50 protein-coding genes and 1 pseudogene (2 of these 51 cut by a window edge) are annotated in these 55,514 nt (G+C 66.5%); 30 read left to right on the forward strand and 21 right to left on the reverse strand.

Features of this window, described 5'->3' with window-relative positions; genetic code table 11:
• Positions 1-31 carry the beginning of a glutathione-disulfide reductase gene (gene gorA, locus ACE3RQ_RS06015; protein ID WP_374520907.1) on the reverse strand. The gene continues 1,373 nt to the left of window position 1, outside the view, so only the first 31 of its 1,404 coding nucleotides appear in the window; its start codon is at positions 29-31; its stop codon lies beyond the left edge, outside the window.
• A 119-nt stretch (positions 32-150) separates the two neighbouring features.
• Between gorA and ACE3RQ_RS06020 the strand changes: the two genes are divergently transcribed.
• The gene (locus tag ACE3RQ_RS06020) at positions 151-879 is read left to right on the forward strand and encodes an SDR family NAD(P)-dependent oxidoreductase (RefSeq protein ID WP_374520908.1); all 729 of its coding nucleotides are present in this window, start codon (positions 151-153) and stop codon (positions 877-879) included.
• Between the two features lie 130 nt (positions 880-1,009).
• Here ACE3RQ_RS06020 and ACE3RQ_RS06025 read toward each other — a convergent pair whose 3' ends face one another.
• Entirely contained in the window at positions 1,010-1,858 is an 849-nt protein-coding gene (locus ACE3RQ_RS06025) for a 3-hydroxybutyryl-CoA dehydrogenase (protein ID WP_374520910.1), read from the reverse strand.
• A gap of 157 nt (positions 1,859-2,015) precedes the next feature.
• Here ACE3RQ_RS06025 and ACE3RQ_RS06030 point away from each other — a divergent pair, with 157 nt between their 5' ends.
• Together ACE3RQ_RS06030 and ACE3RQ_RS06035 are read left to right on the forward strand one after the other, a co-directional pair.
• Positions 2,016-3,647, forward strand: coding sequence for a GMC family oxidoreductase (locus ACE3RQ_RS06030; protein ID WP_374520912.1), 1,632 nt, complete (start codon positions 2,016-2,018; stop codon positions 3,645-3,647).
• A gap of 29 nt (positions 3,648-3,676) precedes the next feature.
• Positions 3,677-3,976: an antibiotic biosynthesis monooxygenase gene (locus tag ACE3RQ_RS06035; RefSeq protein ID WP_374520914.1), complete on the forward strand. Its 300-nt coding sequence runs from the start codon at positions 3,677-3,679 to the stop codon at positions 3,974-3,976.
• A 2-nt stretch (positions 3,977-3,978) separates the two neighbouring features.
• On the opposite strand, the gene rocF is transcribed toward ACE3RQ_RS06035, so the two are convergent.
• Complete coding sequence (gene rocF, locus ACE3RQ_RS06040; protein WP_374520916.1) at positions 3,979-4,902, reverse strand: arginase; 924 nt, start codon at positions 4,900-4,902, stop codon at positions 3,979-3,981.
• A gap of 60 nt (positions 4,903-4,962) precedes the next feature.
• Here rocF and ACE3RQ_RS06045 point away from each other — a divergent pair, with 60 nt between their 5' ends.
• The gene (locus ACE3RQ_RS06045) at positions 4,963-6,060 is read left to right on the forward strand and encodes a DUF6352 family protein (RefSeq protein WP_374520918.1); all 1,098 of its coding nucleotides are present in this window, start codon (positions 4,963-4,965) and stop codon (positions 6,058-6,060) included.
• Between the two features lie 16 nt (positions 6,061-6,076).
• Here ACE3RQ_RS06045 and icmF read toward each other — a convergent pair whose 3' ends face one another.
• The 5 genes from icmF to ACE3RQ_RS06070 all read right to left on the reverse strand — a co-directional run bounded on the left by icmF (position 6,077) and on the right by ACE3RQ_RS06070 (position 14,206).
• Complete coding sequence (gene icmF, locus ACE3RQ_RS06050; protein WP_374520920.1) at positions 6,077-9,376, reverse strand: fused isobutyryl-CoA mutase/GTPase IcmF; 3,300 nt, start codon at positions 9,374-9,376, stop codon at positions 6,077-6,079.
• Between the two features lie 25 nt (positions 9,377-9,401).
• On the reverse strand, positions 9,402-10,277 hold the full coding sequence (locus ACE3RQ_RS06055) for a PPK2 family polyphosphate kinase (RefSeq protein WP_374520922.1): 876 nt from the start codon (positions 10,275-10,277) through the stop codon (positions 9,402-9,404).
• A 162-nt stretch (positions 10,278-10,439) separates the two neighbouring features.
• A complete protein-coding gene (locus ACE3RQ_RS06060) occupies positions 10,440-12,413 on the reverse strand; it encodes a TRAP transporter large permease subunit (protein ID WP_374520924.1) in 1,974 nt (657 codons plus the stop codon).
• Entirely contained in the window at positions 12,413-13,030 is a 618-nt protein-coding gene (locus tag ACE3RQ_RS06065; RefSeq protein WP_374520925.1) for a TRAP transporter small permease subunit, read from the reverse strand. The genes ACE3RQ_RS06060 and ACE3RQ_RS06065 overlap by 1 nt, the downstream gene beginning before the upstream one ends.
• Positions 13,031-13,087: 57 nt before the next feature.
• The gene (locus ACE3RQ_RS06070; protein ID WP_374520927.1) at positions 13,088-14,206 is read right to left on the reverse strand and encodes a TRAP transporter substrate-binding protein; all 1,119 of its coding nucleotides are present in this window, start codon (positions 14,204-14,206) and stop codon (positions 13,088-13,090) included.
• Between the two features lie 287 nt (positions 14,207-14,493).
• Here ACE3RQ_RS06070 and ACE3RQ_RS06075 point away from each other — a divergent pair, with 287 nt between their 5' ends.
• The 4 genes and pseudogenes from ACE3RQ_RS06075 (at position 14,494) to cqsA (ending at position 17,256) form a co-directional block, all read left to right on the forward strand.
• Positions 14,494-14,739 carry a metal-sensitive transcriptional regulator gene (locus ACE3RQ_RS06075; protein WP_374520929.1) on the forward strand — a complete coding sequence of 82 codons (246 nt, stop codon included), beginning with the start codon at positions 14,494-14,496 and terminating at the stop codon, positions 14,737-14,739.
• Positions 14,740-14,750: 11 nt separating this feature from the next.
• Positions 14,751-15,251, forward strand: a pseudogene (locus ACE3RQ_RS06080) (MBL fold metallo-hydrolase); the annotation flags it as partial.
• A gap of 204 nt (positions 15,252-15,455) precedes the next feature.
• Positions 15,456-15,872: a rhodanese-like domain-containing protein gene (locus ACE3RQ_RS06085; protein ID WP_374521201.1), complete on the forward strand. Its 417-nt coding sequence runs from the start codon at positions 15,456-15,458 to the stop codon at positions 15,870-15,872.
• A 136-nt stretch (positions 15,873-16,008) separates the two neighbouring features.
• On the forward strand, positions 16,009-17,256 hold the full coding sequence (gene cqsA, locus ACE3RQ_RS06090; RefSeq protein ID WP_374520931.1) for an alpha-hydroxyketone-type quorum-sensing autoinducer synthase: 1,248 nt from the start codon (positions 16,009-16,011) through the stop codon (positions 17,254-17,256).
• On the opposite strand, the gene ACE3RQ_RS06095 is transcribed toward cqsA, so the two are convergent.
• Together ACE3RQ_RS06095 and ACE3RQ_RS06100 are read right to left on the reverse strand one after the other, a co-directional pair.
• Complete coding sequence (locus ACE3RQ_RS06095; protein WP_374520933.1) at positions 17,244-18,230, reverse strand: response regulator; 987 nt, start codon at positions 18,228-18,230, stop codon at positions 17,244-17,246. The genes cqsA and ACE3RQ_RS06095 overlap by 13 nt on opposite strands.
• Before the next feature lie 10 nt (positions 18,231-18,240).
• Positions 18,241-19,455, reverse strand: a complete 1,215-nt coding sequence (locus ACE3RQ_RS06100; protein ID WP_374520935.1) for a sensor histidine kinase — start codon at positions 19,453-19,455, stop codon at positions 18,241-18,243.
• Positions 19,456-19,652: 197 nt separating this feature from the next.
• Between ACE3RQ_RS06100 and ACE3RQ_RS06105 the strand changes: the two genes are divergently transcribed.
• The 3 genes from ACE3RQ_RS06105 to ACE3RQ_RS06115 all read left to right on the forward strand — a co-directional run bounded on the left by ACE3RQ_RS06105 (position 19,653) and on the right by ACE3RQ_RS06115 (position 21,483).
• The gene (locus ACE3RQ_RS06105; protein WP_374520937.1) at positions 19,653-20,321 is read left to right on the forward strand and encodes a LuxR C-terminal-related transcriptional regulator; all 669 of its coding nucleotides are present in this window, start codon (positions 19,653-19,655) and stop codon (positions 20,319-20,321) included.
• A gap of 40 nt (positions 20,322-20,361) precedes the next feature.
• A complete protein-coding gene (locus ACE3RQ_RS06110) occupies positions 20,362-21,147 on the forward strand; it encodes a type III pantothenate kinase (RefSeq protein ID WP_374520939.1) in 786 nt (261 codons plus the stop codon).
• An 81-nt stretch (positions 21,148-21,228) separates the two neighbouring features.
• Positions 21,229-21,483, forward strand: a complete 255-nt coding sequence (locus ACE3RQ_RS06115) for an acyl-CoA-binding protein (protein ID WP_374520941.1) — start codon at positions 21,229-21,231, stop codon at positions 21,481-21,483.
• 39 nt (positions 21,484-21,522) lie between these two features.
• Here ACE3RQ_RS06115 and ACE3RQ_RS06120 read toward each other — a convergent pair whose 3' ends face one another.
• The 3 genes from ACE3RQ_RS06120 to ACE3RQ_RS06130 are packed head-to-tail and all read right to left on the reverse strand — an operon-like array spanning position 21,523 to position 25,011.
• Positions 21,523-21,840, reverse strand: coding sequence for a polyhydroxyalkanoic acid system family protein (locus ACE3RQ_RS06120; protein ID WP_374520943.1), 318 nt, complete (start codon positions 21,838-21,840; stop codon positions 21,523-21,525).
• Positions 21,841-21,847: 7 nt separating this feature from the next.
• Positions 21,848-22,963 carry an aminopeptidase gene (locus ACE3RQ_RS06125; RefSeq protein ID WP_374520945.1) on the reverse strand — a complete coding sequence of 372 codons (1,116 nt, stop codon included), beginning with the start codon at positions 22,961-22,963 and terminating at the stop codon, positions 21,848-21,850.
• Positions 22,963-25,011 (reverse strand): molybdopterin-dependent oxidoreductase, encoded by a 2,049-nt coding sequence (locus tag ACE3RQ_RS06130; protein ID WP_374520947.1) that lies wholly within the window; start codon positions 25,009-25,011, stop codon positions 22,963-22,965. Before ACE3RQ_RS06130 ends, ACE3RQ_RS06125 begins: the two co-directional genes overlap by 1 nt.
• A 256-nt stretch (positions 25,012-25,267) precedes the next feature.
• Here ACE3RQ_RS06130 and ACE3RQ_RS06135 point away from each other — a divergent pair, with 256 nt between their 5' ends.
• The 12 genes from ACE3RQ_RS06135 to ACE3RQ_RS06190 all read left to right on the forward strand — a co-directional run bounded on the left by ACE3RQ_RS06135 (position 25,268) and on the right by ACE3RQ_RS06190 (position 38,784).
• The gene (locus ACE3RQ_RS06135; protein ID WP_374520949.1) at positions 25,268-26,485 is read left to right on the forward strand and encodes a M20 aminoacylase family protein; all 1,218 of its coding nucleotides are present in this window, start codon (positions 25,268-25,270) and stop codon (positions 26,483-26,485) included.
• Between the two features lie 51 nt (positions 26,486-26,536).
• Positions 26,537-27,088 carry a phasin family protein gene (locus ACE3RQ_RS06140; RefSeq protein ID WP_374520951.1) on the forward strand — a complete coding sequence of 184 codons (552 nt, stop codon included), beginning with the start codon at positions 26,537-26,539 and terminating at the stop codon, positions 27,086-27,088.
• 126 nt (positions 27,089-27,214) lie between these two features.
• Positions 27,215-28,114, forward strand: a complete 900-nt coding sequence (argB, locus tag ACE3RQ_RS06145; protein ID WP_374520953.1) for an acetylglutamate kinase — start codon at positions 27,215-27,217, stop codon at positions 28,112-28,114.
• Between the two features lie 31 nt (positions 28,115-28,145).
• Entirely contained in the window at positions 28,146-28,838 is a 693-nt protein-coding gene (locus ACE3RQ_RS06150; protein ID WP_374520955.1) for a response regulator, read from the forward strand.
• Between the two features lie 4 nt (positions 28,839-28,842).
• On the forward strand, positions 28,843-30,288 hold the full coding sequence (locus ACE3RQ_RS06155) for an ATP-binding protein (protein ID WP_374520956.1): 1,446 nt from the start codon (positions 28,843-28,845) through the stop codon (positions 30,286-30,288).
• A gap of 116 nt (positions 30,289-30,404) precedes the next feature.
• The gene (gene slmA, locus ACE3RQ_RS06160) at positions 30,405-31,076 is read left to right on the forward strand and encodes a nucleoid occlusion factor SlmA (RefSeq protein ID WP_374520958.1); all 672 of its coding nucleotides are present in this window, start codon (positions 30,405-30,407) and stop codon (positions 31,074-31,076) included.
• A 200-nt stretch (positions 31,077-31,276) separates the two neighbouring features.
• Entirely contained in the window at positions 31,277-31,978 is a 702-nt protein-coding gene (locus tag ACE3RQ_RS06165; protein ID WP_374520960.1) for a TetR/AcrR family transcriptional regulator, read from the forward strand.
• 40 nt (positions 31,979-32,018) lie between these two features.
• Positions 32,019-33,815, forward strand: a complete 1,797-nt coding sequence (locus ACE3RQ_RS06170) for an acyl-CoA dehydrogenase C-terminal domain-containing protein (protein WP_374520962.1) — start codon at positions 32,019-32,021, stop codon at positions 33,813-33,815.
• A gap of 2 nt (positions 33,816-33,817) precedes the next feature.
• Positions 33,818-34,261, forward strand: coding sequence for a DUF2147 domain-containing protein (locus tag ACE3RQ_RS06175; RefSeq protein WP_374520964.1), 444 nt, complete (start codon positions 33,818-33,820; stop codon positions 34,259-34,261).
• Positions 34,262-34,292: 31 nt separating this feature from the next.
• The gene (locus tag ACE3RQ_RS06180) at positions 34,293-36,692 is read left to right on the forward strand and encodes a 3-hydroxyacyl-CoA dehydrogenase NAD-binding domain-containing protein (protein ID WP_374520966.1); all 2,400 of its coding nucleotides are present in this window, start codon (positions 34,293-34,295) and stop codon (positions 36,690-36,692) included.
• Positions 36,693-36,702: 10 nt separating this feature from the next.
• A complete protein-coding gene (locus ACE3RQ_RS06185) occupies positions 36,703-37,908 on the forward strand; it encodes an acetyl-CoA C-acyltransferase (RefSeq protein WP_374520968.1) in 1,206 nt (401 codons plus the stop codon).
• Between the two features lie 69 nt (positions 37,909-37,977).
• Positions 37,978-38,784: an acyl-CoA thioesterase gene (locus tag ACE3RQ_RS06190; RefSeq protein WP_374520970.1), complete on the forward strand. Its 807-nt coding sequence runs from the start codon at positions 37,978-37,980 to the stop codon at positions 38,782-38,784.
• 16 nt (positions 38,785-38,800) lie between these two features.
• On the opposite strand, the gene ACE3RQ_RS06195 is transcribed toward ACE3RQ_RS06190, so the two are convergent.
• Positions 38,801-41,104, reverse strand: coding sequence for a patatin-like phospholipase family protein (locus tag ACE3RQ_RS06195; RefSeq protein ID WP_374520972.1), 2,304 nt, complete (start codon positions 41,102-41,104; stop codon positions 38,801-38,803).
• 161 nt (positions 41,105-41,265) lie between these two features.
• Between ACE3RQ_RS06195 and ACE3RQ_RS06200 the strand changes: the two genes are divergently transcribed.
• From ACE3RQ_RS06200 to ACE3RQ_RS06210, 3 genes are all read left to right on the forward strand, one after another.
• Positions 41,266-42,033, forward strand: a complete 768-nt coding sequence (locus tag ACE3RQ_RS06200; RefSeq protein ID WP_374520974.1) for an enoyl-CoA hydratase — start codon at positions 41,266-41,268, stop codon at positions 42,031-42,033.
• A 549-nt stretch (positions 42,034-42,582) separates the two neighbouring features.
• Positions 42,583-43,077: a hypothetical protein gene (locus ACE3RQ_RS06205; protein ID WP_374520975.1), complete on the forward strand. Its 495-nt coding sequence runs from the start codon at positions 42,583-42,585 to the stop codon at positions 43,075-43,077.
• Positions 43,078-43,235: 158 nt separating this feature from the next.
• A complete protein-coding gene (locus ACE3RQ_RS06210) occupies positions 43,236-44,435 on the forward strand; it encodes a hypothetical protein (RefSeq protein ID WP_374520977.1) in 1,200 nt (399 codons plus the stop codon).
• A 27-nt stretch (positions 44,436-44,462) separates the two neighbouring features.
• Here ACE3RQ_RS06210 and ACE3RQ_RS06215 read toward each other — a convergent pair whose 3' ends face one another.
• A complete protein-coding gene (locus ACE3RQ_RS06215) occupies positions 44,463-45,068 on the reverse strand; it encodes a hypothetical protein (RefSeq protein WP_374520979.1) in 606 nt (201 codons plus the stop codon).
• Between the two features lie 110 nt (positions 45,069-45,178).
• Between ACE3RQ_RS06215 and ACE3RQ_RS06220 the strand changes: the two genes are divergently transcribed.
• The 4 genes from ACE3RQ_RS06220 (at position 45,179) to ACE3RQ_RS06235 (ending at position 48,967) form a co-directional block, all read left to right on the forward strand.
• Positions 45,179-45,850: a TetR family transcriptional regulator gene (locus ACE3RQ_RS06220; protein ID WP_374520981.1), complete on the forward strand. Its 672-nt coding sequence runs from the start codon at positions 45,179-45,181 to the stop codon at positions 45,848-45,850.
• A gap of 32 nt (positions 45,851-45,882) precedes the next feature.
• A complete protein-coding gene (locus tag ACE3RQ_RS06225; RefSeq protein WP_374520983.1) occupies positions 45,883-47,058 on the forward strand; it encodes an acyl-CoA dehydrogenase family protein in 1,176 nt (391 codons plus the stop codon).
• 11 nt (positions 47,059-47,069) lie between these two features.
• Entirely contained in the window at positions 47,070-47,549 is a 480-nt protein-coding gene (locus ACE3RQ_RS06230; RefSeq protein ID WP_374520985.1) for a thioesterase family protein, read from the forward strand.
• A gap of 170 nt (positions 47,550-47,719) precedes the next feature.
• Positions 47,720-48,967, forward strand: a complete 1,248-nt coding sequence (locus tag ACE3RQ_RS06235; protein ID WP_374520987.1) for an MFS transporter — start codon at positions 47,720-47,722, stop codon at positions 48,965-48,967.
• 118 nt (positions 48,968-49,085) lie between these two features.
• On the opposite strand, the gene ACE3RQ_RS06240 is transcribed toward ACE3RQ_RS06235, so the two are convergent.
• The 6 genes from ACE3RQ_RS06240 to ACE3RQ_RS06265 form a co-directional block, all read right to left on the reverse strand.
• A complete protein-coding gene (locus tag ACE3RQ_RS06240; RefSeq protein WP_374520989.1) occupies positions 49,086-50,249 on the reverse strand; it encodes an ABC transporter substrate-binding protein in 1,164 nt (387 codons plus the stop codon).
• Between the two features lie 35 nt (positions 50,250-50,284).
• Positions 50,285-52,147 (reverse strand): long-chain fatty acid--CoA ligase, encoded by a 1,863-nt coding sequence (locus ACE3RQ_RS06245; RefSeq protein WP_374520991.1) that lies wholly within the window; start codon positions 52,145-52,147, stop codon positions 50,285-50,287.
• 31 nt (positions 52,148-52,178) lie between these two features.
• Complete coding sequence (locus ACE3RQ_RS06250) at positions 52,179-52,967, reverse strand: ABC transporter ATP-binding protein (RefSeq protein WP_374520993.1); 789 nt, start codon at positions 52,965-52,967, stop codon at positions 52,179-52,181.
• Complete coding sequence (locus ACE3RQ_RS06255) at positions 52,964-53,788, reverse strand: ABC transporter ATP-binding protein (protein WP_374520995.1); 825 nt, start codon at positions 53,786-53,788, stop codon at positions 52,964-52,966. The genes ACE3RQ_RS06250 and ACE3RQ_RS06255 overlap by 4 nt, the downstream gene beginning before the upstream one ends.
• A gap of 6 nt (positions 53,789-53,794) precedes the next feature.
• Positions 53,795-54,871 carry a branched-chain amino acid ABC transporter permease gene (locus tag ACE3RQ_RS06260; protein WP_374520997.1) on the reverse strand — a complete coding sequence of 359 codons (1,077 nt, stop codon included), beginning with the start codon at positions 54,869-54,871 and terminating at the stop codon, positions 53,795-53,797.
• Positions 54,872-54,945: 74 nt separating this feature from the next.
• Positions 54,946-55,514, reverse strand: partial view of a branched-chain amino acid ABC transporter permease gene (locus ACE3RQ_RS06265; RefSeq protein WP_374520999.1) — the 3' portion only. The gene runs 307 nt beyond the window's last position; the window shows 569 of its 876 coding nt (coding positions 308-876); its start codon lies beyond the right edge, outside the window; its stop codon occupies positions 54,946-54,948.

Raw genomic sequence — 55,514 nt, forward strand, 5'->3', positions numbered from 1 at the left:
TGACGAAGAGATCAAAGTCGTGTTCTTGCATACGGGCGATGGTACTGCCGCCCCTGTCTTGCCGTGCAAGCGGCGCCTTGTCCCCAGGCGCCGGGCGGCCTTCGCCGGCCTGCTCGGCAAGGCCCGCGGTGGCTTTCCATAATGCGCCGCATGAGCAGCACCCCTGAGCCTCTTCGCGACGAGCCTCCTGGCCTGGCCGTGGTGCTGGGCGGTACTGGCGGCATCGGCGCGGCCCTGGCCAATGGCCTGCGCCGCCAGGGCCACGAGGTGCTGGCGCTGGGCCGGCGCACCGAGCCCGCGCTGGATTACGCCGACGAGGCCAGCGTCGCCCGCGTGGCGCAGGCCGTGGCCGACGAGCTGGCGCGCACCGGCCTGCCGCTGCGCCGCCTGGTGGTGGCCACGGGTGTCTTGCACGACGGTGAGATTCAGCCCGAGCGGAGCTGGGCCCACCTGGACGCCGCTGCGCTGCAGCGCCTGTTTCTGGTGAACGCCGTGGGCCCGGCCTTGGTGATGCGGCACTGCCTGCCCCTGCTGCCGCGCCAGGGCCGCAGCGTGGCGGCCTTTTTGTCGGCGCGGGTGGGCAGCATCGGCGACAACCGCCTGGGCGGCTGGTACGGCTATCGCGCCTCCAAGGCCGCGCTCAACCAACTGGTGCACACCGCCGCCATCGAACTGGCCCGCCGCTGCCCGCACGCCCTGTGCGTGGCCTTGCACCCCGGCACCGTGGACACCGCGCTCTCAGCCCCCTTCGCCAAGACCGGCCTGACCGTGCGCCCGCCCGAAGTGGCCGCACAAGAGCTGCTGCGCGTGATCGACACACTGCCCGCCGGCAGCAGCGGCGGCTTCTTCGACCACCAGGGCACCGAAGTGCCCTGGTAAGTCATCACGGCAAAACCACCAACGCGTAGCCGGCGCACGTGCCCTAACCGAGGATGCGGCGGAACCGGCTTCGCCGGGCCGCCACGCATCGCCCCCTGGGGGGTGACGCGCGCAGCGCGGCGCAGGGGGATCAATACGTGTACACGCCCCGGCCCGTCTTGCGGCCCAGCCAGCCCGCCGCCACCATCTCTTTCAGCAGCGGGGCAGGGCGGTACTTGCTGTCGTTGTACTCGGCCATGTACACGTTCATCACCGCCAGGCACACGTCCAGGCCGATCATGTCGGCCAGGGCCAGCGGGCCGATGGGCTGGTTGGTGCCCAGCTTCATGCCGGCGTCGATGTCTTCCGGCGTGGCCAGGCCTTCTGCCAGCACGAAGAAGGCCTCGTTGATCATGGGCACCAGGATGCGGTTGACCACGAAGCCCGGCGCGTTCTTCACGGTGATGGGCGTCTTGCCCAGGCGCTCGGCCAGGGCCTTCACCGCGTCGTGTGTGGCGTCGCTGGTCTGCAGGCCGCGAATGATTTCCACCAGCGCCATCATGGGCACCGGGTTGAAGAAGTGCATGCCGATGAAACGGTCGGCGCGCTGGGTGGCGGCGGCCAACTTGGTGATGCTGATCGAGCTGGTGTTGGTGGCCACGATCACCTCGGGGGCCAGCAGGCCGTCGAGCTGCTGCAGGATCTTGACCTTCAGGCCTTCGTTCTCGGTGGCGGCCTCGATCACCAGTTGCGCCTGCTTCAGGTCGTCGTAGTTGGTGCTGCCCTGGATCAGCGACATGGCCTGGGCCTTGCCCTCGGCGGTCATCTTCTCTTTCTTGATCAGGCGGTCCAGGCTGCCACTGACGGTGGCCAGGCCCTTGTCGATGGCGGCCTGCGCGATGTCCACCATCACCACGCGAATGCCGCTGGTGGCGCAAGCCTGCGCGATGCCGTTGCCCATGGTGCCCGAGCCGATGATGCCCACAGTCTGGATGCTCATGAAAAAAACCTCGTGACGGATGAATCGGTGAAAACCCGGCGCCTGCCGGGGCCCGCGCGCAGGTGGCTGGCCGCACCAATGCGGCTTGACCTGTGTACAGTGGCCCCGCATTGTCACGCACCGAACCGGTGTGGACGGCTCACCCCGGAGACACCCGATGTTCGATTGCATCATCGTCGGCGGCGGCTCGGCCGGCTGCGTGCTGGCTGGCCGCCTAAGCGAAGACCCGGCCCTGCGCGTGGCGCTGGTCGAGGCCGGCCCGCCCGACAGCAGCGTGCTCATTCATTGCCCCGCCGGCCTGGCGGTGATGGCCAAGACCGGGCAGGCCAACTGGTGCTTTGAGACCGTGCCGCAAGCGGGCCTGCTGGGCCGGCGCGGGTACCAGCCGCGCGGCAAGGTGCTGGGCGGCTCCAGCTCGGTCAACGCCATGATCTATGCCCGCGGCCACGCCAGCGATTACGACGACTGGGCCGCTCGCGGCAACCCCGGCTGGGCGTTTGAGGACGTGCTGCCCTACTTCAAGCGCGCCGAGCACAACGAGCGCGGCGCCGATGCCTTCCACGGCACCGGTGGCCCGCTGAACGTGGCCGACCTGCGAAGCCCCAACCCAGTGCTGGCCGACTTCTTCGCGGCCGCCCAGCAAGCCGGTCACCCCCTCAACCCCGACTTCAACGGCGCCCAGCAAGAAGGCGTGGGCGCGTATCAAGTGACCCACCGCGATGGCGAGCGCTTCAGCGCCGCCAAGGCCTACCTCACGCCTCACCTGGGCCGGCCCAACTTGCAGGTGTTCACCGATGCGCTGGTGACGCGCGTGCTCACCTCGCGCGACGACGGCGGGCCACTGCGCGCCGATGGCATTGAGTTCCGGGGCCGTGGCGGGCGCGGTCCGCTGCAGGCGCTGCGCCTGAACCCGGGCGGCGAGGTGCTGCTCAGCGCGGGCGCCTTCGGTTCGCCGCAATTGCTCATGCTCTCGGGCATCGGCCCGGCCGAGCACCTGGCCGAGCACGGCATTGCGGTGCAGCACGACCTGCCCGGCGTGGGCGCCAACCTGCACGACCACATCGACGCGGTGATGGTCGTGCGCGCCCCGCGCCTCACCGAGCTGTTTGGCCTGTCCGCCAAGGGCGCCTGGCACCTGGCGCGCGGCGCCTGGCAGTGGAAGCGCGAGCGCACGGGGCCGCTCACCACCAACTTTGCTGAAGCCGGGGGCTTCATCAAAAGCGACCCGGGCGAGCCCATCCCCGATCTGCAACTGCACTTCGTGGTGGGCCAACTGGTGGACCATGGCCGCCAGACCGTGTGGGGCCATGGCTATTCCTGCCACGTGTGCCTGCTGCGCCCGCGCAGCCGGGGCACCCTGCGCCTGGCCAGCCCTGACCCGCAGGTGGCGCCGCTGATCGACCCGGCCTTTCTGCAAGACCCCGACGACGTGGCCCGCCTGGCGCGTGGCTTTCAACACATGCGCCACCTGCTGGGCCAGAGCGCGCTGGCCCGCCACGGCGGGCGCGAAACCGCCCCCTCGGCCGACGCGCAAACCCCCGAGCAAATTGAGCAGTTCCTGCGCCGCCACGCCGACACCATCTACCACCCGGTGGGCACCTGCCAGATGGGCCCCGGCCCCGAGGCGGTGGTGGATGCCCGCCTGCGCGTGCACGGTGTGGCCGGGCTGCGGGTGGTGGACGCGTCGGTGATGCCCCGCGTGGTGGGCGGCAACACCAACGCGCCGGTGATCATGGTGGCGGAGAAGGCCGTCGATATGATCAGAGCAGACCGCCGCGCCGCGACCTGACTTCCCAACCCCAGCCCAAGAACAAGACCATGATCCTCGAACACGCCGACATCCGCATCGACCCCGCCAAGGCCGCCGACTTTGAGGCCGCCATTCAGCGCGGCGCCAGCACCGTGATCGCCCAGTCCAAGGGCTTCAAGGGCTACAAGGTCAACCGCAGCATCGAATCCCCCGGCCGCTACGTGCTGACCATCTACTGGGAAACGCTGGAAGACCACACCGTCACCTTCCGTGGCTCCGATCTGTTCACCCAGTGGCGCGCCATCGTCGGCCCCTTCTTCCTGCAGCCGCCGGTGGTGGAGCACTTCGAGCTGGTCAGCAAGAGCTGAGCCTAGCTTTTCCTCATCAGCGTGGACTTGCCGAACAGGCTCTCGATCAGGTCCACCGCCAGCTCGGCGGTCTTGTTGCGCACGTCCAGCGCCGGGTTGAGTTCCATCACGTCGAGCGAGGCCAGGCGGCCGGTGTCGGCGATCATCTCCATGCACAGTTGCGCCTCGCGATAGGTGGGGCCGCCGGGCACGGTGGTGCCCACGCCGGGCGCGATTTCCGGGTCGAGGAAATCCACGTCGAAGCTCACGTGCAGGTGGGTGTGCTCGTCCAGGCCCATGAGCGCCTGCTCCATGGTCTGGCGCATGCCCATCTCGTCGATGTAGCGCATATCAAACACCTCAAGCCCCACCTCGTGCACCAGGCGCTTCTCGCCCGGGTCCACGCTGCGAATGCCGATCTGGCGCACCACCCCCGGCTCAATCGCCGGCGTGTGCCCGCCGATGGCGGTGAGCTCGGCCGGCCCCAGGCCGCACAGCAGCGCCACCGGCATGCCGTGCAGGTTGCCGCTGGGCGTGAGCGCGGCGGTGTTGAAGTCGGCGTGGGCGTCCAGCCAGAGCACGCGCAGGCGCTTGCCGCGCTCGCGGCAGTGCCGCGCCACCGCGCTGATCGAACCCAGGCCCAGGCAGTGGTCGCCCCCCAGCAGAATGGGCAGCCGGTTTTGCCCCAGCTCGGCGTGCACCGCCTCGTGCACCGCCAGGTTCCAGGCCAGCACCTCGGGCAGGTGGCGGTAGCCGCCCACGGGCAATTGCCAGGGGTTGGGCGGGCCGCTCAGGTTGCCTCGGTCGACGACGTCCAGGCCGTGGCTTTGCAGCACCTGGGCCAGGTCGGCCACGCGCAGGGCCTCCGGCCCCATCGAGGCACCGCGAACGCCCGCACCCACGTCGGTGGGGGCCCCAATCAGACTGACGGCAAGGTGTGAAGTCATGGCCGCTATTGTGTCCACGCGCCCCGTGGGTGCAAAGGCGCTGGCGCACAATCGCCGCCCATGTCCGAACCCCTTGCGCCCCCATCCCTTGATGCTGTCTGGCCCGGCAGCGGTGCCGCCCTTTTGATCGACGACGGCCCCGGCCGCTCGCGCCCCACGCCGGGCTACTGGCGCGTGTGGCTGAACCGGCCCGAGCTGGCGCCGGTGGACGAGTCGTGCGTGGCCGAGCGTGCGCTGCACCAGGCCCTGCTGGACGACCCTTTGCGCAGCGTGATGGCCGGCCAGATCGAGGCCATGCGCGACCCCGACGTGCGCGACAACTACCGGCTGTTTCTGGGCTTTCGTGACGCCGTGCAGCGCGCCGGCACCATCGAGGCCGCCTGGGCCGGCTTCTTCCGCGCCGGTGAGATTCGCGTGCCGCCGCTGTTCCTCGACCTGCTGGCCCAGGCCATCGCGGCGCGTGCCCTGGCCGATGTCGATGACGCGTTTCAATGGCGCGCAGCCGAGTTGCTGTTTCGCCGCCAGCGGGTGCAGGTGCAGGAAGGGCGCGTGCTGAGCGCCGACGCCGACACGCTGGACCGCCTGCAGCAGACCGGCGGGCTCGGCAGCATCGGCCAGTTGCTGCGCCAGGCCGGCGCCACCTTGCCCGAGGCGCAGGTGCAGGTGCTGGGCCCCGACAACGGCGGCGCTTACCTGGCCAGCCGCGCCATCGACGACCACCACCCCTTTGTGCTGGACCTCACGCACGAGGTGCAACAGCACCTGTCGCACGGTCTCACCCTCACCATGACCCGCAGCCAATCGGGCCTCAAGGCCCTGGCATCGGTGCTGGAGCGTTGGGTCTTGCACACCCAGGGCGTGCGCGTGCACATCACGCCCGAGCCCCGGGTGGACGACCCGGCCTGGCGCTGGCACATCGGGCTGGACGTGGAGGCCAGCGCGCTGCTCAACGACCTGTACGAGGGCGAGCAGGTGGACGAGGCCCGCCTGGGCCGCCTCATCAGCCTGTTCCGCCTGCGCTTTGACAACCCGGCCGAGCAGCGCGAAGACCTGCGCGGCAAGCCGGTGTACCTGGGCCTGGCCATGAACCCGCAGGGCCAGCTCAAGCTCAAGCCGCAGAACCTGTTGCTGAACCTGCCGTTGGCGCCGGGGCAGTGAGCCCCGCCTCGCGCGCTTACATGTTGCGGCGGTACTGACCGCCCACCTCGAACAGGGCCGAGGTGATCTGGCCCAGCGAGCACACGCGCACCGCGTCCATCAGCACCTCGAACACGTTGCGGTTCTCGATCACCGCCTGCTGCAGGCGCGCCAGCATGGCCGGCGCTTCGTTGGCGTGGCGGGTGTGGAAGTCTTGCAGGCGCTTGAGCTGGTTCTGCTTCTCTTCGTCGGTGGAGCGGGCCAGTTCCAGCGCCTCGGGGATGGGGTCACCCTTGGGGTTGCGGAAGGTGTTCACGCCGATGATGGGCAGCTCGCCGGTGTGCTTGAGCATCTCGTAGTGCATCGATTCGTCTTGAATCTTGCTGCGCTGGTAGCCGGTCTCCATGGCGCCCAGCACACCGCCGCGCTCGGCGATCTTCTCGAACTCGGCCAGCACCGCCTCTTCCACCAGCTCGGTCAGCTCGTCGATGATGAAAGCGCCCTGGTTCGGGTTCTCGTTCTTGGCCAGGCCCCACTCGCGGTTGATGATGAGCTGGATCGCCATGGCGCGGCGCACCGAGTCTTCGGTGGGCGTGGTGATGGCCTCGTCGAAGGCGTTGGTGTGCAGGCTGTTGCAGTTGTCGTAGATGGCGATCAGGGCCTGCAGCGTGGTGCGGATGTCGTTGAACTGAATCTCTTGCGCGTGCAGGCTGCGGCCGCTGGTCTGGATGTGGTACTTGAGTTTCTGGCTGCGCTCGTTGGCGCCGTACTTCTCTTTCATGGCCACGGCCCAGATGCGGCGCGCCACGCGGCCCAGCACGGTGTACTCCGGGTCCATGCCGTTGCTGAAGAAGAAGCTCAGGTTGGGCGCGAAGTCATCGATGTGCATGCCGCGCGCCAGGTAAGCCTCGACCAGCGTGAAGCCATTCGATAGCGTGAAGGCCAATTGCGAGATCGGGTTCGCGCCGGCCTCGGCGATGTGGTAACCGCTGATGGACACCGAGTAGAAGTTGCGCACGTCGTGGTGCACGAAGTACTCGGCGATGTCGCCCATCACCTTCAGGCTGAACTCGGTGCTGAAGATGCAGGTGTTCTGGCCCTGGTCTTCCTTCAGGATATCGGCCTGCACCGTGCCACGCACGTTGGACAGCACCCACTCGCGAATCTTGGCGGCCTCGGTCTCGGTGGGCTCGCGGCCGTTGTCGGCCTTGAACTTCTCGATGTTCTGGTCGATGGCCGTGTTCATGAACATGGCCAGGATGCTGGGCGCCGGGCCATTGATCGTCATGGACACCGAGGTGGCCGGGTGGCACAGGTCAAAGCCGCTGTACAGCACCTTCATGTCGTCCAGCGTGGCGATGCTCACGCCCGAGTTGCCCACCTTGCCGTAGATGTCCGGGCGCGGGTCGGGGTCGTTGCCGTAGAGCGTGACCGAGTCGAAGGCGGTGGACAGGCGCTTGGCCGGCATGCCTTCCGAGAGCAGCTTGAAGCGCTTGTTGGTGCGGAAGGGGTCGCCCTCGCCCGCGAACATGCGGGTGGGGTCTTCGCCTTCTCGCTTGAAGGCAAAGGTGCCGGCGGTGTAGGGGAAGCTGCCGGGCACGTTCTCCAGCATCAGCCACTTGAGCTGTTCGCCGTGGTCTTCGTACTGGGGCAGCGCCACCTTGCGGATGACGGTGCCCGAGAGGCTGCGGGTGGTGAGCGCGGTGCGGATTTCCTTGTCGCGGATCTTCACCACGTACTCGTCACCGGCGTAGGCCTTCTGCATGTCCGGCCACTGCTGCAGCAGCTTGCGGGCGGTCGGGTCTTGGTCGAGTTCGCGCTGCTGGGCCAGGTCAATGGCGGCCTCGGACGCCTTGGGCCGGTTGGGCTTGTCCACCGCCAGCATGGCGGCGGCGGCGCGCAACTGCTGAATCTCGCGGGCCAGCTTGGCCTGCTGATGGGCGCGGCGCTTGTAGCCGCGCACCGTGTCGCTGATTTCGGCCAGGTAGCGGGTGCGCGCGGCCGGCACGATGGGGGTCTGGTTGGTGCTGTGGCGCACGTTCACCGCGGGCAGGCGGCCTTCGGTGAGCGGCAGGCCCAGTTCACCCAGCTTGGCCTTCAGGGCCTGGTAGAGCGAGGTGACGCCGTCGTCGTTGAAGCGCGCGGCCATGGTGCCGTACACCGGCATCTGCTCGATTGGCGTCATCCAGGCCTCGCGGTTGCGCTGCACCTGCTTGGCCACGTCGCGCAGGGCGTCAAGCGAGCCCTTGCGGTCGAACTTGTTGATGGCCACGAAGGCGGCGAAGTCGAGCATGTCGATCTTCTCGAGCTGGCTGGCCGCGCCGAACTCGGGCGTCATCACGTACATGGGCACGTCCACGTAGGGCACGATGGCCGCGTCGCCCTGGCCGATGCCCGAGGTCTCCACGATGATGAGGTCAAAGCCCGCCACCTTGCAGGCGGCCACCACGTCGGGCAGGGCGGCGCTGATCTCGCTGCCGGTGTCGCGCGTGGCCAGGCTGCGCATGTACACGCGCTGGCCGCTCTGCCACGGGCCAATGGCGTTCATGCGGATGCGGTCGCCCAGCAGGGCGCCACCGCTCTTGCGGCGCGAGGGGTCGATGCTGATGACCGCGATGCGCAGGCGGTCGTCCTGGTCCAGGCGGAAGCGGCGGATGAGTTCGTCGGTGAGGCTCGATTTGCCCGCGCCACCCGTGCCGGTGATGCCCAGCACCGGCGTCTTCACCTGCGCTGCCGCCTCGCGCAACTGCGTCACCAGGGCCGGGTCGGCGTCGCCGTTGTCCAGCGTGGTGATGAACTGCGCCAGGGCGCGCCAGTGGCGGGTGGGGTCGGTGGCGTCGGGCTGAATGGCCGACAGGCTCTTGGGCGCCAGCGCCGAGAGGCTCTTGTCGCAGCGCATCACCATCTCGCCGATCATGCCGGCCAGGCCCATGCGCTGGCCGTCTTCGGGGCTGTAGATGCGCACGCCGCGCTCGGCCAGCATGCGGATTTCTTCGGGCACGATCACGCCGCCGCCGCCGCCAAACACCTGCACCTGCTCGCCACCGCGTTGCTGCAGCAGATCGACCATGTAGCTGAAGTACTCGTTGTGCCCGCCCTGGTAGCTGGACACCGCGATGCCCTGCGCGTCTTCCTGCAGGGCGGCGCTCACCACCTCGTCCACGCTGCGGTTGTGGCCCAGGTGGATCACCTCGGCGCCCATGCCCTGCAGGATGCGGCGCATGATGTTGATGGCGGCGTCGTGGCCATCGAACAGGCTGGCGGCGGTGACGAAGCGCACCTTGTGGGTGGGGCGGTAGTTGGCCAGTGCCTGGTAGTCGGCGGCAAGGTTGGTCATGGTCTGTCTCTCTCTACGGTGGGTGTCAGTCGATGCGAAGGCCCTTGAGGGAAGGGTCTTCGGGCGGGTAACGCAGGTCCAGCGCCTTGAGCGTGTCGCGCACGATGGTGGCGATCATCAGGTTGCGGTGGGTCTTGGAATCGGCGGGCACCACCGTCCAGGGTGCCCAGTCGGTGCTGGTCTTGGCCAGCAGTTGTTCGTAGGCGCCCTGGTAGTCGTCCCATTGCTTGCGCACTTCCAGGTCGCCGTGGCTGAACTTCCAGTGCTTGCGCGGGTCGTCCACGCGCTCTTGCAGGCGCTCGCGCTGTTCGTCGCGGCTGATGTGCAGCATGAACTTCAGGATCACCGTGCCGGTTTCTGCCAGCAGGCGCTCAAAGTCGTTGATGTGGGCGTAGCGCTGCTCGGTCTGCTCGGGCGTGATCCAGTGGTTCACCACCGGCACCAGCACGTCTTCGTAGTGGCTGCGGTTGAACAACACGATCTCGCCGTTGGCCGGCACGCGCTGGTGGATGCGCCAGAGGTAGTCGCGCGCGCGCTCGGGCTCGGTGGGGGCCTTCCAGCCCACGGTGTGCACGCCCAGCGGGCTGGTGCGCGAGAACACGCCGCGCAACGTGCCGTCCTTGCCTGAGGTGTCCATGCCCTGCAGCACCACCAGCAGGCGGTAGCGGGCGTCGGCGTAGAACAGCTCTTGCAGCTCGTCGATCTGGGTGGCCAGCGACTCCACCGCGGTCTTGTCGGCGGCCTTGTCGCCACCAGAGAAAGGCTTGGCCGCGGGGCTCAGGTCGGCCAGCGACACCGCGCGGGCCGAGGGCGTGATCTGCCAGGCGCGCCATGCGCTGCCCTTGGGCGCGCGCAGGGCGGCCTCGGGGAATGGCAGATGGGCGTCACTGGGGCCTGGCATCGCGTCTCCTTGGGCGGCGGTTCAATACCCTAACCGGGTTGTACCAGATTGACGTTAACGTAAACGTCAATGGTAGCGCGTTTCGGCCATGAAAAAAGGGGCGCCGCAGCGCCCCTTGGGGTTTCCGGGGGGGCGGGCCAGTGTGACCCGCGCGACCGGTTCTTACTTGTACAGCACCTCCGGCAGCCACAGGCCGATGCCCGGGAACTGGTACAGCAGGATGATGGCGATGATCTGAATCCCCATGAAGGGCAGCATGCCCGCGAAGATCTGGTTCAACGTCACGTGCTTCGGCGCCACGCCCTTCAGGTAGAACGCGCTCATGGCCACCGGCGGGCTCAGGAAGGCGGTCTGCAGGTTCAGGGCCACCAGCAGGCCGAAGAACAGCGGGTCGACCCCGAAGTTGTCCAGCAGCGGGATGAAGATGGGCATGAAGATCACGATGATCTCGGTCCATTCCAGCGGCCAGCCCAGGATGAAGATGATCACCTGGCTCAGGATCAGGAACTCGGTCTTGGACAGGTTCATGCCCAGCACCCATTGCTCCACCAGTTCCTGGCCGCCCAGCAGCGCGAAGGCCGCCGAGAAGATGGCCGAACCCACGAAGAGCCAGCACACCATGGCGCTGGTCTTGGCCGTGAGAAAGACCGATTCCTTCACCACGCCGAAGGTGAGCTGCCGGTAAGCCGCTGCCAGCACGAAGCCGCCAAAGGCGCCAACCGCTGCCGCCTCGGTGGGCGTGGCCAGGCCGAACACGATGGAGCCCAGCACCGCCAGGATCAGGATGAGCAGCGGGAAGAAGCTGCTCAGCAGCATCTTGAACACCTCAAGGCGTGCATAGCTCATCAGGGCATAGAACACGGCCAGTGCCAGGGCACCCACGCCCACGCCGATCCAGTAGCCCGTGGGGGCGGGTTTGCTGGTGGGGCCAGTCTCGCCTGCCGGCGTTGGGGTGGCACCCGGTGGCAGGGCCACGCTGTCGGAGGGGCTGGCGGGGGCTTCGGCTTTCTCGGTGGCTTCTTCTTCGGCACCGGGCGGGGTCGACACGCCCTCATCCGCACCTTCGGGCTCGCTCAGGCCGCCCGGAGGCTCGGCCAGGCCGTCTTCGCTGCTCGTCTCGCTGTCCTGGCCGGCGCCCATGGGCTGCAAGGCGTCAAAGGTTTCCACCACGGGCACGGTGGTCACGCTCTGATAACTCAGGCCGGCCACGGCCACGAACAGCACCAGCGGCATCAGCAAGATGCCCAGTTGGCCCAGCAGAAAGCGCGTGGACACAGCCTGGTTGTTCTTGCCCTTGAGGGCTTGCACCAGGCTGGCCGGGGCCCAGGCCTGGGAGGTGGCGCCAATGGCCTTTAGCGGCGAGGGCAGGGGCACCGCGCGCTGCTCGGCCGTCAGGGGCGGGGCCCAGGCCGGCTTGATCTTGGCCATGATGATCACGTACACGATGTACAGACCGGCCAGCATGATGCCGGGGAAGAACGCGCCCGCGTACAGCTGCACCACCGACACGCCAGCCGTGGCGCCATACACGATCAGCAGCACCGAGGGCGGAATCAGGATGCCCAGGCAGCCACCAGCGGTGATGGCACCGGCCGACAGGCGCACGTCGTAGCCGGCGCGCAGCATCTGCGGCAGCGCCAGCAGGCCCATGAGCGTGACGACCGCGCCCACGATGCCGGTGGCGGTGGCGAACACCGCACAGGTCACCAGGGTGGCCACGGCCAGCGAACCCGGCACACGCGCCAGCGAGAGGTGCAGGCTGCGGAACAGCTTCTCGATCAGGTTGGCGCGTTCGACCAGGTAACCCATGAACACGAACAGCGGGATGGAGATGAGCACGTCATTGCCCATCACCGAGAAGGCGCGCTGCACCATCAGGTCCAGCGTCTGCTTCAGTGCACCGGCCGCGGTCTGGTCGCCCGAGTGGTAGGCGAAGAACGCGAACAGCATGCCCATGCCCATCAGGGTGAAGGCGGTGGGGAAGCCCAGCATGATGGCCACCACCACCAGCGACAGCATGAGCAGGCCGTAGTGGCCGTTGGTCATGGTGTCCACGCTGAAGACCATCGCGAGCGCCGCCGCGACGATCAGGCCCATCAGGGTGAAGCCGAAATACAACTCCTTGCGAATCTTCATCACTGGCCGCCTTTCTTCACCACGAGGCTGTCCAGCGCTTCGATGTCGGTGTCTTTCACGTGAACCATTTCTTTGAGCTTGTCGACGTCAACTTCTTCCACGTCTTCCTCGCGCGAAGGCCATTCGCCAGTCTTGATGCAAATGGCGCAGCGGATGATTTCGACGATGCCTTGCAGCAGCAGGAACGCGCCGGCTAGAGGCACCACGAACTTGAACGGGTACACCGGCAGCGGGTCGGCGTTGAACGTCTGTTCGCGAATGGCCAGGGAGTCTTGGAAGAAGCCCCACCCCGCATAGGTGAGGGCGATGATCCCGGGCAGGAAGAAGATGAGGTACAGGATCAGGTCGATCCAGGCCTGGGTGCGCGGCTGAAAGAAGCCGTACAGCACGTCACCGCGCACGTGGCCACTCTTGGCCAGGGTGTAAGCACCGGCGGTCATGAAGAGCACCCCGTACAGCATGATCTGCGCGTCCAGCACCCAGGCGTGCGGTTTGTTAAGCACATAGCGGGAAAACACTTCCCAACTGATCAACAACGTGAGGCCAACAACGCTCCAGGCACAGGCCTTGCCGAACCACGTCGACAGCCGGTCCACGGTCAGTAATAGTTTTTGCATGAGATTTCCCGAAACAGAAAAGGGCGCCCGCAGGCGCCCCCATTCACCAGCCGGTCATCACGACTTCTTGGCTCCGCGGCCGAAGTAGTGGTTGTAGGCCATCTTGAAATCGACCATGTAGTCGTTCTGCCACTGGCCAGCGCGCTGGGCGAAGGCACGCTGCGAATCGAGCACCTTCTTGAACAGCGGGTTCTCGGCAGACTTCTTGGCGATGGTCTTGTCCCAGGCGGCGAGCTGGGCGCGCAGGATGGAGTCAGGCGTCTTGTAGAACTTCACGCCCTGCTTCTTCAGTTCGATGTAGTCCTGCGAGTTGCGCTCGATGGCCTTCCAGCTCATGTCGGCGCTGGCGGCCTGCACGGCGTAGTCGATGATGGACTTCAGCTCGGGGTTCAGGGCGCGGTACTTGGCGCCGTTGAACAGAATCTCGAACTGCTCGCCCGACTGGTGGAAGCTCTGCAGCATGCAGTTCTTGGCCACGTCGGGGAAGCCCAGCACGCGGTCGCTGGAGGCGTTGTTGAACTCGGCGGCGTCGATCAGTCCACGGTCCAGCGCGGGCACGATTTCGCCGCCCGGCAGCGGGTTCACCGCGGTGCCGAGTTCGGTGAACACGTCAACGGCCAGGCCCACGGTGCGGAACTTCAGGCCCTTCATGTCTTCGACCTTGGCCACCGGCTTCTTGAACCAGCCCAGCGGCTGGGTGGGCATCGGGCCGCTCATGAACGACATCACGTCCATGTTCAGCGACTTGTAGATCTCTGCCACAAGCTCCTTGCCGCCGCCATAGTTGTGCCAAGCCAGCACCATGTTTGGGTCCATGCCGAAGGCCGGGCCCGAGCCCCACAGCGCCAGGGCCGAGTTCTTGCCGTAGTGGTAGGCGATCACACCATGGCCGCCGTCCAGCGTGCCCTTGGCCACGGCTTCCAGCAACTGGAAGGCGGGCACCACAGCGCCAGCCGGCAGCACTTCAATCTTCAGGCGGCCACCCGCCATGTCGTTCACCTTCTTGGCGAAGTCGTTGGCGTACTCGTGGAAGATGTCCTTGGAAGGCCAGGTGGACTGGAAGCGCAGCGTGGTGGTCTGCGCCGACGCAATCATCGGTGCCGACATGGCGCCAGCGGCCACCGCTGCACCCTTGAGCATGCCGCGGCGGGACGTAATGGTCTTCTTTTCTGTCATGTGTGTCTCCGAATGTGGTGTGGGGAACAGACCCGAAGAAGATGATGCGCCCTCGAGCGCCTCGGCGCGGCAGGGTTTTTACGAGGTTCGAGGCGCCTGCGCGACGAACGTGTCAGGAAACTGCCAGGGGTATTCGGGTGCACCCCTAGGCATTTGAAAATTGCTTCAAAGAGCAGTGAATTTTTTGGGCCTGGTGGGTCTTACGTCCGAATGATGTGGATTTTTGGGTGCTTACCTAAAATACTGAACGGAGTATGTTGTGGCCTTTGTGGCCCCAGGAGTTCAGCATGACCGTTGTCACCGATCCCGAGCGCAAGCGCGCCTTGCTTTTGCGCCTCAAGCGCGCTGAAGGCCAGCTTCGCGGCATCCAGAAGCTCATTGAAAGCGACGCCGATTGCGAGAAGGTGGCCCAGCAACTGGCCGCCGCGCGAAAGGCCCTGGACAAGACTTTCTTCAGCCTGGTGGGTTGTGTCATTGCGCAGGGCGAGGTGCCCGCCGACGACGTGGCCGACATGCTGACCCGTTTTTCCTGAGAGACCACGCCATGAAGCCGCTGCAGTTGTTCGACCCCGCTTCCAGCACCTACACCTACGTGCTGTTCGACCAGGCCACGCGCGAGGCCGTCATCATCGACCCGGTGGACGAGCAGATAGAGCGCGATCTCGCCACGCTGCGGGAATACGGCCTGCGCCTGCTCTGGACGGTGGAGACCCATGCCCACGCCGACCACATCACCAGTGCTGGCAAGCTGGCCGAGCTGGCGGGTGCGCGCACGGCTGCCCCGGCTGGTTGCGGCATTGGCACCGCCGCCGTGCAACTGCAACACGGCGACACGCTGAGCTTTGGCGCGGAAATGCTCAAAGCCCTGCACACGCCCGGGCACACCGCGGGCAGCATGAGTTATGTCTGGCGTGACCACGTGTTCACCGGTGACACGCTGCTCATCAATGGCTGTGGGCGAACCGATTTCCAGTCAGGCAGCGCGCACGACCTCTACCGCAGCCTGACGCAGGTGCTGTTTGCCCTGCCCGACGACACCACCGTCTGGCCTGGCCACGATTACCAGGGGCGCACCCATTCCAGCATCGTGCAGGAAAAGGCGACCAATGCCCGTGTGGCAGGCAAGTCAGAGGTCGAGTTCGTGGCCATCATGGACGCGCTGCAGCTGCCCAAGCCCCGCCGCATCGACGAGGCCGTCCCCGCCAACCTCACGTCGGGGCTGCGCCACGATGCCGAGGGCGCGCTGCTGATGGTGCCTCGCGCCCCTGCGGTTGGCGCCGGGGCCTACGCGGGCGATGTTTCACCCCAGCTGGCCTGGCAATGGGTGCAAAGCGGTGAGGCGGTGCTGGTGGACGTGCGCACCGATGCGGAGCGCGAGTGGGTGGGCTTTGTCCCCGAAGCGGTGCCTGTGGCCTGGAAGCAGTGGCCCGGCATGGCCCTGAACCCCGCCTTTGACGCCCAGATCCAGGCGGCGGCCCAGGGCCGCAAGGTGGTGCTCTTGTGCCGCAGTGGGGTACGTTCGGTAGCTGCGGCCAAACGGGCTACTGAACTAGGAATCGAGGCTTACAACATTCTGGAGGGCTTTGAAGGCGACCCTGACACCCATGCCCACCGGGGATGTCGCGGCGGCTGGCGCTATCACGGTCTGCCCTGGCGCCAGAACTGAAGGCGCCGCCTGTCGGTATTCCTGCGTCAAACTTGAGTCGAAAGCGTCACAACCCCTGTCAGAACTGACAGGGGCGGTGTGGCTTGTCACGCATTTCTTTTTTCAATGGGGTCTTCTTTTTTAGAAGGAGATCTCCATGGAAACGCTGGAACACAGCCCTGTCGTCGCTCGCCGCAACCCCACCCTGGCCGCGACTTTGCAGCTGCGCATCGAGAGGGATTTCCAGCCCCGCTGGCAAGCCAATTGGGGTGGCAAGTTCGTTTTGCACGGCCGCCAGCCAGGCCCCAATGCGGTGCGTCTTGACGGCAACGACTACCTCAGCGTGACCGGCCACCCCGACATCGTGGGGGCGCAGGTGGATGCCCTGACCCGTAACAATGAGTTTGTTGTGCAATCGGGCGTGTTTCTTCTGCAACAACATCCAACCCGCGCGCTGGAGATGGCCCTGGCCGACTGGGTGGGCAAAGAAGACGCCTTCGTGTGCCAGTCTGGCTACTCGGCCAACGTCGGCCTGCTTCAGGCCATCGCCGACGCCAATACCCCGGTGTTTCTGGACACCATGGCGCACACCTCCTTGTGGGAAGGGGCTCATGCCGCGCGTGCCCCGGCCTATGCCTTCCGCCACAACGACCCCGACCACCTGGACCGCATGCTGGCCAAGAAAGGCCCTGGTGTGGTGGTGGTGGATTCTGTTTACAGCACCACGGGCGCCCTTTGCCCTTTGGAGGCCATGATTGAAGTGGTCGAGAAGCACCAGAGCATGATCTTGGTGGACGAGTCGCATTCCCTGGGCACGCACGGCCCCGGCGGTGCTGGCCTGTGCGCCGAGCTGGGTCTTACCGACCGGGTGCATTTCATCTCGGCCAGTCTGGCCAAGGCAGTGGCTGGACGCGCGGGCTTCTTCACCGCGCCGGCCAGCATGCGCTACTACATCCTCAGTTCCAGCTACCCCAACATCTTCAGCTCCTGCCTATTGCCGCACGAGGTGGCGGGCTTGAAAGCCACGGTGGGCGTGCTGCAGAAGGCCGATTCGGCCCGCGATCGCCTGCGCCAGGTGACCCGCCGCCTGCGCGATTCGCTCACCGAAATGGGCTACCCCATCCACCAGGGCACCGAGCAGATCATTTCCCTGGAAGCCGGCACCGAGCCGGAAACCATGCGCCTGCGCGATGCACTGGAAGAGCGGGGTGTGTTCGGCGCCATCTTCTGCGCACCGGCCACCAGCCGCAACCGCGCCATGGTGCGCCTGACCCTTAGCGCTTCGCTGACCGAGGCAGAGATCGCACACGTGGAGAACGTTGCCCGTGAGATCGCGCCCATCGTCAAGCCGTGGGACTGGCCCATCGCTCGACGCGCGCGCATGGGCGCAGCTCAGGAGTCTTGAACTCGGCGGTGGTCGTGTTGCAGAAGATGGGACCGGTACCCGAGGATCGGGGCCGGCAGCTCTGCCTCGTCTAGAGCGAAATGGGCACCGAACAGCACGCCATCATCGCCCACTTCGTGCGCGGGGGCGGTGCGTACGGGTCCGCTGAGGCCAAGTTGCTGATGCAGTTCAACGGCCGCGAGAGACTGCCCCGCTTCGATGGCCTTCGTCACGTCGTGGCGAAGGCCAACCGCAGCGGCCAATTCGGCCAGATCGTGAAGGCCATCTGCCATTTCCAGTTGAAACCAGTGGGCCCTTCCGTGCGCATCGAGTCCCAGCAGTCCGAATGGTTCACCCAGCACAACGTACTCGACCCAGTTCTGCTGGGTGTGGTGTTGCAGTGCTTTGGCCACCGACGGGATTTGAAGCAGGGACTGCTGTGCGGGCCGTAATGTGCCGCGCCAGATGGCGTTCAGGCGAGGGTGAGCGGCAAACCCCAGTTTTCGCAGCACGCCAAGCAAATGGCGGGTGATGTCAGTGACTTGTTTGGGAACGAACTGGTCGATCAGACCATCATTGAACGCCTGCACGGCGATTTGTTCGTCCGCCTGCCCGGTGAGCAAAACACGCGAACCGGGCCAATCCAGCATGTTGTTGAGCACATTCAGGCCATTGTTTCCAGGCATGGCGTAGTCCACCACGCAGGTACGGGCCAGGGCATAGCGCTCCGGGTGGTTGGCCCAATAACGCAGCACCTGTGGCACCAGTGCCTGACCTTGACGCCAGGCTTCCACCATTTGCACCTGCCGTTGTGCGTCCGCCTCCCATTGAGCGGGCTCTTCTTGCATGCGCGTCGCGAAACGTGCCGGGCGAGAAAAGAGCTCTGCTTGCCAATGGGCGGGAATTACCATCCCTAGCATTTCAAGGTAGTCGGTGTCATCGTCCAGAAACAGGATGCTGCCGGGTCGATGAAAGAGAGGAATCGTCAGTGCCATTGTGTCGGGGTCATCTGGCAGATGCGGTCGAAGGCGGCGCAGAGACCAGTGGAAGGTCGATCATGAACACGGCGCCAAGTCCTGGCTCGGAATGTACGCTCAAGCGTCCGTGGGCGGACTCCACCACGTTTTTGCAGAACGTTAGCCCCAAGCCATTGCCAGCGCCTGCTTGAGTGGAATAAAACGGCTCGAAAATCCGCGTTTGCAGATCATGTGAGATGCCTGTTCCATCGTCGGACACCGCAATTCGTCCCTTTCCGTGGTGAATCCCCACGTCCAGGCGCAAGTCGCCGGGCTGGGGCGCATTGCTTGCGGCTGCCAGCGCATGCAATGCGTTCTTGAGGAGGTTAGTCAACACCTGACCAAACAGTTGTCGCGATCCTTCAAAGTGAAAGTCCTGCTGGATGTGCACCTGTACGCATTCGCGCTCACGAGAAGATCGGTACGGGTATTGCTCGACGACATCCTTTACCAGTTCGGCGGCCGAAATATGGCTTTGCTCGCGTGGTAGCCGTAGCAATTGGGCGTTTGAAATTTGAGTGTCAATCTGGCGGTTCATGCTGCGCACAAGGTTCTGCAGGCGAGTAGCCAGGTCTTCCAGTCGCTTTTGTTTGCTCTCCGATACATCGGTTTGCGCCAGGTTGCGGATGACATCGCCCATGAGGTTGACGGTCGCCAGTGGCGTGCGCAATTCATGCGCCATCACGCCCATGGTGCTCAAGGTATTGATCAGTCGTGCCCGTCGAAGGTTGGCGCTGGACATGCCGAGCATCAAGCCCATCACCAAGGCAAAGGCCACCACCACCAGACTGGCTTCAGGGTGGGCAACGCTGCTGGGATCGGCGCCAAACAAGATTGCGGTCAGCCAGCCCAGCGAACTGCCGGAGAGCAGGCCCAGCGTGGCCAGGCGCCAATCGGTGGCGTGAAAGTAAATCAGGATCATGGCTGCGACGCTGGCCAGCCAGACCGGGTTTCCGCCATTCATCCAGTACATCCAGGTGAAAAACCAGGGGAGTTGTATCCAAGTGGCGAGACCAAACAATCGCCCGCTCAAGGCAGAACCGGGATCCAGGCGCAGACGGGGCAGAAGGTAGATCAATGCGAGCACGGCCATCGCGGCGCGCATCCATGGGTTCTCGTAGGGCTGAGGAATCCAGCGAGCCCATATGAAATAAAACAACAGATGGCCTGCAACGCTAAAGACCCCAATCCACAGCAATCGCATGCGCGATGGGTGCAAAATAGGTTCAAGTGGCGCGTGGACGACTTCCTCAAGCAGCCATCGCCAAAAGCGCCCCCTAGCGCTGTGCAACCACAACCGGTCCAACGGCACATGACCCCCTTTCAATACTTTGCTACCCCAGGGCATCCAGAGCGGGCGCCGGGGACGGCCATTGTGCTGGCAACAAGCTGTTTCAAACCATGACGCTACCTGTCAACTTTGACAGCATGGGCGTGGACGCCATCCTCGCCGATTGGGTATGCGCGTTGCAGGAACAGGGTGTGGATGCGGTCGTGGTGCTAGGACCGGTGCCCACCGGCACCCGCGAGCAGCGGGAGGTGCTGGCCGTGCATCCTCCGCGTTTCGTGGGGGCAGCCCAGGCCTTGGCGGAAAGCACCGATTTCGGCGCCGGTTGGCGCGACAGCGACGCCCCTTTGGTGGCCTGGCAGGACATCTCCAAATCGGCGCTGGAGCAGTCGGGGCGTTGGCGCCGCCTGTGGTTGGCCCATGGCCACCAGACCTTTGTGCGCGTGTCCTTCAGCCTGCCGGCGGGCCGTGCTTTTGAGTGCTTCATGTTCAGCCCGCGGGTGTTCTCGGGGCGGGCCGATGCCGCGGCGCTGGCTTGGTCGGCCTTCAACATCTGGCCTATGTTGCGGCGGGCCATTGCCGAGCAGCGCGTGAGCCTGAGCCCGCGCGAACTGGAGAGCCTCAACCTCGCGTTCGAAGGCCTCACCGCGCGCGAGACGGCGGCGCGCATGGATTGTTCCGAACGCACCGTGAACTACCACCTGTCCAACGCCATGGCCAAGCTGCGCACCGACAACAAGCTGGCCGCAGTGCAGCGCGCCTGCTGGATTGGGTTGATCTGAGTCGCCTCGGCGACAGCGCTGTGCTGGTGATAATGCCGCCATGAGTTTTCTGGCGATCGACGTTGGCAACACCCGCCTGAAGTGGGCGCTCTACGACACCCCCCGGGTGGGCGCGCGTCTGCTCGCGCACGGTGCGCAGTTCCTCGAAAACATCGAGACCCTGGAAGAGGGCGACTGGAGTCGCCTGGCGCCGCCTCAGCGTGTGTTGGGATGTGTGGTGGCCGGCGACGCGGTGAAGCGCCGGGTTGAGGAACAGCTGGAAATGTGGGATGTCACCCCGCAGTGGGTGGTTTCCAGTGCGGCCGAGGCCGGGCTGACCAACGGGTATGACCACCCGGCCCGGCTGGGCTCCGACCGCTGGGTGGCCATGATCGGCGCCCGCCACCGCCTGTTGGCGCGCGGTCGCCAGCGCCCCTGCGTGGTGGTGATGGTGGGCACGGCGGTCACGGTGGAGGCCATTGATGCCGAAGGCCGGTTCCTGGGGGGCATCATCCTGCCTGGGCACGGCATCATGTTGCGTGCATTGGAATCGGGCACGGCAGGATTGCACGTGCCCACCGGCGAGGTGCGCGACTTTCCCACCAACACCAGTGACGCGCTCACCAGCGGCGGCACGTTTGCCATTGCCGGCGCGGTGCAGCGCATGTATGAGAACCTGCGGCGTCACTGTGGCGAAGAACCGGTCTGTTTCATGACCGGTGGCGCTGGCTGGAAGATGGCGCCCAGCATGTCCACGCCCTGCGAGCTGGTGGATAGCCTCATCTTTGATGGCTTGCTGGAAATCGCCCAGCGGCGTTGGGCCCCGTCGCTCGCCCCTGCCCGTTGAGACCGGCGGGGCCTTGTCCAATCCACCCGGCGAACAGACCGGGGTTTCCTTTTTCCCTTTCCCGTTTCCCAGGAGTTTCCCATGAGCGATTTGAAAGCCGCATTTGAGGCCGCGGTTGCCGGTTCCACCAAGCTGAGTGAGCGCCCAGACAATGCCACCCTGTTGAAGCTCTACGCCCTCTACAAGCAAGCCACGCAGGGCGACAACGCCGAGAAGAAGCCCGGCTTCAGTGACTTGGTGGGGCGTGCGAAATGGGACGCCTGGGAGAAGGTCAAGGGCACGTCCACCGACGACGCGATGCAGCAATACATCGACCTGATTCAGAGCCTGTCCTGATCTGACACGCCCGGCACCGCCGGGCTTTTTTTCGCCTGTTCAGCCTCGCTGCTTGGGTGGCTTGCCCTCTGCGCCCAGCAAGCGGTCCAGGTTGCTCGCGATCTCGCTTTCGATGCGGTCTTTGAAGGCGCCCAGCAAAAAGCCGAGCTTGGCATTGAGCTCGAAACTGTCCTTGGTGACCTTCAGGGTGCCGTTCACGCCGGAGCGGGAGAAGTTCACTTCGTGGCCGTCGGGGCTTTCGGCGAAGGCGCAGCGCATGTCGAACTCGCGCTCGGCCTGCTCGGCCCATTGCTGGGCAATGTCGAGGGCGGCCTTGAGGCCCAGGTGGTGTTGTCGGTGGATGTGGATGTCGGACATGCGGGTGTCAGGGAAGGGTTGTCTGGGGGGCTTGTCGGGCCACTGATGGAGAGAGAGGCATCAGGTCGCGAAGTGCCGCGTGGCGGGTGTCTTTGGCTTGTCTGGCCAGTTGACGCACCGCCTCGTAAAAGCGTGGCAAGTCTTGCCCCTGTTGCTGGTACAGCGCCATGAAGGCGGGCACCCAGTCGTCGTAGGCGGCTTGCGCACCGAAACTGGCGTTGTTGGCCTGGGCGACCCAGGCGTCGTAGCCGGCGTAGCCACCCCATTCGGACTTGAGGCGTGCGTAATCGCGGCGGAAGTCGTGCATCACCTCGGACTTTCGGGCCAGGCGGTCTCGCGGGTCTGCGGCGGCGTCGGCATAGATGGCCTGCAGGCGCTGGCGAGTGGCTTGAGTGAGCGCGCGGAACTGGCGGCGGCGGGTGTCGAAGCGCTCGTACTCGGCGCGCGCCTCTGGCGTGCCCATGCGCCGCAACCAGCGCTCGCCGCCGATGCGCTCCACAGCGGCGGCGAACGATTCGTTGAAGGCGGTGTCGTCTGCCGCATAGACCACTTGGTGCGCGAGTTCGTGGAACACGATGCGCGCCAGTTCGCCTTCCGGGTAGCCGATGAAGGTGTTGAGCAAAGGGTCGCCGCCGAGCCAGTTGGTCCAGCCCAGGGTGGAGTAGGCGGGTACCGGGTAGACGGCCACCTCCCAGTCGGTGCGCAAGGTGTCGGCGAAGGCGCGGGCGTCGGCTTCATCGAAGTAGCCCCGGTAGCCCACGCAGCCGGCCACGGGGAAGCACCAGGTGTTCAAGGTGAGCGACAGCGTGGGCGCGGCCACCACGTTGTAGACAGCGGCGCGTCGCCCCAGGTCGGCGTAGCGGTGGTAGCTGGCGTTGTCGGGCAGGGCGAGTTCGTTCACCGCGAAGGCGCGGATGCGCCGCGCCAGGGCCAGGCGCTGCTTCAGCGCATCGGGTGCTTGCGTGTCGTTCAGCCAGTCGTCGATGGGACGGGCGGATTGCATCAGGCTGAGGTGGCCCGTGACGGATTGCCAGTAGTAGCCCAGGCCTGGGGTGTGTTGCGCGCAGCCGGCCGAGCCCAGGCCCACCAGGGCCAGGGTGGCCGCCAGGCGCCAGCGGGCCATCAGCCGGCCTCCGCGGGCGCCACCTCCACCAGGCAGTCGTAGAAGGTGGGGGCTCGGCCCAGGTCGGTCAGGCGCTGGCTGGTGAGCTCGTTCACGTTGGTGCCGTTCAGGCCGAGCTTGCGCCACCAGATGCCCAGGCCGTTCACCACGCCAGGGCGGGCGCGTTCCGACACGCGGGCGGTGCAGCGGTACTCGCCGCGGTCGTTGAAGACGCGCACCACCTCGCCGCTGCGGATGTGGCGGGCCTTGGCGTCCAGCGGGTGAATCTCCAGCAGCGGCTCGCCCTCGATGTCGCGCAGGCTTTTCACGTTGACGAAGCTGGAGTTGAGGAAGTTGCGCGCCGGTGGCGAGATCATGGCCAGGGGGTAGCGCTCGGACGTGCCCGCCAGCTCGGCATTGGGCAGGTGGTCGGGCAGGCCGTCCAGCCCTTGGTCGGCCAGGCGTTGGCTGAAGAACTCGCATTTTCCCGATGGGGTGGGAAAGTGGCCATCGGCAAAGGGGGCCTCTGGCAGCGCCAGCGTGGCAAATCCGTGTTCGAGCAGGGCGTTGAAATCGACCTGCTCGCCCAAGGCGGTGCGGCACAGCGAGAGGTCGTCGTCGTTGAAGCAGGCGTCGGTGAAGCCCATGCGCCGGGCCAGTTGGCGAAAGACCTCGGTGTTCGGGCGCGCTTCACCCAGTGGCTCGATGGCCGGGCGGTTCAGCAGCACGTCGGTGTGGCCGTAGCTGGTGTGGATGTCCCAGTGCTCCAGCTGGGTGGTGGCGGGCAGCACGTAATCGGCCATGTCGGCCGTGTCGGTCTGGAACTGCTCCAGCACCACGGTGAACAGGTTGTCGCGCTGGAAGCCTTGTGCCACCTTGCTGGAATCGGGGGCCACGGCCACCGGGTTGCTGTTGTAGACGATGAGCGCCTCGATGGCCGGGCCGAACTCAGGCGAGGCCGGGCGCAGCAGGTCGTCGCCGATGGTGCTCATGTTGATGGTGCGCGGGCGGCGCTCGCCCAGCAGGTCGGGGCGCTGCAGGGCGGCGCGGTTCACCGGGAAGTGCCCCGAGCTGGACAGCAGGAGGCCACCAGCGTGGTGGCGCCAGGCGCCCACCAGCGCGGGCAGGCAGGCCACGGCGCGCACGGCGTTGCCGCCGCCGCGCACGCGCTGCATGCCGTAGTTCAGGCGAATGGCCGCGGGCTTGGTGGTGCCGTAATCGCGGGCCAACTGGGTGATTTGTTCCACCGGAATGCCGCACACCTCGGCCGCCCGCGCGGGCGGCCACTGCAGTGCGCGCTCGCGAAGCTGGTCCCAGCCCAGGGTGTGGCGCTGTACGTAATCGTGGTCTATCCAGTTGTGCACGATCAATTCGTGCATGAGCGCGAAGGCCAGCGCCGCGTCTGTGCCAGGGCGGATGGCCAGGTGCTCGTGGCACTTCTCGGCCGTTTCGGTGCGCCGCGGGTCGATGCACACGAGGCGGGCGCCGTCGCGCTTGGCCTGCTGGGCCAGTCGCCAGAAGTGCAGGTTGCTGCCAATGGCGTTGCTGCCCCAGATGAGGATGAGTTTGGCCTCGGCGAAGTGCTCTACCTTCATGCCCACCTTGTTGCCCAGGGTCTGGGTGAGGGCCTCGGCGCCGGCCGAGGCGCAGATGGTGCGGTCCAGCAGCGAGGCGCCCAGGCGGTGGAAGAAGCGCCCGGCCATGCCTTCGCCCTGCACCAATCCCATGGTGCCGGCGTAGCTGTAGGGCAGGATGGCTTGCGGGTCGCGCGCGGCAATGGCTTTCAGGCGTTGGGCGATGTCGTCCAGCGCCTCGTCCCACGGCACGGGCGCGAACTGGCCGCTGCCCTTGGGGCCCACGCGCTTGAGCGGGGTGAGCAGGCGCTCGGGGTGGTGGGTGCGCTCGGTGTATTTCGAGACCTTGGCGCAAAGCACGCCATCGGTGTGGCGGTGCTTGGGGTTGCCCTGCACCCGAACGGCCACGCCGTTTTCCACGGTGGTCACCAGGGAACAGGTGTCAGGGCAATCGTGAGGACAGGCGCCAAGCACGCGGTGGGCGTCGGGGGTCATGGTGAAAAGGCCGGTGGGAATCGGAAAAATGGGGGGCAATCCAATGGTGCGCACGGCATTGGCCAGTGCGGCCGGCAGACGTGCGCCCCAATGCCCGGACCAGCATAGCAGGACGGCCCCCTTTCACGCCGCCGAGGCGATGGATTGCGCGGGCGCGGCAGGGCCTGCCACCAGTCTGGCCCTCAGGGATTTCCCCGCAGTGGTCTGCCCATAGGGCGGCGGTCTGGGTACCATGGCCTTTTTGGTGCCGCGACCCATGAAGCTCATCGATTCCATCGTTTCCCAGGCCGCCAGCATCGCGGCCTTGCGCCGTGACATTCACGCCCACCCCGAGTTGTGCTTCCAGGAGGTGCGAACCGCCGACCTGGTGGCAGCCAAGCTCACCGAGTGGGGCATCGAGGTGCACCGGGGCCTGGGCACCACCGGCGTGGTGGGCTTGGTGCACGGCCGCGACGGCGGTGCCTGCGGGCGGGCCATTGGCCTGCGCGCCGACATGGACGCGCTGCCCATGCAAGAGCACAACACCTTTGCCCACGCCAGCCGCCACGCCGGCAAGATGCACGCCTGCGGGCACGACGGCCACACCGCCATGCTGCTGGCCGCGGCCCAGCACCTAGCCCGCCACCGCGATTTCGATGGCACGGTGGTGTTGATCTTCCAGCCCGCCGAAGAGGGCGGCGGTGGCGCCCGCGAGATGATTCGCGACGGCCTGTTCGAGCGCTTTCCGGTGGAGGCGGTGTTCGGCATGCACAACTGGCCCGGCATGCCGGCCGGCACCATGGCCGCCAGCGCCGGGCCGGTGATGGCGTCGAGCAACGAGTTCCTCATCACCATTCGCGGCAAAGGCTCGCACGCCGCCATGCCGCACATGGGCGTGGACCCGGTGCCGATTGCCTGCCAGATGGTGCAGGGTTTCCAGACCATCATTTCGCGCAACAAGAAGCCGGTGGAGGCCGGCGTGATCTCGGTGACCATGATCCACACCGGCGAGGCCACCAACGTGGTGCCCGACAGCTGCGAGATCCAGGGCACGGTGCGCACCTTCACCTTTGAGTTGCTGGACCTGATCGAGGCCCGCATGCGCGCGATCGCCGAGCACATTTGCGAGGCCTTCGGCGCCACCTGCGAGTTCGAGTTCCACCGCAACTACCCGCCCACCATCAACCACCCCGTGGAGGCGGCCTTCGCTCGCGAGGTGATGACCGACATCGTGGGGGCGCAGCACGTGCTCGACCAGGAGCCGACCATGGGCGCCGAAGATTTCGCCTACATGCTGCAGGCGCGCCCCGGCTGCTACGTGTTCATCGCCAACGGCGACGGCGCCCACCGTGAGATGGGCCACGGTGGCGGGCCGTGCACCCTGCACAACCCCAGTTACGACTTCAACGATGACCTGATCCCGCTGGGCGCCACCTACTGGGTGCGCCTGGTGCAGCGTTGGCTGGCTGGGCCGCGCCCGACCGCCACCACCTGAGCGGCGTGGCCATCGGCCGCGCCTTTTCATTCCCTTCGCAGGAGCATTGCCATGGCCAAGAAACCCACCCCCAAGTCGGCGCAGTCCACCGACGAGTCCTTGTCGGCATCGGTTCGCGAGTCGGCGCAGCAGATCTGGCTCGCGGGCCTGGGGGCTTTCGCCAAGGCGCAGGAAGAGGGCGGCAAGGCCTTTGACGTGTTGGTGCAGGAAGGGCTGTCGCTGCAGCGCAAGACGCAGGCCGTGGCCGAGGAACGCATCGCCGAGGCCAGCGGCCGGGTGAACGAGCTGGCGCAAGAGCTCACCAGCAAGGCGGTCGGGCGCCTGGACAAGATCGAGTCCATGGTGGAGGAGCGGGTGTCCAGTGCGCTGAAGCGCCTGGGTGTGCCCTCGGCCCGTGAGGTGCAGGCGCTGATGGAGCAGGTGCACGCCTTGAATGCCCAGGTGATGGGCATGGCCCGCCCGTCGGCGAAGGCGGCCCCCGCAAAGAAGGCCCCCGCCAAGAAGGCCCCCGCCAAGAAGGCGCCGGCCCGGGCCGCTGCGCCAGCACCCGCCGCCAAGGCCCGGCGCGCACCGGCCAAAAAGGCGCCCGTCAGCCGCGACTGAGTCGCGCCCTGGCGGGCTGGCCCTGGTGGGGCTGAGCAGGGTTGCCGCACTGGTGCGCGCCTAAAATCCGAGGTTTTTCGTCGGGGCCATTCGGCCCCGTCTGCGCCACCCCACTGGACACTCCCCATGAGCAACCCTTCCGAGTTGAGCACCATTGCCCCGCGTGACAAGGCGGCCATCCTGGCGCAGGCCTTGCCCTACATCCGCCGCTTTCACGGCAAGACCATGGTCATCAAGTACGGCGGCAACGCCATGACCGACCCGGCCCTGCAGGCCGCCTTTGCCGAAGACGTGGTGCTGCTCAAGCTGGTGGGCATCAACCCGGTGGTGGTGCACGGCGGCGGCCCGCAGATCGAAACCCTGCTGCAGCGCCTGGGCAAAAAGGGCGAGTTCATTCAGGGCATGCGCGTCACCGACGCCGAGACCATGGAGGTGGTCGAGTGGGTGCTGGCAGGCGAGGTGCAGCAAGACATCGTGGGCCTGATCAACCAGGCCGGCGGCAAGGCCGTGGGCCTTACCGGCCGCGACGGCGCCATGATCCGCGCCCGCAAGCTGCGCCTGGCCGACCAGCAAGACCCCAGCCGCGAGCACGACGTGGGCCAAGTGGGCGACATCATCGGCATCGACCCCGCGGTGGTGAAGGCTCTGCAAGACGACCAGTTCATCCCGGTGGTCAGTCCCATCGGGTTTGGCGAGCACAACGAGAGCTACAACATCAACGCCGACGTGGTGGCCGCCAAGCTGGCCACCGTGCTGCAGGCAGAGAAGCTGCTGATGCTCACCAACATCCGCGGCGTGCTCGACAAGGAAGGCCAGTTGCTCAGCGAACTCACCCCGCGCCGCATCGACGAGCTGGTGGCCGACGGCACCATCTCCGGCGGCATGATCCCCAAGATCGCTGGCGCGCTGGACGCGGCCAAGAGTGGCGTGAACGCGGTGCACATCATCGACGGCCGCGTGCCTCACGCCCTGCTGCTGGAGGTGCTCGGCAACGAGCCCTTCGGCACCATGATCCGATCGCACTAAGCCCGACCTCAAGTTCGCACAGGGAGTTGCCATGCGGCTGCTGGTGGTGGAAGACGATGTGATGGTGGCTAGCGGCATCAAGCTCGGCCTGATGCAGGCCGGCTACACGGTGGACTGCCTGCCCAGTGCCGAGCAGGCCGAGCAAGCCCTGCGCACCGATAGCTTCGACGCCGCCATCGTGGACATCGGCCTGCCCGGCGCCGACGGCCTGGAGCTGACGCGGCGCCTGCGCGCCGATGGCCACACCATGCCGGTGCTGATCCTCACCGCGCGAGATGCCTTGCGCGACCGCGTGCAGGGCCTGGACCTCGGGGCCGACGACTACATGGTCAAGCCCTTTGAGCTGCCCGAGCTGCTGGCGCGGCTGCGCGCGCTGTTGCGCCGTTCTCAGGCCGCCACCTCGGCGGTGCTGGCCTTCGGTCCGGTGGCCATGGACACGGCCTTGCGACGCGTCACGCTGGCCGGGCAACCGGTCGACCTGGGGCCGCGCGAGTGGTCGGTGCTGGAGTACCTGCTGCTGCAGGCGCCCAAGCCCGCGGCCAAAGACCGCATGCTGCAGGCGCTCACTGGCTGGGACAAGGAAATGACGCCCAACGCCATCGAGGTGTACGTCTCGCGCCTGCGGTCCAAGCTGGAGCCCGCCGGCGTGGCCTTGCGCGCCATCCGGGGGTTCGGCTATCGGCTGGAAATGGCCCCCGACAGTGACCTGGCCCCCCCGGCCTGACGCCATGCCGCTGGCACCTGGCATCGCCGGTCTGCAGCGCCGCTTGCTGGTGCCGTTGCTGCTGGCCTTGCTGTTCACGGTGGCCATCAGCGTGGTGGTGAACCAGCGCAGCGCAGGCGACGCCGCCCTTGAGCAAGACCAGCGCCTGCTGCGCCTCTTGCCCCTGATGTCGGGCTCGGTGGTCAAAAGCCCCACCGCGCGGCGGCCCGACAACGAGGGCCCCACACCCAATCTGGATGACCCGAGGGCCGGCATTCTGGTGTTGCTCGCGCCCCCATTGGTGGAATTTCTGGAAGGGGCGCAGGAGGCGGCCGGTTACGGGGTGCTCAACGCCCTGGGCGAGCGGCTGTCGGGCGACGCCTGGTTGCCGGTGGTCCTTCCATCGTCCAACGAGCCCGAGTTCCAGAGCCTTGAGCACAGTGGCATGACTTATCGCCTGGTGGCGCAGCGCGTGCAGACCGATGCGGGTGAGGTGGTGGTGATGCTGGCCGCCGCCACCGATGGCCGGCAGCGCTGGCTGCAAAACGTGCTGGAGCGGGTGTTGCTGCCCAACCTGCTGCTCTTTTTCGTGGCGGCCGGCCTGCTGCTTTGGGGGGTGAACCGCGCCCTGCGCCCGCTCATGGAGCTTCGGCAGGCGGTGGAGAACCGCTCGCCGCGGGACCTCAGCCCGATCGAGGTGCGCTCGGCGCCGCTGGAGGTGCGGCCCCTGGTGGAGGCGCTGAACCGCTTGTTTGACCTCGTGAACGCACAGACCCAGGCGCAGCGCCGTTTCGTGGCCGACGCGGCCCACCAGCTTCGCACGCCGCTGGCCGGTGTGCAGGCCCAGGTGGAGGCCTGGGCGCAGGCCGCACGCCAGCTCGACGGCCGCGATGCCGTCAGCCTGCCGGTGGACCAGGTGCGCCGCTTGCGCGACGCGGCCCGCCGCACCTCGCAACTGGCCAATCAGTTGCTGGCGCTCTCGCGTACCGACACCTTGCGGCTGGACGACCAGCCACCCGAGCAAATTGACCTGGAGGCCATGTGCGAGGACGTGCTGGCGCAGCAACTTGACGCCGCCGCGGCCAAGTCCATCGACATTGGCCTGCAGACCGTGCCCACCCAAACCCGAGGCCAGGGCTGGTTGCTGCGCGAGTTGCTCATCAACCTGGTGGACAACGCCATCAAGTACACGCCCGCTGGCGGGCGCGTCACCATCCGCTGCGGTGCCGATTCGCCGCGCCAGGTCTGGCTGGAGGTAGAAGACAACGGCCCGGGCATCGCGCCCTCCGAGCGTGGTCGGGTGCTGCAACGCTTCTACCGGGTGCCGGGGACGCAGGGCGAGGGCAACGGGCTGGGCCTGGCCATCGCCGACGGCATCGCCCGCGCACACGGCACGCAACTGCAATTTGATGTGGGGTCTGGCGGCGTGGGCCTTCGCGTGCGCGTGAGCTTTCAGTCGGCCATGGCGTGAGCCCATGTGGCCGCTGTGTCGCCCGTAAATGGATGTTTCCGCGTGTGCGAGAATGCCGCGGCATACCGGGAGCCGGTATGTCGGATGCCTCGATTTTTCCCCTGGACCGACCGCCCATGACCTCGAACTTGCCCGAGTCTTCTGCCCCGAGCGATGCCGTTCTGGACGCCGCCGATGCCTCGGCGCCGGCGGGCCGAAAACGCCCCAAGCCAGGTGAGCGGCGGGTGCAGATACTGCAGGCCTTGGCCACCATGCTCGAGCAGCCCGGCGCCGACCGCGTCACCACCGCCGCCCTGGCCGCGCGCCTGGACGTGAGCGAGGCCGCGCTGTACCGCCACTTCGCCAGCAAGGCCCAGATGTTCGAGGCCTTGATCGAGTTCATCGAGCAATCGGTGTTCGGGCTCATCCACCAGCTCAATGACCGCGAGCCCGACCCGGTGCTGCGCTCGCGCCGCCTGGTGACCCTGCTGATGCAGTTTGGCGAGAAGAACCCCGGCATGGCGCGCGTCATGGTGGGCGACGCGCTCGTATACGAGAACGAGCGCCTGCAGCAGCGCATGAACCTCTTCTTCGACAAGGTCGAATCCACCCTGCGGCAGAACCTGCGCGAGGTGGCGGTGCTCAATGGCACGGCCACGCCTACCGTGGACGCAGCCGCTGACGCGTCGGTCGTCACGGCCTTCTGCGTCGGGCGTCTTCAGCGCTTCGCCCGCAGCGGCTTCAAGCGCCTGCCCAGCGAGAGCCTGGACCACGGCCTGGCCGTGCTGCTGCCCGTCTTGCACGCCTGATACCCCCTGGGGAACTGGGTGGCCGGTCGCCGGCAAAGATGCCTGGCCAGCCGCCATTTGTGGTTTTTTGCGCGCATCTTGTGCAGAAAATGCCCCTACGAAGTGCCCACGATTTTTCGTGGGCATTTTTTTTGGGTAAAAATAGAACGGTCGTTCGATTTTTGCCGCTTGGCGGTCTTCTCTTCACTTCCTCCATTCGCATGTCCGTGCACCGACGCTCTCACGCTGCGGCAGATTCCACTGCCAGCAAGCCCTTGCAGAAAGGCCAGCAGACCAAGGCCGCCATCGTGGACGCTGCGCTGGGGCTGGCCACGCAGATTGGGCTGGATGGCCTGTCGATCGGGGCGCTGGCCGAGGTGATGCAGATGAGCAAGTCGGGCGTGTTTGCCCACTTTGGCTCGCGCGAAGAGCTGCAGATCTCGGTGATCCGCGAGTACCACACCCGCTTTGAAGACGAGGTGTTCTACCCGGCGCTGCTGGCCCCGCGTGGCCTGCCCCGATTGCGGGCCTTGTTCGGCAACTGGATGAAGCGCACCTCGGTCGAGCTGGACTCGGGGTGCATCTACATCAGCGGCGCGGTTGAGTTCGACGACCGGCCCGGCCCGGTGCGCGACGCGCTGGCCAGCTCGGTGAGCACCTGGCTGGCGGCCATGCGGCGCGCGGTCGAGATGGCCGTGGCCGAGGGCCACCTGCGGGCCGACACCGACGCCGCCCAGGTGGCGTTTGAGGTGCACGCCCTGATCCTGGCCCTGCACTACGAGGTTCGTTTTCTGCGCTCGCCCGGTTCGCTGCAGCGCGCCGTGCGCGCGTTCGAGAGCATCGTCGAGCGCCAGAGCGCGCCAGCGTCCAAGCCCGCTCGCAAATCCGCCGCCAAGGCCGCGCCCAAGGCGCCAACGGCCTGACATTTCGTTCACCATCACCACCACCCTTCAGGAGACACACATGCCCACCTACAACCCGCCGCTGCGCGACATGCAGTTCGTGCTGCACGAAGTGTTCAACGTCGTTGACGAACTCAAGGCCTGCCCCAAGCACGCCGAGGTGGATGCCGACACCATCAACGCGGTGCTGGAAGAGGGCGGTAAGTTCGCCGCCGAGGTGGCTTTCCCGCTGAACATCAGCGGCGACGAGGAAGGCTGCACGCTGGACCGCGCCACCCATGAGGTGAAGGCACCCAAGGGCTTCAAGGAGGCCTATGCCCAGTATGTGCAGGGCGGTTGGCCGGCCCTCTCGTGCGACCCCGACTACGGTGGCCAGGGCCTGCCTTTCGTGGTGAACCAGTGCTTCTACGAAATGCTCAACAGCGCCAACCAGGCCTGGACCATGTACCCCGGCCTGTCGCACGGCGCCTACGAGTGCCTGCACGCCCACGGCTCGGCCGAGCAGAAGGCCACCTTCCTGCCCAAGCTCACCAGCGGCGAATGGACCGGCACCATGTGCCTGACCGAGCCCCATTGCGGCACCGACCTGGGCCTGCTGCGCACCAAGGCCGAGCCCCAGGCCGACGGCAGCTACCGCCTCACCGGCCAGAAGATCTTCATTTCCGCCGGTGAACACGACCTGGCCGAGAACATCGTGCACCTGGTGCTGGCCCGCCTGCCCGATGCGCCGGCTGGCAGCAAGGGCATCAGCCTGTTCCTGGTGCCCAAGTTCCATGTGAAGGCCGACGGCTCGCTGGGCGAGCGCAACGGCATCTACTGCGGCGGCCTGGAGCACAAGATGGGCATTCACGCCAATGCCACCTGCCAGATGGTGCTGGACGGCGCCGTGGGCACCCTGGTGGGCCAGCCCAACAAGGGCCTGCAAGCCATGTTCGTGATGATGAATGCCGCCCGCCTGGGCGTGGGCAACCAGTCGCTGGGTCTGACCGAAGTGGCTTTCCAGAACGCACTGTCCTATGCGAAAGATCGCATTCAGATGCGCAGCCTCTCGGGCACCAAGGCCAAGGACAAGCCGGCCGACCCGATCATCGTGCACCCCGACGTGCGCAAGATGCTGCTCACCGCCAAGGCCTATGCCGAAGGTGGCCGCGCGCTGCTCACTTTCTGTGCCCTGCTGCTCGACAAGGAGCTGAACCACCCCGAAGACAAGGTGCGCAAGGACAGTGCCGAGCTGCTGGCCTTGCTCACCCCCATCGCCAAGGCCTTCCTCACCGACAACGGCTTTGAGGCCACCAACCACTGCCAGCAGGTGTTCGGCGGCCACGGCTACATCAAGGAATGGGGCATGGAGCAGTTCGTGCGCGATGCCCGCATCAACATGATCTACGAGGGCACGAACACCGTGCAAAGCCTGGACCTGCTGGGCCGCAAAGTGCTGGGCAACCAGGGCGCCACGCTCAAGAAGTTCGGCAAGCTCGTGGCCGCGCTGGTGGAAGAAGAGGGCGTGAACGAGAAGATGGCCGAGTTCATCAACCCCCTGGCGGGCCTGGGCGAGCAGATCACCAAGTTCACCATGGAAGTGGGCTTCAAGGGCCTGCAGAACCCCGACGAGGTGGGCGCCGCCGCCGTGCCCTACCTGCGCGTGGTGGGCCACCTGGTGTTCGGCTACTTCTTTGCCCGCATGGCCCAGGTGGCGACCCGCGCCATTGCCGCTGGCAGCACCGACCCGTTCTACACCGCCAAGCTGCAGACCGCGCGCTTTTACTTCGCGCGCCTGTTCCCCGAGACAGCCACGCTGATGCGCCAGGCCCGCGCCGGCAGCCGCGTGCTGATGGACACCGACGCCGCGCTGGCCTGAGCATGAAGGCGCTCATCGCGACAAGCGCCTGGCTGCTGTTGGGCCTGTGCCTGCCGGCGCAGGCCCAGATGAGCCCGGTGGGCCTGTGGAAGACCATCGACGACGACTCGAAGAAAGAGAAGTCGCTGGTGCGCATCAGCGAGGCCGACGGCGTGTTCAGCGGTCGCATCGAGAAGCTGCTCGACCCGACCACCGACCCCAAGGCGGTGTGCGAGAAGTGCACCGACGAGCGCCGGGACCAGCCCCTGGTGGGGCTGACCATCCTGCGCAACCTGCGCCAGAGCAGCAGCGACCCGGCCGTGTTTGATGGCGGCGACATCGTTGACCCGAACAACGGCAAGGTGTACCGCACCCGGCTCAAGCCCGTGAACGGCGGGCAGCAGTTGGAGATGCGTGGCTACATCGGCCCTTTCTACCGAACCCAGGTCTGGCAGCGCGTTCACTGAACGCTCGGCCCCTTATCTGTCTGGACTTTCCATGAAACGATTCCAAGTGAAAAAAGTCGCCGTGCTGGGCGCGGGCGTGATGGGCGCGCAAATCGCGGCCCACCTCGTCAACGTGAAGGTGCCGGTGGTGCTGTTTGACCTGCCGGCCAAAGAAGGCCCGAAGAACGGCATCGTGGCCAAGGCCATCGACAACCTGAAGAAGCTCAAGCCCTCGCCCCTGGGCGTGGCGCGCGACGCCGAGCTGATCGGCCAGGCCAACTACGAAGAGCACCTGGCGCAACTGGCCGAGTGCGACCTGATCATCGAGGCCATTGCCGAGCGCATGGACTGGAAGCGCGACCTGTACCAGAAGATCGCGCCGCACGTGGCGCCGCACGCCATCCTGGCGTCCAACACCTCGGGCCTGTCGATCACGCAGTTGTCCGAGGCCCTGCCCGAGGCGCTGCGCCCGCGCTTCTGTGGCATCCACTTCTTCAACCCGCCGCGTTACATGACGCTGGTGGAGTTGATCGCCACGCCCGCCACGCAGCCCGAGATCCTGGACCAGCTTGAGGCCTTCGTGACCACCGGCCTGGGCAAGGGCGTGGTGCGCGCCAAGGACACGCCCAACTTCATCGCCAACCGCATCGGCATCGCCGGTATGTTGTCCACCATGCAAGAGGTGGACCGCTTCGGCCTGACGTTTGACGTGGTGGACGACCTCACCGGCAAGCGCCTGGGCCGCGCCAGCAGTGGCACCTTCCGCACCGCTGACGTGGTGGGCCTGGACACCATGGCCCACGTCATCAAGACGCTGCAAGACAACCTGAGCCTGGAGACCGACCCGTTCTACGGCAGCTTCGGCACGCCACCCGTGCTAAAGGCCCTGATCGAAAAGGGCCACCTGGGCCAGAAGACCAAGGCCGGCTTCTACAAGAAGGTGGGCCGCGACGTGATGCGCTTCGAGCTGGAGAGCGGCGACTACGTGCCCGCCGGCCAGAAGGCCGACGAGGTGTACGGCCGCATGCTCAAGAAGCCCGCCGCCCAGCGCCTGCAACTGCTGCGCAACAGCGAAGGGCCGCAGGGCCAGTTTCTGTGGGCCATTCTGCGCAACAGCTTCCACTACGCGGCCGTGCACCTGGCCAGCATCGCCGAGACCGCGCGCGACGTGGACCAGGCCATGCGCTGGGGCTTCGGCATGAAGCAAGGCCCCTTTGAGCTGTGGCAGGAAGCGGGCTGGCTGGACGTGGCCAAGATGGTTCAGGAAGACATCGACGCCGGCCGTGCGCTGTGCCGCACGCCGCTGCCCGAGTGGGTATTCAAGGGCCCGGTGGCCGAGGCCGGCGGTGTGCACACCGCGCAGGGCTCTTGGAACCCGGGCAAGGGCGTGTTCGAGCCGCGCCGCGAGCTGCCGGTGTACGCGCGCCAGCGCTTCCCCGAGCGCCTGCTGGGCGAGGCCGGCCCCGTGTTCCAGACGGCGGGCAAGACGCTGGAGGAAACCGACAGCGTGCGCGTCTGGACGCTGGACGACGAGGTGGTGATCGCCAGCATCAAGACCAAGATGCACGCCATCAGCCCCGAGGTCTGCGAGGGCCTGATGGCCGCCATCGACCTGGCCGAGGCCGAGTACAAGGGCCTGGTGATCTGGTCGGGCGACGAGCCCTTCAGCGCCGGCGCCGATCTGCAGGCCACGCTGCCGGCCTTCATGGCTGTGGGCGTGGCGGCCATCGAAGACGCCGAGGGCTTCATGCAGCAGATGATGCTGCGCCTGCGCTACGCCCACGTGCCGGTGGTCAGCGCCATTCGCGGCCTGGCCCTGGGCGGTGGCTGCGAACTGGCGGTGTACAGCGCCCGCCGCGTGGCCCACATGGAAAGCTACATCGGCCTGGTGGAAGTGGGCGTGGGCCTGGTGCCGGGTGCCGGTGGCCTGACCTACATCGCGCGCCGCGCGGCCGAGGCCGCCGAGCGATCCACCGGCAAAGACCTGCTGCCCTTCCTCACCGAAGGCTTCACCGCCGCGGCCATGGCCAAGGTGGGCAGCAGCGCCATCGAGTCGCGCCAACTGGGCTACTTGCTGGAAGACGACGTGGTCGTGCCCCACAAGGACGAGCTGCTGCACGTGGCGCTGGGCCAGGCCCGGGCCATGTTCGAGGCCGGTTACCGCCCGCCGCACAAGCGCCTGTTCCCGGTGGCCGGGCGCGATGGCCGCGCCACCATCCTGGGCCAGTTGGTGAACATGCGCGACGGCGGTTTCATCAGCCAGCACGACTTCCACATCGCCAGCCTGATCGCTGGTGTGGTGACCGGTGGCGACGTGGACCCCGGCACCCTGGTGAGCGAGGAATACCTCATGACCCTGGAGCGCCAGGCGTTCTGCTCGCTGATCGCCCACCCCAAGACGCAAGAACGCATCCTGGGCATGCTCAACACCGGCAAGCCCGTGCGGAACTGAGGACACGACCATGAAACAGATCCAAGACGCTTACATCGTCGCCGCCACCCGCACGCCCATTGGTCGTTCCCACAAGGGTTCGTTCAAGCACCTGCGCCCCGATGAGTTGCTGGCCCATGCGCTGCGCGCGGCCATGGCCCAGGTGCCCGGCCTGGACCCCAAGGCCGTGGAAGACGTGATCGCCGGCTGCGCCATTCCCGAGGCCCAGCAAGGCCTGAACGTGGCCCGCGTGGGCGCGGTGCTGGCGGGCCTGCCGCACAGCGTGGGCGGCATCACGGTGAACCGGTTCTGCGCCTCGGGCCTGTCGGCCGTGGCCATGGCGGCCGACCGCATTCGCGTGGGTGAAGCCGAGGTGATGATCGCCGCTGGCGTGGAGAGCATGAGCATGGTGCCCATGATGGGCAACGCGCCCAGCCTGTCGCCGGCCATCTTCGCCAACACCGACAACGTGAACGACTACGGCATCGCCTATGGCATGGGCCTGACGGCCGAGAAGGTGGCGCAGCAGTGGAAGGTGAGCCGCGAGGCGCAAGACGCCTTCGCGCTGCAGTCGCACCAGCGCGCGGTGATCGCCATGCAGAACGGCGAGTTCACCGACGAGATCACGCCGGTGGAGGTGACCGAGCGCCAGGTGAACCTGGAGAGCGCCGAGGTGAGCACCCGCACCCGCACCGTGAGCCTGGACGAAGGCGCGCGCCCCGACACCAGCCTGGAAGGCCTGGCCCGCCTGCGCCCGGTGTTCGCCGCGCGCGGCTCGGTGACGGCCGGCAACAGCTCGCAGACCAGCGACGGCGCGGGCGCGCTGATCCTGGCCAGCGAGGCGGCGGTCAAGCGCTTTGGCCTGACGCCGCTGGCGCGCTTCGTGAGCTACGCCAGCCGTGGCGTGCCGCCGCACATCATGGGCATCGGCCCGGTGGAGGCCATTCCGGCCGCGCTGAAGTACGCCGGCCTGAGCCAGGGCGACATCGACTGGTTCGAGCTGAACGAGGCCTTCGCCGCGCAGTCGCTGGCGGTGGTGAACACGCTCGGCCTAGACCCGGCCAAGGTCAACCCCATGGGCGGCGCCATCGCCCTGGGCCACCCGCTGGGCGCCACCGGTGCCATTCGCTCGGCCACCGTGGTGCACGCCCTGCGCCGCCACCAGAAGCGCTACGGCATGGTGACCATGTGCGTGGGCATGGGCCAGGGCGCCGCCGGCATCTTCGAGCGGGTCTGAGCCTGCCCCGTGGCCGGGCGGTCACGCACACGACTTCGCCCGGCCTCGCCTCCCTTCACACTCTCGGCCATGAGCACACATCCCTTCGATCACGCCATTGCCTTGCAGCCCCTGGGGGGTGACCGTTTCGCGGGGGCTACCTCGCCGGCCTACGCCAACATGGTCGGGCCCTTCGGTGGGGTGAGCGCGGCCACGCTGCTCAACGCGGTGATGCAGCACCCCCAGCGCCTGGGCGACCCGGTGGCCCTCACGGTGAACTTCGCGGCGGCCGTGGCCGATGGCGCGTTTGAGGTGGTGGCGCGCCCGGTGCGCACCAACCGCTCCACCCAGCACTGGGTGGTGGAGTTGCACCAGGGGGGCGAGGTGGCGTCCACCGCCACGGTGGTCACGGCGGTGGAGCGCGAGACCTGGGCGGTGCAAGACCACGCCATGCCCGACGTGCCCGCGCCCGAGGCGGTGCCCCGCCCGGCGCGACGCGCCATGGTGGAATGGGTGAGCCGCTACGACATGCGCTTCATCGAAGGCGAGTTGCCCACCGAGTGGGACGGCTCGGGCAGCAGCAGCCGCACCCAGGTGTGGATTCGCGACGCCCAGCCGCGCGCGCTCGATGCCTGCAGCACCGCCTCGATGGCCGATGGCTTCTTTCCTCGCGTGTGGCTGCGCCGCGCCACCATGGTGCCGGTGGGCACGGTGTCGATGACGGTGTACTTTCACGCCGGCGCGGCCGAGATGGCCAGCACCGGCACGGGCTGGCTGCTGGGGCAGGCGCAGGCCCAGGTGTTTCGCCATGGCTTTGCCGACCAGCAAGCCCAGCTCTGGAACGAAGCCGGCCAGTTGCTGGCCACCACGCACCAGATCGTCTATTACAAGTCTTGAGCGCGGGCCCCGGGCCTCAGGGCCGGCCCAGGAACAGGTAGAGGCCGGTGTAGCCGCGCGGGGCGCTCACGATGCTCAGGTACAGCGGCCCGATGCCGGTGTCGGCCCCCACGAACAGGCTGGAGCCCGTGCGCAGGCTGCGCCACGAGATGTCGCGCCGCTCGGTCCAGGCGTTGCCGGCCTCCAGTGAGCCGCCCACGAACAGCGCACGCGCCACGCCCGCGTCCCAGGGCAGGCGCTGGTAGTAGGTGAGGCGGCCAAACAGCAAGTAGTTGCCCGCCACCTGGCCCACGCGGTAGCCCGAGAGCTGCTGGAAGCCGCCCAGCGAGTACTCGTCCACCGCGCCCAGGGGAATCTGGCTGGCGTAGGCCATGCGGGCGCCCACGTTGAGCGTGTGCACGCCCCAGGTCTTGGCGCCGGTGAAGGCGCCCTCCACGCGCGAGAACGTGGAACTGGGCGCGCGGTTGTAGCTGCGCCGGCCCACCACCACCTCGCCCAGTGCCCGGTAACCCGAGGAGGGGAAGTTGGCGTAGTCGAGCTGGTCGGCCATGACGGCCGCGCGCAAGCCCGCTTCGCGCCAGCGCAAGGTGTAGATCGAGCTGGAGGGCACAGCGCCCGAGACCAGTTCGGGCTCGGCGCTGCGCTGCTGGCCCACCACGCCCAGGCGCATGTCGCCAATGACGCCGCGCAGGCCGATGGGCCAGCCGATGTCCACACCCACGCGGGCGCTGGCGCGCTGCACCAGGGCTCGCGCGGCGCCGTCGGCGTCGTACAGCTCGAACTTGCGCAAGCTGGCGTCGATGTAGGCCGACACAAAGCGGTCGTTGGCCAGGGTGAGCGGCTGGTAGATCTCGGAGTAGAGCCCGGTGGTCTCGCCCAGTTGCAGTCGGTTGCGCCACTCCGCGCCCTCGTCGTTGAGCCAGTGGCGGTTGTGGCTGATGCGCAGGTTGAAACCGCCCTGGCCCTGGAAGTCGGTGCGCAGGTCAAGCCCCACGCGCAAGTAGTTGGGGCCCCAATGGTTTTCGCGCAATTGAATGGCGAGGTCTTCCTGGTCGGTGCCGGCGCGGCGGGTGAGGGTGTAGTCCACCCGCTCGTAGTCGCCCATGGCCGCCAGTTCCTGCAGGTCTTTCTCCAGCCGGCCAATGTCGATGCGCTCGCCCAACTGGGTGTCGATGGCCGTGGCCAGGCGCTCGGCACGCGCTTCGCTCACGCCTTCGAACTGGATGCTGGCCAGCAGACCGATGCGGTCGGAATTGGCGCGCACCTGATCGGCGCGGGTTTGTGTCCAGGCCGTGTAGGCCGTTGGCTCGACGGCGAAACGGGCCAGTGCCTCGCGCACGGTGCGGGCGTAGTCGTTGCCCAGCTTCACCAGCTCGGGGGCACGCGCGAAATCGGCAGAGGTGAGCGTGCCCAGGGGCGGCGCCAGCAGCAAGTCGTCGCGGGTGAGGGTGGCGATGCTGGCCTGCACGTTCTGCTCGGTGAGGATGTTCACCATCTGCGCGGTGATGCCCAGCACGCTGCCCAGGGTATCGCGCCCGGCCAGTGGCGTGCCGATGTTCACCGCGATCACCACCTGCGCGCCCATCTGGCGCGCCACGTCCACCGGCAGGTTGTTCACCAGACCGCCATCGCCCAGGATGCGGCCGTCGATCTCCAGTGGCGAGAACACGCCTGGCACCGACATGCTGGCCCGCAGCGCGGCGGCCAGGTCGCCCCGGTCCATCACCACCGCCTGGCCGGTTTCCATGTCGGTGGCCACGGCGCGAAAGCGGGTGGGCAGTTGGTCGAAGGTGTCGAGGTGGCGGGTGGACAGGGTGTAGCGGCGCAGCAGCATCTCCAGCGAGCGGCTGGACACCGCGCCTCGCGGCAGCCGGAACTCGCCGTCGCGAAAGCCCAGTTGCAGCACCGGCGACATCTCGAAGTCTTCTTCCTTGCGGCGCTGCGACAGCAACTGGCGCGGCTCGCGGCTGTTGAACAGGCCACCCCATTCCACCGCCAGGATTTCGCGCTCCAGTTGCTCGGCCGTCATGCCGCTGGCGTACAGCCCACCCACGATGGCGCCCATCGAGGTGCCCACGATCAAGTCCACCGGCACGCGGGCGGCCTCCAGCGCCTTGAGCACGCCCACGTGGGCGAAACCCCGCGCCCCGCCACCTGAGAGCACCAGGCCCACCACCGGCCGCGTGGGCGATGCGGGGGTGGCGGCGGGCGTGCCTTGGCTCGCGGTCTGGGCCAGCGCCCAGGGGCTGGCCAGCCAGGTCAAGGTGAGGCACAGGACAAGGGGCAGGCAGCGCGAGCGCGCAAGGGAAAACAAAGGCATGGCGGTTGACGGGGGCGGGCAGGGCGCCAGTGTAGGGCGGCCCAGAGGGCATGTGTGTGTCGCGTGGCGGGCATTCCCGGGCCTGTGCGCCCGGGTCTTCGTGTTAACTTGCAGGCCCTGTTTCCAACCCCCCATCCCCAACCCTTTACCCGCGTCACACCATGAGCAGCGACATCCTTGCCCACACCGAAGCCGGTGTCTGCACCATCACCTTCAACCGCCTGGACAAGAAGAATTCCATCACCGCCGCCATGTACGCCGCGCTGGCCGACGCACTGGACGCGGCCCAGGCCGACGGCGCGGTGCGGTGCGTGGTCTTTCAGGGCCACGAAACCATTTTTTCCGCTGGTAACGACATCGCCGACTTCCTGAACCAGCCGCCCTCGGGCGACGACGCGCCGGTGTTCCGTTTCCTGCGCGCGCTGGCGCAGTTTCCCAAGCCGGTGATCGCGGCCGTGAGCGGCCCGGCGGTGGGCATCGGCACCACCATGCTGTTCCACTGCGACCTGGTCTACGCAGGCGACAACGCGGCCTTCTCCATGCCCTTCGTGAACCTGGGCCTGTGCCCCGAGGCCGCGTCCAGTCTGCTGGTGCCGCAAATGCTGGGTTACCACCGCGCGGCCGAGGCGCTGCTGCTGGGCGAGCCCTTCATGGCCGAGGCCGCGCTGGAGGTGGGCCTGGTCAACCGCGTGGTGCCGCCCACCGAGGCCAATGCCTACGCCCAGGCCACGGCGCGCAAGCTGGCGGCCAAGCCGCTGTCGGCCTTGCTGGAGACCAAGCGCCTGATGAAGAAGGGCCAGATGGCGCAGGTGCTGGCCGTGATGGCCGAAGAGGCCCAGAGCTTTGGCCGCATGCTGCGCGAACCGGCGGCCAAAGAAGCGTTCTCCGCTTTCATGGAGCGGCGCAAGCCCGATTTCTCGAAGGTGTGAGCCCATCCCCTGGGCGGCTCGTTTAAGGTGTCGACCAGGGGACGCCGGGTGGCGGCGTGTGTCGAAGCGTAGGGGACGTCCAGGCAATCGGTGCTTGGTCGGCCACCACAGGAAGGACCTTCGACGTGATACCTCAAGACGATCCCACGGCAGCGCAGCAACCGGTGGCCGTGCTGCGTGCCGCACTCGATATCTGGGTAGCCCATACCGGCGCGGACATGTCGCCGCACGACCAGCAAGACCCTATTCGCGGCCTGCCTGCCAATGGGGGGATCTGCTGGCCGAACCGATTCGTCACCACGTGCGATCTGGTTCGACCCTGATTGACCTCAACCCGCACAGGCAGCTGCTCCGCCTGATGTCGGGAGGAGCCCGTGCCGCCTTGGCCTTTCTTCAAGCATCGGGCCTGCTGGGCGGCACGCAGCTGGCATGGCCCGAGGATCTGAGTCCCGCGGGCGCGCCAGCGGTTCAACTTGACGTCTCTTCAGATGACGATGCCGATGACACCCCCAATTGAGTCGGTCCATCGCGCGCACCGGCCCGCCCACGATGGCGTCTCCCAAGCTGGGCGAATTGGTCATTGCTGAAATCAAAGGAACTGTTTCGATGGAACAAACACCCACAAACCCGACATGGGAGCAGGCCATGCAGAGCTGGGCCCGATTTGCGCAGCAAGACCTCGAGCGCGAGTTTTCTGCCAGCCCTAATGGATTGGAAGACACCGCTCGCCGTTTGCTGCTGGACCGGTCTGCCCATGACCTGCAGCGCCTGCTGCAGACGGCGCGCGAGGCGGTTCAGGGCCAGAGCGATTGCATTGACTGGACTGCCTGCTCAGGAGTCGTCAACCGAATGACGCAAGCTGCACGTCGGCGCTTGGCTGACCTTGATGCCCTTGGCGTGCTGCCCCTTCCGGTGCGATGGCCTCCGGAATGGGCAACATGCCTGGTGCGAGATGCCGCGGACCCCGGTGGCTGGCGAACGCCTGCGACGCAGCCTGGCACCCCTCGCGGGCCCGGCGATGATTCGTCAACTGATGCTGCTTGAACGGTGGCGCGCCGCTTTCTCAACGGGCCGTTGGTGCCCACTGGTGCCGGATGCCCTAGCGAGTTTCGGAGGGGACACCGCGCTGTGCGGGGTCACCCATGGGAGCTGCTCACCGGCCATGGTGGCCGGTGGGCGAGCCTGTCAATTGAGCTGTCACCATGGAAGACCCTCGTGTTCCCTGTCTCTCTGCATCGCCCCAAGACTTTGGCAACCCGCCTGCACCTGTTTCGCGGGCTGATCAGATGGTTCAATGGCGTCGCGATGCCCTGGACCACTACCGCCAGGGGCTGAGAGCCTTGCCGGCGGGCCGAGGACCACACACCCTGGCCTCCGAGGACCGTTGCCAATCTGCTTTGTCTGAACTGCTCGACTGCGTCTTGCGCCAGCTGGAGGTTGGCGAGGCGGTGCTAGACCTGCGCACGCATGGCGCCTTGTTGAACGATTTGCCCGGACGCGATGTCTCGATGCTGCAATGGATCCTCAGCGGAGGCGGTCCAGGCATGGTCGTGGTCTGGTGGCCCAATGAGTTTCTTCGGGCTTGGAGAGGCAGCCCCGCACTTCTGTCGTTTTGTGCAACACCGGAGCCGACGGACGCCCTGTGTCTTCAAGACCAGGGTGCAAGCGAGTCAAATGACGCGACTGAGTCCACGGACGACGACAACGACACCGATCAGGCTCTCTTCGCACGTCGGGATGCGCAGGGGCAACGAGACATGTTGCTCAATTACTGGTGTTGTCGATGGTTCGAGCGCAACGAGCCGCAGTTGACTGACACCACCCGCCTGACCAATCGGCAATGGCTGGATGTGCTCGAAGTGTTGGAGCGAATTCGGCTGCAAGGTGGCAGGCAGAAGCTGGTGGTGGAGCTGTCAGCACAGTGGCCGGCTGCTCTGGTGCTTTCGCTGAATCAGTTGATCCTGGGATTGCGTGAGCAGATCGCGAATCGTCATTTGGGCGTGGCCGACATCGAGTGGCGTGTGGTCGACCCCGATGTGCCAGACGCCCTAAGATCGTCCGATGCCTACCTGGGTTTGTGCGAGTTCAAGGTAGCGCTTGGCGATGTGGCCCGGGAGCTGAAAGCATGGGTCGCTGCAAAGGAGGCTGCTTTGCCCTGGCAAATGTCAGCTCAGGCATTTGCCAAATCGAAGATTGCGTCCAGTTGTGTGGCATTGACTGCCGCCAAGCAGCAATTGCTGGAGGCGCTGGACAAGATGCACGATGGTCAGGGCGCCTGTGTGGATCTGTCGCCGTGGGCGTGCGAAGTCTGGTTCAAGGAACTGCGCCAGCACTGGACCAAGTGGGTCACGGCTCGGGCATGGCCTCTGGTGTTTGGCGTGCTGACGTTGGTCTGGGGCTGATGCGTGCTTGACTGCCTGTTGCCGTCGTCAGCGCAGGCCCAGTGCGGCCAGGCCGTCGCGGGTCTGGGGCGACACGGCGGCCAGCACCTGTTGCAGTGACGTGCGGTGGCGCGCCAGCAGCCGCGCCGAGGCCACGCCGCGCGAGCGGCAGAAGCGGTGGCAGGTGTGCTGGAACAGCAGCAGCTCGGCGCTCAGGCGAAAAGCCCGGTCGCGCTCGCTCAGGCCCTCGGCGTTGGCGGCCACCTGGGCCACACCGTCGGCGTGCACGCGCAGCGCGGCGCGCAGGTCAAAGCAGGCGCCGGGCAGCAGCTTGGGCATCAGGGGCAGGGCCATGGGCCAGGCGCTGGCGCGGGTGCTGGCGGCGTCGAGCTGGGCCACGTCGCGGGCCAGGGTGTCGAGCTGTTGCACCAGGCGGGCTTCATGCCCCTGCAGCACCTGCCAGACGGCCTGGCGGCGCTGGGGGTCGTCTTCGCCCATGGCGCGCAGGTAGCCGTCGGTCAGGGTTTCGAGCAGCGATTCGATTTGCAGCGGCTGCAGGCAGCGGCCCAGCAGGGCCACGCGGCGCGCCTGTTCGGCGCGGTTGAGCACCAGGCCCACGATGGCGCCCATCAGCAAGGTGAGAGAAAGATCCATGGGGGGTATTGTCCCCGCAGCCCGTTGTCCGCCCCGCGACAGCGGTGCCTCTATTTTTGCCGAGCGTTTGCTTGCTGAAAATCGGGGCCGCTGCTAAGGTGCGGCCACGTATGCCCGCCACACCCCCGACCGACTTTCCTGACGCCCCCGATGCCACGCGGCGCACCCGCGGTCGCCCGCGCAAGACGCTGGACGAGCGCGACGATGGCAACCGCCGCCAGGCCTTGCTGCAGGCGGCGGCCCACCTCTTTCGACAGCAGGGCTTCGCTGGCACCAGCACGCGCGACATTGCGGCGGCCGCCGGCATGCAGGCGGGCTCGCCCTTTTACCACTTCGAGAACAAACAGGCCTTGCTGGCCGGGGTGATGCTGGAGGGCATGCAGCGCGCGGTGGAACACCAGCGCCAGGCCCTGGCGCAGGCCGATGCCGCCGGCCAAGTGGACGCCCGCCAGCGCCTGCGCGTGCTGGTGCGGGCGCACTTCGATGTGCTGCTGGGCCCGCAAAGCGACTTCGTGCCGGTGATGCTGTACGAGTGGCGTTCGCTCTCGGCCGGGCAACGCGCCGAGGTCAATCGCCTGCGCAGCGCCTACGAGGCCGCGTGGCTGCCGGTGCTGCAGGCCTTGCACGCCAGCGGCGCCTTGCGCGGTGACCCGGGCCTGGCCCGCCTGCTGATCTTCGGTGCGCTGAACTGGTCGGCCCAGTGGTTCGATGCGCGCGGCCGCGCCACGCTGGACGAACTCACCGACACCGCCCTGACCCTGTTTTTGCGAGACGCCGTCTGAGCGTCGCTTTCACCACCCGAAGGAGACCACCCGTGCAGTTCACCCACACCCATCGCGAGATCCAGAACACGCTCAAGCGCTTCATTGACGAGGAGATCAACCCCCATGTGGACGAATGGGAAGCCGCCGAGATGTTCCCGGCGCACGAGGTTTTCAAGAAGCTGGGCAACCTGGGCCTGCTGGGCCTGACCAAGCCCGAGGCCTATGGCGGTGCCGGTCTGGACTACAGCTACAGCATTGCCATGGCCGAGGCGCTGGGCCACATCGACTGCGGCGGCATTCCCATGGCCATCGGTGTGCAGACCGACATGTGCACCCCGGCGCTGGCGCGCTTTGGCAGCGAGGAACTCAAGCGCGAGTTCCTGGCGCCGGCCATCGCCGGCGATGCCGTGGGCTGCATCGGCGTGAGCGAGCCCGGTGCGGGCAGCGACGTGGCGGGCATCAAGACGGTGGCCCGAAAAGACGGCGACGACTACGTGATCAGCGGCCAGAAGATGTGGATCACCAACAGCCTGCAGGCCGACTGGATGTGCATGCTGGTCAACACCGGCGAGGGCCCGGTGCACAAGAACAAGAGCCTGGTCATCGTGCCGCTGCGCGAGAACGGCAAGCTGCGCCCGGGCATCGAGATCGGCAAGAAGATCAAGAAGATCGGCATGAACAGCAGCGACACCGGCCTGCTGTACTTTGACGAGGTGCGCGTGCCGCAGCGAAACCGCATTGGCGCCGAGGGCCAGGGCTTCATCTACCAGATGCAGCAGTTCCAGGAAGAGCGCCTGTGGTGCGCCGCCAGTTGCCTGCAGAGCCTGACCAACTGCATCCAGTGGACGGTGGAGTGGGCGCAAGACCGCAAGCTGTTTGGCTCGTCGCTGGCCGACCAGCAATGGGTGCAGTTCAAGCTGGCCGAGGTGAAAACCGAGGTGGAGGCGCTGCGCGCGCTCACCTACCAGGCCTGCGAGCACTACGTGGCCGGCGAAGACGTGACCGAGTGGGCCACCATGGCCAAGCTCAAGGCCGGGCGCCTGAACCGCCTGGTGCCCGACACCTGCCTGCAGTTCTGGGGCGGCATGGGCTTCACCTGGGAAAACAAAGTCTCGCGCCAGTTTCGCGACGGTCGCCTCGCCTCCATCGGCGGCGGCGCCGACGAGGTGATGCTGGGCATCCTCAGCAAAATCATGGGCATCGCCAAGCGCCCCGTTTCCGCCTGATCGTCTCTCACATGAACAAGACCCCACCACCCGCCGAGTTCGAGCCCGAGTTTGTCCAGGGCCTGACCACCATCTTTGAAGAAAAGGTTGTCTTCAACCAGGTACTGGGCCTGAAGATCCTGAAGATCCTGCCCGACCGGGTGGAGGCGCGCATCGACATGAAGCCCCAGTTGGTGGGGCACTTTGCCCACAACCGCATCCATGGCGGCGTCATCAGCGCCGGGCTGGACGCCATGGGCGGTTTGGCGGTGATGGCGGCCATCGGCGCGCGCCACATGGACGAGCCACCCGAGCAGCGCCTGATGCGCTTCACCAAGCTCGGCACGATTGACCTGCGCATCGACTACCTGCGCCCCGGCATCGGTGAGCACTTCACCATCCACGCCGAGGTGATGCGCCTGGGCTCTCGCGTGGCCAGCACCCGCATGGAGTTTCGCGGGGCGGACGGCAAGCTGCTGTCCACCGGCGCGGGTGCGTACATCGTGAGCTGAGGCTGGGTTGGTCCGAGGCGGGGCGCCTGCCTGGGGTTTTACTTACGACTTGCTGATTACTTCTTCATAAAAAATAATTAAAAAGAATACACTTCGGCCGCTCTTTGACGGAGCGCCGATGGGCACCCAGGCCAGTCGGCCTGTTCAACCTTTTTGGAAGGTGGTGCCGCATGTGGCTCTCCCAAACCTCTCCCACTGAACGACGCACATTGACCGCCACTTACGCTGGCTACGCGGTCGATGGCTTCGATCACATGATCTACACGTTCCTGATTCCGACCCTCATCACCTTCTGGGGGTTGAGCAAGGCGCAGGCGGGCTACATCGCCACGGGGGCCTTGCTCACCTCGGCTGTCGGGGGCTGGCTGGCAGGCGTGCTGGCCGATCGTTACGGCCGGGTGAGGGTGCTGCAGTGGACGGTGGTCTGGTTCGCGCTGTTCACCTTTCTCAGCGGGTTCACGCAGTCGTACGAACAGCTCTTCTTCACCCGGGCGATGCAAGGCCTGGGCATGGGGGGCGAATGGGCAGTGGGCTCGGTGCTGATCGCTGAAACCATCCAGGCCCGTCACCGTGGCAAGGCAGTGGGCCTGGTGCAGAGCAGCTGGGCCATTGGCTGGGCCGCTTCGGCCCTGGCGTTCTGGGGTCTGTACGCTGTGTTGCCGCCCGAGCAGGCCTGGCGCGCCCTGTTCTGGGTGGGCATCCTGCCGGCCCTGCTCATCGTCTACATCCGCCGCAACGTGGAGGACCCCCCGATCTACCTGGAGACCGTGCGCAAGACGCAGGGCATGCGCAGTGGTGCGCATTTCCTGGGCATCTTCCGCCGCGAATGGCTGCTCACCACCGTGCTGGCCAGCCTGCTGGCCACCGGCATGCAAGGGGCCTATTACTCGGTCACCACCTGGCTGCCCACTTACCTCAAGACCGAGCGGCACTTGTCGGTGTTCGGCACCAGTGGCTACTTGTTGGTGCTGATCGCCGGCTCGCTGGCGGGTTACCTGTGCAGCGCCTGGCTCAACGACGCCATTGGCCGCCGCCGCTGCTTTCTGCTGTTCGCCTCGATGGGGGCGGTGCTGGTGCTCTCGTACACGCAGATGCCCATTACCAACGAGTGGATGATGGTGCTGGGCTTTCCGCTGGGTTTCTTCCTTTCGGGCATCTTCTCAGGCATGGGTGCTTTTTTGGCCGAACTGTTTCCCAATGAATTGCGTGGCTCGGGGCAGGGCTTTTGCTACAACGTGGGGCGGGCCATCGGTGCGGCCTTTCCAGCCCTCATTGGTGTGTGGAGCGCGAATGGCAACCTGGGGGTGATTCTGGGGTTGGCCGCGGCCGCCTGCTACGGCCTGGTCATCGTGACCGCCCTCCTGCTGCCTGAGACGCGCGGTCGGGAATTGCAAGAGATCGGCCCGCTTTCCAGCTGAAGCCCGTCCCACTCTTGCCGCAGTGGTGGAGAGGAAGACAAAAAAAGCCCGCGCAGAGCGCGGGCTTTGAATTCGCCGGGGTGTCGCAGTCCCGGCGAGCGCATAAGCGGTCAGCCCGTCACTTCATGTACTCGGACACCACCTTCCAGCGGCCGCCTTGCAGCTGCGACAGGCGGGTGGCATTGCTGCCCAGGCGCTTGGTGGAGGTGAAGGTCATCTCAGCCGAGCCGAAGATGTCCGGCGGAATGGTGGTGCTGTCCATGGCCTTGATGAAACTGTCTGTGCTGAGGCCAGGCCCAGCCTTGCCAGCAGCGCGCAGGAAGGCGTCCACCGCGCTGTAGCCGTACACCGAGAACACCGTCGGGTCTTCGTTGAACTTGGTCTTGTACTTGTTGGCCCAGAAGCGAATGGGTTGTGCCGCCTCGTCCAGGTAGGGGTGCTGCACCGTCATGGTGGCGTAGAGGCCATCCATGGCGGGGCCACCCAGCTTGTGGATCAGGTCGGTGTAGGCCGCGCTAGAGCCCAGGAAGGCGGGCTTGAAGCCCAGGCGTTGGGCAGTGGCGATGGCGCCGATGGTCTCGCGGATGATGGTGCCCAGCACCACGAAGTCGCACTGGCTGGACTGCAGCTTCTGCATCTGCGAAGAAAAGTCGGTGGCGCCGCGCTTGTAGGTGGTCTCTTCGGCCAGCTTCATGTTCATGGCCTTCAGGCCATCGTCCGCGCCGCGCTTGACCTCAAGCCCGAACTCGTCGTCCTGGTACATGATGCAGACCTTCTGCGCCTTCTTCTCCTGCACCAGCTTGGGCAGGGCCAGGCGAATCTGGTCGTAGTAGGTGGCGGCGAACGAGTACTTGAGCTTGTGGAAGGGCTCGTACATTTCGCGCGCGGCCGTCACCGGGAAGAAGTTGATCACGTTCTTCGGGAACTGCACCTGCATGGCGGCGATGTTTTGCGCCGTGCCGATGTGGCCCACCATGGCGAAGATCTTGTCCTGGTTGACCAGCTTCTGCGCGGCCAGCACGGCCTTCTTCGGGTCGTAGGACGAGTCTTCCACCAGCAGTCTGACCTTGCGGCCGTTCACGCCGCCCTGCTCGTTGGCCTCGTCCACGCGCAGCATCATGCCCAGGCGAACCTGCTTGCCGAAGCCCGCCAGCGGGCCAGAGAGGTCTTGGATGGAACCGATGACGATTTCGTCTTTGGTCACGCCCTGCGACTGGGCCATCGCCGATCCCGCGGCCATGGCCATGGCCAGGGCGGCCGTGAGGGTGAGCTGGTGTTTCATGCCGTGTGTCTCCTGTGTGGTGGCAAGGGGGGTGATCAGGCCGAGCGGTACATGGCTTCGATTTGCTCGGCGTATTTCTGCTGCACAAGCTTGCGCTTGAGCTTCATGGTGGGCGTGAGCTCTTCGTCTTCGGCGGTGAGCTGGGTGTCGAGCAGGAAGAACTTCTTGATCTGCTCCACGCGGGCGAACTTCTTGTTCACCCGGTCGATCTCGCCCTGGATGAGCGCCTGCACCTCAGGCGCTCGCGTGAGGCTGGCGTAGTTGGAGAAGGGCACATCGTTGTCTTGTGCGTACTTCTCGACGTTTTCCTGGTCGATCATGATGATCACCGTCAGGTAGGGCCGCTTGTCGCCAATCACCACCGCGTCGGTGATGTAGGGCGAGAACTTCAGCTCGTTTTCCAGTTCGCTGGGGGTGATGTTCTTGCCCCCTGCGGTGATGATGATGTCCTTCATGCGGTCGGTGATGCGGAAAAACCCTTCCTCATCGACCACGCCCACATCGCCCGTGTGCAGCCAGCCATCGGCGTCGATGGTTTCGGCGGTTTTCTCGGGCAGGTTCAGGTAGCCCATGAACACGTTGGGCCCTCGCACCAGGATCTCGCCGGTGTCGGGCGCGATCTTCACCTCGTTGTAGGTGGCCGCCGGGCCAATGCTGCCCGGTTTGATGCGGTTCACCGGAATGCCGGTGGAGGCGCCGCAGGTCTCGGTCATGCCCCACACCTCCAGCATGGGCACGCCCAGGGCCAGGTACCAGCGCACCAGGTCGGGCGAGATGGGTGCTGCGCCAGTCACGAGGAAGCGCGCGCGGTGGATGCCAATGAGCTTGCGCACGTTGTCCAGCACCAGCACGCGCGCCAACTTGAAGCGCCAGCGCAGGCCAGACGGCACCGACTGGCCCTTCATGACGCGGTCGGCCACTTGCTCGCCCACGCCAATGGCCCAGGCATAGGCGGCTTGCTGAAGGCGGCCGGCCTCCTTGAGCGCGATCATCACGCCCGAATAGAACTTCTCCCACACGCGTGGCACGGCGGTGAACACCGTGGGCGCGATCTCGCGCACGTTCTCGGGCACGGTCTCGGGGTTTTCCACGAAGTTGAGCTTGGCGCCGGTGTAGAGCGAGAAGTACTCGCCGCCCATGCGCTCGGCGATGTGGCACAGCGGCAGGAAGCACATGCACTCGTCTTGCTCGTCGCGGGCGATCAAGGTGTTGTAGCCGCGCACGGTGTACACCAGGCCCTTGTGCGAATGCATGGCGCCCTTGGGCTTGCCGGTGGTGCCCGAGGTGTAGACCAGGATGGCCAGGTCATCGGGCTTCACCGCCTGCACGCGGCGCTCCAGCTCGCCCGGGTGCTCGGCGGCGTGGCGGCGGCCCAGCTCGCGCAGCTCGGCCAGGCTCATCACGCCGGGGTCGTGCAGGTCGCGCAGGCCCTCCATGTCGGCCACCACGATCTTCTTCAACAGCGGCAGGCGCTCGCGCACGGCCAGGGCCTTGTCGAGCTGCTCGTCGTCTTCCACGAACAGCACCGTGGTGCGCGAGTCTTCGCACAGGTACTGCACCTGCTCGGACGCGTCGGTGGGGTAGATGCCGTTGGCCACGCCGCCCGCGCTGAGCACGGCCAGGTCGCACAAGACCCATTCGATGGTGGTGTTGGACAGGATGGACGCCGTCTCGTGCGGCTCAAAGCCCAGTGCCATCAGGCCATGGGCGATTTCGCGCACCGCCTCGCCGGTCTGGTTCCAGGTCCAGCTTCGCCAGATGCCCAGGTCTTTCTGGCGCATCCACACGTTCGGCCCGCGCGCGCGCACGGCGTTCCAGAAGACGGCGGGGATGGTGTCGCCCGGCATGACGACTTGTGTCTGCGGCTGGATGTGGGAGAGGTCCCAGAGGTAGCTCATGGTCTCGTGTCTCGTCGTGGCGGGGTGGGGCTCAACGCCAGGTTTTCTTCTTCTTCCAGCGGCGGTCGGCCCGCACGCCTTCTTCCTTCATGCCCAGGTAGAACTCCTTGATGTCTTCTTTCTCGCGCAGGTTGGCGCAGGTGTCTTCCATCACGATGCGGCCGTTCTCCAGCACGTAGCCGTAGTCAGAGGCGTTCAAGGCCATGTTGGCGTTCTGCTCGACCAGCAAGATGGTGGTGCCGCGCTCGCGGTTGATGCGCACCACGATCTCGAAGATTTCTTTGGTGAGCTTCGGGCTCAGGCCCAGGCTGGGCTCGTCCAGCAGGATCAGGTCGGGGTTGGCCATGAGCGCGCGGCTGATGGCCAGCATCTGCTGCTGCCCGCCCGAGAGCAGGCCGGCGTCTTGTGCGGCGCGCTCGCGCAGGATGGGGAAGTAGTTGAACACTGCCTCCATGTCGCGCGCCACGCCGTCGCGGTCGTTGCGGGTGTAGGCGCCCATGAGCAGGTTGTCGCGCACCGACAGCAGCGGGAACACCTCGCGCCCCTCGGGCACGTGGCTCAGGCCCTGCTGCACGATGTGCGCGGGGTCTTGCGCGGTGATGTCCTGCCCCTTGAACTCCACCGTGCCCTTGCGCGGATCGATGATGCCGCTGATGGTCTTGAGGATGGTGGTCTTGCCCGCGCCGTTGGAGCCGAGCACCGTGGCGATCTCGCCGCGCCGCACCTGCAGGCTCACGCCGCGAATGGCCTTGATCGGGCCGTAGGCGCTCTCGACGTTGAGCAGCTTCAGAACGGGGGCGTCACTCGTGGGAACGCTCATGCGGTCACCTTTGCGTTTTCGCGGCGCAGGCTGGACACATCGTCCACCGTGCCCAGGTAGGCTTCGATCACACCGGGGTGGCTCTGCACCTCGGCGGGCGTGCCGGTGGCCAGCACCTGGCCCTGGCTCATGGCCAGCACCCGGTCGGACACCTTGGACACCAGGCCCATGTCGTGCTCGACCATGAGCACGGTGATGCCCAGTTCGTCCTTGATGTCGGTGATCCAGAAGGCCATGTCGTCGGTCTCTTCCACGTTCAGGCCGGAAGAGGGCTCGTCCAGCAACAGCAACTGCGGTTCGGTGCACAGGGCGCGCGCCAGTTCCACCACCTTGCGCACACCGTAGGGCAGGCCCGCCACCAGCGACTCGCGGTGGTGTTGAAGGTCCAGCAGGTCGATCACCTGTTCCACCTTCTCGCGCGCCTCGATCTCGGCCTGGCGCACCTTGCCGCTGAAGAACAGCTCTTGCAGCAGGTTGGTGCGGCGGTGGATGTGGCGGCCGATCAGCAGGTTCTGCAGCACGGTGGCGTGCTCGAACAGTTCGATGTTCTGGAAGGTGCGCGCAATGCCCAGTGAGGCGATCTTGTGCGGGGGCTGGCCGGTGAGGGGCAGGGTGCCACCTGGGCCGGCGTACTCGATGCTGCCGCTGGTGGGCGTGTAGATGCGGCTGATGAGGTTGAACACCGTGGTCTTGCCGGCGCCGTTGGGGCCGATCAGGGTGAACACCTCGCCGCGCTTGACGTCAAAGCTCACGTCGTTCACGGCCAGCACGCCGCCGAAGCGCACGCTGAGGTTACGGGCAGAGAGAAGGATGTCGCTCATGGTGGCTCACTTCAGGCGGTCGGACTTCTGGAACGACTTCTGCCGTTTGAACATGCCGCGTCGGTAGAAGGGGAAGAGCTGGAAGTAGGTGCGCACCTTGAGCCAGCGGCCGTACAGGCCCATGGGCTCGAACAGCACGAAGGCGATCAGCACCAGGCCGTACACCGTGCCCTGCAGGCCGGCGGCCTGGCCGATGGCCGCGGGCAGGAAGTCTTTGCCCAGCGAGATGAGCTGGGGCATCACGATCAGGAAGATCGCGCCCAGGAAGGCCCCGTGGATGGAGCCCAGGCCACCGATCACCACCATCAGCAGCAGGTCAATCGACTGGATGATGCCGAACTGGTCGGGCGAGAGAAACTGGATCTTGTGCGCGTACAGCGCCCCGCCAATGCCCGCCAGCGCGGCCGACAGCGCGAACGACAGCGTCTTGTAGCGCGCCAGGTGAATGCCCATGCTTTGCGCCGAGATCTCCGAATCGCGAATGGCCACGAAGGCCCGGCCCGTGGGCGAGCGCATCAGGTTCACGATGCCCAGCGTGGCGCCCACGCACACCACCAGGCACAGGCCGTAGAACTCCAGCGTGCTGTCCAGTTCCCAGCCCAGCAGTTGCGGTGCCTTCACCATCAGGCCGGCGTTGCCACCGGTGACGTGCTCCCAGCGCGCCAGCCCTTCCTCGACGATGAAGCCGAAGGCCAGCGTGGCCATGCCCAGGTAAATGCCTTTCACCCGCAGCGCCGGCAAGCCCACCACCATGCCCACGGCCGCCGCCAGCAGGCCGGCGCAGGCCAGGGCCAGCGGGAAGGGCAGGCCGGCGTTCACCATGATGGCCTGCGTGTACGCGCCCACGCCCAGAAAGGCCGCGTGGCCCAGCGAGAACAGGCCGGTGAAGCCCGCCAGCAGCATCAGGCCCAGGCCCACGATGGCGTAGATCAGCACGAAGGTGAGCTGCGCCAGCCAGTACTCGTCCATCAGCCAGGGCGCGGCCAGCAGCAGCAAGCCCAGCAGCCCGTACCAGAAGACGTGCCCGCCGTGCTTGGCCAGCCGGATGTCTTGGTCGTAGTCCGTCTTGAAAAGGAATCTCATGTCAGGTCAGGTCCTGTGCGGGCTGCTTGGGGCAGATCGCGGGTGAGAAAGGGAAAACCAGTGGGGTGGGGCGGTCAGACCTTTTTGCGCAGCTTCTCGCCGAACAGGCCGTTGGGCTTGAGCACCAGCATGATCAGCACCACGATGTAAGGCGCGATGTCCTTGAAGCCTTCCGGCAGGTAGAAGCCAGAGAGCGCCTCGACGATGCCGATGATCAGCCCGCCCACGATGGCGCCGGGCAGGCTGGTGAAGCCGCCCACCACCGCCGCCGGAAAGGCCTTCAGGCCAATGAAGCCCATGTTGGCGTGCACGAAGGTGATGGGTGCCAGCAGCAGACCCGCAATGGCCGCCACGCCCGCGGCTAGGCCCCACACCAGGCCATTGAGCCGCTTCACCGGAATGCCCATGTAATAGGCCGCGAGCTGGTTCTGCGACGCCGCCTGCATGGCGATGCCCAGCTTGCTGTAGCTGAACATGGCGAACAAGCCCAGGCACAGCACGGCCGTGGCACCGATCACCACGATCTGCTCGGCCGAGATCACCAGCGCGCCCATGTTCAGCACCTGGCCGGCATACGGCACCGGCAGCGTGTGGGTCTCGGTGCCGATGTTGGGAATCATGGTGATGAGGCCGCGCAGCACAT

This window comes from Hydrogenophaga sp., assembly GCF_041913525.1.
Lineage (GTDB): Bacteria > Pseudomonadota > Gammaproteobacteria > Burkholderiales > Burkholderiaceae_C > Hydrogenophaga.

Excerpts from the sequence above, each read along its gene's own strand:
- ACE3RQ_RS06070 (WP_374520927.1), bottom strand. The coding sequence starts at position 14,206 with ATGACAGAAAAGAAGACCATTACGTCCCGCCGCGGCATGCTCAAGGGT.
- ACE3RQ_RS06245 (WP_374520991.1), bottom strand. The coding sequence starts at position 52,147 with ATGAGCTACCTCTGGGACCTCTCCCACATCCAGCCGCAGACACAAGTC.
- ACE3RQ_RS06190 (WP_374520970.1), top strand. The coding sequence starts at position 37,978 with ATGAGCACACATCCCTTCGATCACGCCATTGCCTTGCAGCCCCTGGGG.
- ACE3RQ_RS06230 (WP_374520985.1), top strand. The coding sequence starts at position 47,070 with ATGAACAAGACCCCACCACCCGCCGAGTTCGAGCCCGAGTTTGTCCAG.
- ACE3RQ_RS06220 (WP_374520981.1), top strand. The coding sequence starts at position 45,179 with ATGCCCGCCACACCCCCGACCGACTTTCCTGACGCCCCCGATGCCACG.
- icmF (WP_374520920.1), bottom strand. The coding sequence starts at position 9,376 with ATGACCAACCTTGCCGCCGACTACCAGGCACTGGCCAACTACCGCCCC.
- ACE3RQ_RS06130 (WP_374520947.1), bottom strand. The coding sequence starts at position 25,011 with ATGACCCCCGACGCCCACCGCGTGCTTGGCGCCTGTCCTCACGATTGC.
- ACE3RQ_RS06175 (WP_374520964.1), top strand. The coding sequence starts at position 33,818 with ATGAAGGCGCTCATCGCGACAAGCGCCTGGCTGCTGTTGGGCCTGTGC.
- ACE3RQ_RS06165 (WP_374520960.1), top strand. The coding sequence starts at position 31,277 with ATGTCCGTGCACCGACGCTCTCACGCTGCGGCAGATTCCACTGCCAGC.
- ACE3RQ_RS06085 (WP_374521201.1), top strand. The coding sequence starts at position 15,456 with ATGGTGCCTCGCGCCCCTGCGGTTGGCGCCGGGGCCTACGCGGGCGAT.
- ACE3RQ_RS06110 (WP_374520939.1), top strand. The coding sequence starts at position 20,362 with ATGAGTTTTCTGGCGATCGACGTTGGCAACACCCGCCTGAAGTGGGCG.
- ACE3RQ_RS06135 (WP_374520949.1), top strand. The coding sequence starts at position 25,268 with ATGAAGCTCATCGATTCCATCGTTTCCCAGGCCGCCAGCATCGCGGCC.
- ACE3RQ_RS06250 (WP_374520993.1), bottom strand. The coding sequence starts at position 52,967 with ATGAGCGTTCCCACGAGTGACGCCCCCGTTCTGAAGCTGCTCAACGTC.
- ACE3RQ_RS06060 (WP_374520924.1), bottom strand. The coding sequence starts at position 12,413 with ATGAAGATTCGCAAGGAGTTGTATTTCGGCTTCACCCTGATGGGCCTG.
- ACE3RQ_RS06180 (WP_374520966.1), top strand. The coding sequence starts at position 34,293 with ATGAAACGATTCCAAGTGAAAAAAGTCGCCGTGCTGGGCGCGGGCGTG.
- ACE3RQ_RS06200 (WP_374520974.1), top strand. The coding sequence starts at position 41,266 with ATGAGCAGCGACATCCTTGCCCACACCGAAGCCGGTGTCTGCACCATC.
- ACE3RQ_RS06020 (WP_374520908.1), top strand. The coding sequence starts at position 151 with ATGAGCAGCACCCCTGAGCCTCTTCGCGACGAGCCTCCTGGCCTGGCC.
- slmA (WP_374520958.1), top strand. The coding sequence starts at position 30,405 with ATGACCTCGAACTTGCCCGAGTCTTCTGCCCCGAGCGATGCCGTTCTG.
- ACE3RQ_RS06055 (WP_374520922.1), bottom strand. The coding sequence starts at position 10,277 with ATGCCAGGCCCCAGTGACGCCCATCTGCCATTCCCCGAGGCCGCCCTG.
- ACE3RQ_RS06075 (WP_374520929.1), top strand. The coding sequence starts at position 14,494 with ATGACCGTTGTCACCGATCCCGAGCGCAAGCGCGCCTTGCTTTTGCGC.
- ACE3RQ_RS06045 (WP_374520918.1), top strand. The coding sequence starts at position 4,963 with ATGTCCGAACCCCTTGCGCCCCCATCCCTTGATGCTGTCTGGCCCGGC.
- cqsA (WP_374520931.1), top strand. The coding sequence starts at position 16,009 with ATGGAAACGCTGGAACACAGCCCTGTCGTCGCTCGCCGCAACCCCACC.
- ACE3RQ_RS06065 (WP_374520925.1), bottom strand. The coding sequence starts at position 13,030 with ATGCAAAAACTATTACTGACCGTGGACCGGCTGTCGACGTGGTTCGGC.
- ACE3RQ_RS06260 (WP_374520997.1), bottom strand. The coding sequence starts at position 54,871 with ATGAGATTCCTTTTCAAGACGGACTACGACCAAGACATCCGGCTGGCC.
- ACE3RQ_RS06105 (WP_374520937.1), top strand. The coding sequence starts at position 19,653 with ATGACGCTACCTGTCAACTTTGACAGCATGGGCGTGGACGCCATCCTC.
- ACE3RQ_RS06025 (WP_374520910.1), bottom strand. The coding sequence starts at position 1,858 with ATGAGCATCCAGACTGTGGGCATCATCGGCTCGGGCACCATGGGCAAC.
- ACE3RQ_RS06150 (WP_374520955.1), top strand. The coding sequence starts at position 28,146 with ATGCGGCTGCTGGTGGTGGAAGACGATGTGATGGTGGCTAGCGGCATC.
- ACE3RQ_RS06205 (WP_374520975.1), top strand. The coding sequence starts at position 42,583 with ATGGCGTCTCCCAAGCTGGGCGAATTGGTCATTGCTGAAATCAAAGGA.
- ACE3RQ_RS06125 (WP_374520945.1), bottom strand. The coding sequence starts at position 22,963 with ATGGCCCGCTGGCGCCTGGCGGCCACCCTGGCCCTGGTGGGCCTGGGC.
- ACE3RQ_RS06115 (WP_374520941.1), top strand. The coding sequence starts at position 21,229 with ATGAGCGATTTGAAAGCCGCATTTGAGGCCGCGGTTGCCGGTTCCACC.
- ACE3RQ_RS06210 (WP_374520977.1), top strand. The coding sequence starts at position 43,236 with ATGGAAGACCCTCGTGTTCCCTGTCTCTCTGCATCGCCCCAAGACTTT.
- ACE3RQ_RS06240 (WP_374520989.1), bottom strand. The coding sequence starts at position 50,249 with ATGAAACACCAGCTCACCCTCACGGCCGCCCTGGCCATGGCCATGGCC.
- ACE3RQ_RS06215 (WP_374520979.1), bottom strand. The coding sequence starts at position 45,068 with ATGGATCTTTCTCTCACCTTGCTGATGGGCGCCATCGTGGGCCTGGTG.
- ACE3RQ_RS06140 (WP_374520951.1), top strand. The coding sequence starts at position 26,537 with ATGGCCAAGAAACCCACCCCCAAGTCGGCGCAGTCCACCGACGAGTCC.
- ACE3RQ_RS06095 (WP_374520933.1), bottom strand. The coding sequence starts at position 18,230 with ATGGCACTGACGATTCCTCTCTTTCATCGACCCGGCAGCATCCTGTTT.
- rocF (WP_374520916.1), bottom strand. The coding sequence starts at position 4,902 with ATGACTTCACACCTTGCCGTCAGTCTGATTGGGGCCCCCACCGACGTG.
- argB (WP_374520953.1), top strand. The coding sequence starts at position 27,215 with ATGAGCAACCCTTCCGAGTTGAGCACCATTGCCCCGCGTGACAAGGCG.
- ACE3RQ_RS06185 (WP_374520968.1), top strand. The coding sequence starts at position 36,703 with ATGAAACAGATCCAAGACGCTTACATCGTCGCCGCCACCCGCACGCCC.
- ACE3RQ_RS06155 (WP_374520956.1), top strand. The coding sequence starts at position 28,843 with ATGCCGCTGGCACCTGGCATCGCCGGTCTGCAGCGCCGCTTGCTGGTG.
- ACE3RQ_RS06170 (WP_374520962.1), top strand. The coding sequence starts at position 32,019 with ATGCCCACCTACAACCCGCCGCTGCGCGACATGCAGTTCGTGCTGCAC.
- ACE3RQ_RS06195 (WP_374520972.1), bottom strand. The coding sequence starts at position 41,104 with ATGCCTTTGTTTTCCCTTGCGCGCTCGCGCTGCCTGCCCCTTGTCCTG.
- ACE3RQ_RS06030 (WP_374520912.1), top strand. The coding sequence starts at position 2,016 with ATGTTCGATTGCATCATCGTCGGCGGCGGCTCGGCCGGCTGCGTGCTG.
- ACE3RQ_RS06120 (WP_374520943.1), bottom strand. The coding sequence starts at position 21,840 with ATGTCCGACATCCACATCCACCGACAACACCACCTGGGCCTCAAGGCC.
- ACE3RQ_RS06035 (WP_374520914.1), top strand. The coding sequence starts at position 3,677 with ATGATCCTCGAACACGCCGACATCCGCATCGACCCCGCCAAGGCCGCC.
- ACE3RQ_RS06255 (WP_374520995.1), bottom strand. The coding sequence starts at position 53,788 with ATGAGCGACATCCTTCTCTCTGCCCGTAACCTCAGCGTGCGCTTCGGC.
- ACE3RQ_RS06100 (WP_374520935.1), bottom strand. The coding sequence starts at position 19,455 with ATGCGATTGCTGTGGATTGGGGTCTTTAGCGTTGCAGGCCATCTGTTG.
- ACE3RQ_RS06235 (WP_374520987.1), top strand. The coding sequence starts at position 47,720 with ATGTGGCTCTCCCAAACCTCTCCCACTGAACGACGCACATTGACCGCC.